The sequence below is a fragment of the Salipiger sp. IMCC34102 genome, assembly GCF_004145405.1.
Classification (GTDB): Bacteria; Pseudomonadota; Alphaproteobacteria; order Rhodobacterales; family Rhodobacteraceae; genus Loktanella.
In genome coordinates this window covers 112,703-167,827 of the sequence record NZ_SELQ01000001.1, presented here as the reverse complement: position 1 = coordinate 167,827, position 55,125 = coordinate 112,703, and the positions used below count along the sequence as shown (strand labels likewise).

General features: G+C 66.1%; 57 protein-coding genes (2 of these 57 only partly in view). 34 read left to right on the top strand and 23 right to left on the bottom strand.

Annotated elements, in window-relative coordinates; all coding sequences use genetic code 11:
* Window positions 1-109, top strand: the end of a protein-coding gene (locus EU805_RS00845; RefSeq protein WP_129762052.1) for a hypothetical protein. Its footprint begins 224 nt before the window's first position; 109 of the gene's 333 nt are visible here — the last part of the coding sequence; its start codon lies off the left edge, out of view; it ends in the stop codon at window positions 107-109.
* Window positions 110-145: 36 nt separating this feature from the next.
* Here the strand turns inward: EU805_RS00845 and EU805_RS00840 are convergent, their stop codons facing one another.
* Together EU805_RS00840 and deoC are read right to left on the bottom strand one after the other, a co-directional pair.
* A complete protein-coding gene (locus EU805_RS00840) occupies window positions 146-2,446 on the bottom strand; it encodes an aldehyde dehydrogenase family protein (RefSeq protein ID WP_129762051.1) in 2,301 nt (766 codons plus the stop codon).
* A gap of 46 nt (window positions 2,447-2,492) precedes the next feature.
* Entirely contained in the window at window positions 2,493-3,455 is a 963-nt protein-coding gene (gene deoC, locus EU805_RS00835; RefSeq protein ID WP_129762050.1) for a deoxyribose-phosphate aldolase, read from the bottom strand.
* 168 nt (window positions 3,456-3,623) lie between these two features.
* Between deoC and rpe the strand changes: the two genes are divergently transcribed.
* Complete coding sequence (gene rpe / locus EU805_RS00830; RefSeq protein WP_129762049.1) at window positions 3,624-4,298, top strand: ribulose-phosphate 3-epimerase; 675 nt, start codon at window positions 3,624-3,626, stop codon at window positions 4,296-4,298.
* Between the two features lie 55 nt (window positions 4,299-4,353).
* Here the strand turns inward: rpe and EU805_RS00825 are convergent, their stop codons facing one another.
* Window positions 4,354-6,000, bottom strand: coding sequence for an alpha-amylase family glycosyl hydrolase (locus tag EU805_RS00825; RefSeq protein ID WP_129762048.1), 1,647 nt, complete (start codon window positions 5,998-6,000; stop codon window positions 4,354-4,356).
* A 116-nt stretch (window positions 6,001-6,116) separates the two neighbouring features.
* Here EU805_RS00825 and EU805_RS00820 point away from each other — a divergent pair, with 116 nt between their 5' ends.
* From EU805_RS00820 to EU805_RS00795, 6 genes are all read left to right on the top strand, one after another.
* Complete coding sequence (locus tag EU805_RS00820) at window positions 6,117-6,551, top strand: hypothetical protein (protein ID WP_129762047.1); 435 nt, start codon at window positions 6,117-6,119, stop codon at window positions 6,549-6,551.
* 57 nt (window positions 6,552-6,608) lie between these two features.
* On the top strand, window positions 6,609-7,622 hold the full coding sequence (gene galE, locus EU805_RS00815; protein ID WP_129762046.1) for a UDP-glucose 4-epimerase GalE: 1,014 nt from the start codon (window positions 6,609-6,611) through the stop codon (window positions 7,620-7,622).
* 170 nt (window positions 7,623-7,792) lie between these two features.
* Window positions 7,793-8,365 carry a hypothetical protein gene (locus EU805_RS00810; protein WP_129762045.1) on the top strand — a complete coding sequence of 191 codons (573 nt, stop codon included), beginning with the start codon at window positions 7,793-7,795 and terminating at the stop codon, window positions 8,363-8,365.
* 3 nt (window positions 8,366-8,368) lie between these two features.
* The gene (locus EU805_RS00805) at window positions 8,369-8,776 is read left to right on the top strand and encodes a phage holin family protein (protein ID WP_129762044.1); all 408 of its coding nucleotides are present in this window, start codon (window positions 8,369-8,371) and stop codon (window positions 8,774-8,776) included.
* Window positions 8,766-9,302: a DUF3618 domain-containing protein gene (locus EU805_RS00800; protein ID WP_129762043.1), complete on the top strand. Its 537-nt coding sequence runs from the start codon at window positions 8,766-8,768 to the stop codon at window positions 9,300-9,302. The genes EU805_RS00805 and EU805_RS00800 overlap by 11 nt, the downstream gene beginning before the upstream one ends.
* Window positions 9,303-9,343: 41 nt before the next feature.
* Window positions 9,344-9,940 carry a hypothetical protein gene (locus EU805_RS00795; protein ID WP_129762042.1) on the top strand — a complete coding sequence of 199 codons (597 nt, stop codon included), beginning with the start codon at window positions 9,344-9,346 and terminating at the stop codon, window positions 9,938-9,940.
* A 76-nt stretch (window positions 9,941-10,016) separates the two neighbouring features.
* Here EU805_RS00795 and EU805_RS00790 read toward each other — a convergent pair whose 3' ends face one another.
* Complete coding sequence (locus EU805_RS00790; protein ID WP_129762041.1) at window positions 10,017-10,748, bottom strand: Crp/Fnr family transcriptional regulator; 732 nt, start codon at window positions 10,746-10,748, stop codon at window positions 10,017-10,019.
* Between the two features lie 266 nt (window positions 10,749-11,014).
* On the opposite strand from EU805_RS00790, the gene otsB reads away from it, so the two are divergent.
* From otsB to EU805_RS00775, 3 genes are all read left to right on the top strand, one after another.
* A complete protein-coding gene (gene otsB / locus EU805_RS00785; protein WP_165351855.1) occupies window positions 11,015-11,749 on the top strand; it encodes a trehalose-phosphatase in 735 nt (244 codons plus the stop codon).
* Window positions 11,746-13,128, top strand: coding sequence for a trehalose-6-phosphate synthase (locus EU805_RS00780; RefSeq protein WP_129762039.1), 1,383 nt, complete (start codon window positions 11,746-11,748; stop codon window positions 13,126-13,128). The genes otsB and EU805_RS00780 overlap by 4 nt, the downstream gene beginning before the upstream one ends.
* A 104-nt stretch (window positions 13,129-13,232) precedes the next feature.
* Window positions 13,233-14,156 carry a VOC family protein gene (locus EU805_RS00775; protein WP_129762038.1) on the top strand — a complete coding sequence of 308 codons (924 nt, stop codon included), beginning with the start codon at window positions 13,233-13,235 and terminating at the stop codon, window positions 14,154-14,156.
* Between the two features lie 142 nt (window positions 14,157-14,298).
* On the opposite strand, the gene EU805_RS00770 is transcribed toward EU805_RS00775, so the two are convergent.
* Complete coding sequence (locus EU805_RS00770) at window positions 14,299-16,422, bottom strand: transglycosylase domain-containing protein (protein ID WP_129762037.1); 2,124 nt, start codon at window positions 16,420-16,422, stop codon at window positions 14,299-14,301.
* Window positions 16,423-16,680: 258 nt separating this feature from the next.
* Here EU805_RS00770 and EU805_RS00765 point away from each other — a divergent pair, with 258 nt between their 5' ends.
* The 5 genes from EU805_RS00765 (at window position 16,681) to EU805_RS00745 (ending at window position 21,372) form a co-directional block, all read left to right on the top strand.
* Window positions 16,681-17,019, top strand: a complete 339-nt coding sequence (locus EU805_RS00765; protein WP_129762036.1) for a P-II family nitrogen regulator — start codon at window positions 16,681-16,683, stop codon at window positions 17,017-17,019.
* A 22-nt stretch (window positions 17,020-17,041) separates the two neighbouring features.
* Window positions 17,042-18,379, top strand: a complete 1,338-nt coding sequence (gene amt / locus EU805_RS00760) for an ammonium transporter (protein WP_129762035.1) — start codon at window positions 17,042-17,044, stop codon at window positions 18,377-18,379.
* Between the two features lie 113 nt (window positions 18,380-18,492).
* Window positions 18,493-19,494: an N-acetyltransferase DgcN gene (gene dgcN / locus EU805_RS00755; RefSeq protein ID WP_129762034.1), complete on the top strand. Its 1,002-nt coding sequence runs from the start codon at window positions 18,493-18,495 to the stop codon at window positions 19,492-19,494.
* 63 nt (window positions 19,495-19,557) lie between these two features.
* Window positions 19,558-20,511, top strand: coding sequence for an N-acetyl-D-Glu racemase DgcA (gene dgcA, locus EU805_RS00750; protein WP_129762033.1), 954 nt, complete (start codon window positions 19,558-19,560; stop codon window positions 20,509-20,511).
* Between the two features lie 3 nt (window positions 20,512-20,514).
* Complete coding sequence (locus EU805_RS00745) at window positions 20,515-21,372, top strand: D-amino-acid transaminase (RefSeq protein ID WP_129762032.1); 858 nt, start codon at window positions 20,515-20,517, stop codon at window positions 21,370-21,372.
* A gap of 53 nt (window positions 21,373-21,425) precedes the next feature.
* Here the strand turns inward: EU805_RS00745 and EU805_RS00740 are convergent, their stop codons facing one another.
* Window positions 21,426-22,103, bottom strand: coding sequence for a hypothetical protein (locus EU805_RS00740; RefSeq protein ID WP_129762031.1), 678 nt, complete (start codon window positions 22,101-22,103; stop codon window positions 21,426-21,428).
* 105 nt (window positions 22,104-22,208) lie between these two features.
* Complete coding sequence (locus EU805_RS00735) at window positions 22,209-22,544, bottom strand: DUF3140 domain-containing protein (RefSeq protein WP_129762030.1); 336 nt, start codon at window positions 22,542-22,544, stop codon at window positions 22,209-22,211.
* Between the two features lie 203 nt (window positions 22,545-22,747).
* On the opposite strand from EU805_RS00735, the gene EU805_RS00730 reads away from it, so the two are divergent.
* Window positions 22,748-23,770: an aspartate-semialdehyde dehydrogenase gene (locus tag EU805_RS00730; RefSeq protein WP_129762029.1), complete on the top strand. Its 1,023-nt coding sequence runs from the start codon at window positions 22,748-22,750 to the stop codon at window positions 23,768-23,770.
* A 21-nt stretch (window positions 23,771-23,791) separates the two neighbouring features.
* Here EU805_RS00730 and EU805_RS00725 read toward each other — a convergent pair whose 3' ends face one another.
* From EU805_RS00725 to EU805_RS00690, 8 genes are all read right to left on the bottom strand, one after another.
* Window positions 23,792-24,919, bottom strand: coding sequence for a GGDEF domain-containing protein (locus tag EU805_RS00725; protein ID WP_129762028.1), 1,128 nt, complete (start codon window positions 24,917-24,919; stop codon window positions 23,792-23,794).
* Between the two features lie 152 nt (window positions 24,920-25,071).
* A complete protein-coding gene (locus tag EU805_RS00720; protein WP_129762027.1) occupies window positions 25,072-26,382 on the bottom strand; it encodes a pitrilysin family protein in 1,311 nt (436 codons plus the stop codon).
* A complete protein-coding gene (locus tag EU805_RS00715) occupies window positions 26,379-27,719 on the bottom strand; it encodes a pitrilysin family protein (RefSeq protein WP_129762026.1) in 1,341 nt (446 codons plus the stop codon). Before EU805_RS00715 ends, EU805_RS00720 begins: the two co-directional genes overlap by 4 nt.
* Window positions 27,720-27,806: 87 nt before the next feature.
* Window positions 27,807-28,019: a DUF3035 domain-containing protein gene (locus EU805_RS00710; RefSeq protein WP_129762025.1), complete on the bottom strand. Its 213-nt coding sequence runs from the start codon at window positions 28,017-28,019 to the stop codon at window positions 27,807-27,809.
* 49 nt (window positions 28,020-28,068) lie between these two features.
* Window positions 28,069-28,539 carry a signal peptidase II gene (lspA, locus tag EU805_RS00705; RefSeq protein ID WP_129762024.1) on the bottom strand — a complete coding sequence of 157 codons (471 nt, stop codon included), beginning with the start codon at window positions 28,537-28,539 and terminating at the stop codon, window positions 28,069-28,071.
* Between the two features lie 10 nt (window positions 28,540-28,549).
* Complete coding sequence (purH, locus tag EU805_RS00700) at window positions 28,550-30,139, bottom strand: bifunctional phosphoribosylaminoimidazolecarboxamide formyltransferase/IMP cyclohydrolase (RefSeq protein WP_129762023.1); 1,590 nt, start codon at window positions 30,137-30,139, stop codon at window positions 28,550-28,552.
* Window positions 30,136-31,848, bottom strand: a complete 1,713-nt coding sequence (locus EU805_RS00695) for a heparinase II/III family protein (RefSeq protein WP_129762022.1) — start codon at window positions 31,846-31,848, stop codon at window positions 30,136-30,138. Before EU805_RS00695 ends, purH begins: the two co-directional genes overlap by 4 nt.
* Window positions 31,849-31,947: 99 nt before the next feature.
* Window positions 31,948-33,219 (bottom strand): RsmB/NOP family class I SAM-dependent RNA methyltransferase, encoded by a 1,272-nt coding sequence (locus EU805_RS00690; protein ID WP_129762021.1) that lies wholly within the window; start codon window positions 33,217-33,219, stop codon window positions 31,948-31,950.
* Between the two features lie 71 nt (window positions 33,220-33,290).
* Between EU805_RS00690 and EU805_RS00685 the strand changes: the two genes are divergently transcribed.
* Window positions 33,291-33,485, top strand: a complete 195-nt coding sequence (locus EU805_RS00685) for a DUF1674 domain-containing protein (protein WP_129762020.1) — start codon at window positions 33,291-33,293, stop codon at window positions 33,483-33,485.
* A 39-nt stretch (window positions 33,486-33,524) separates the two neighbouring features.
* On the opposite strand, the gene dapB is transcribed toward EU805_RS00685, so the two are convergent.
* Window positions 33,525-34,334: a 4-hydroxy-tetrahydrodipicolinate reductase gene (gene dapB, locus EU805_RS00680; RefSeq protein WP_129762019.1), complete on the bottom strand. Its 810-nt coding sequence runs from the start codon at window positions 34,332-34,334 to the stop codon at window positions 33,525-33,527.
* 87 nt (window positions 34,335-34,421) lie between these two features.
* Here dapB and rbfA point away from each other — a divergent pair, with 87 nt between their 5' ends.
* From rbfA to pheT, 11 genes are all read left to right on the top strand, one after another.
* On the top strand, window positions 34,422-34,826 hold the full coding sequence (rbfA, locus tag EU805_RS00675) for a 30S ribosome-binding factor RbfA (protein WP_129762018.1): 405 nt from the start codon (window positions 34,422-34,424) through the stop codon (window positions 34,824-34,826).
* Window positions 34,826-35,533 (top strand): phosphodiester glycosidase family protein, encoded by a 708-nt coding sequence (locus EU805_RS00670; protein WP_129762017.1) that lies wholly within the window; start codon window positions 34,826-34,828, stop codon window positions 35,531-35,533. The genes rbfA and EU805_RS00670 overlap by 1 nt, the downstream gene beginning before the upstream one ends.
* Window positions 35,534-35,584: 51 nt before the next feature.
* Complete coding sequence (gene truB / locus EU805_RS00665; RefSeq protein WP_129762016.1) at window positions 35,585-36,502, top strand: tRNA pseudouridine(55) synthase TruB; 918 nt, start codon at window positions 35,585-35,587, stop codon at window positions 36,500-36,502.
* Complete coding sequence (locus EU805_RS00660) at window positions 36,489-37,007, top strand: DUF1643 domain-containing protein (protein ID WP_129762015.1); 519 nt, start codon at window positions 36,489-36,491, stop codon at window positions 37,005-37,007. Before truB ends, EU805_RS00660 begins: the two co-directional genes overlap by 14 nt.
* A 153-nt stretch (window positions 37,008-37,160) precedes the next feature.
* Complete coding sequence (locus EU805_RS17880) at window positions 37,161-38,165, top strand: calcium-binding protein (protein WP_207208046.1); 1,005 nt, start codon at window positions 37,161-37,163, stop codon at window positions 38,163-38,165.
* Between the two features lie 123 nt (window positions 38,166-38,288).
* The gene (rpsO, locus tag EU805_RS00650) at window positions 38,289-38,558 is read left to right on the top strand and encodes a 30S ribosomal protein S15 (protein ID WP_129762014.1); all 270 of its coding nucleotides are present in this window, start codon (window positions 38,289-38,291) and stop codon (window positions 38,556-38,558) included.
* Between the two features lie 90 nt (window positions 38,559-38,648).
* Window positions 38,649-38,897: a CsbD family protein gene (locus EU805_RS00645; protein WP_242494015.1), complete on the top strand. Its 249-nt coding sequence runs from the start codon at window positions 38,649-38,651 to the stop codon at window positions 38,895-38,897.
* Between the two features lie 398 nt (window positions 38,898-39,295).
* Window positions 39,296-41,425 carry a polyribonucleotide nucleotidyltransferase gene (gene pnp / locus EU805_RS00640; protein ID WP_129762013.1) on the top strand — a complete coding sequence of 710 codons (2,130 nt, stop codon included), beginning with the start codon at window positions 39,296-39,298 and terminating at the stop codon, window positions 41,423-41,425.
* Window positions 41,426-41,545: 120 nt separating this feature from the next.
* Complete coding sequence (locus EU805_RS17345) at window positions 41,546-41,692, top strand: hypothetical protein (protein ID WP_165351854.1); 147 nt, start codon at window positions 41,546-41,548, stop codon at window positions 41,690-41,692.
* A gap of 25 nt (window positions 41,693-41,717) precedes the next feature.
* Window positions 41,718-41,852: a hypothetical protein gene (locus tag EU805_RS17805; RefSeq protein WP_255465822.1), complete on the top strand. Its 135-nt coding sequence runs from the start codon at window positions 41,718-41,720 to the stop codon at window positions 41,850-41,852.
* Window positions 41,853-42,404: 552 nt separating this feature from the next.
* Window positions 42,405-44,801, top strand: coding sequence for a phenylalanine--tRNA ligase subunit beta (gene pheT, locus EU805_RS00635; RefSeq protein ID WP_129762012.1), 2,397 nt, complete (start codon window positions 42,405-42,407; stop codon window positions 44,799-44,801).
* Here the strand turns inward: pheT and EU805_RS00630 are convergent.
* The gene (locus EU805_RS00630; RefSeq protein ID WP_129762011.1) at window positions 44,798-45,496 is read right to left on the bottom strand and encodes a glutathione S-transferase family protein; all 699 of its coding nucleotides are present in this window, start codon (window positions 45,494-45,496) and stop codon (window positions 44,798-44,800) included. The two genes, pheT and EU805_RS00630, sit on opposite strands and share 4 nt — an antisense overlap.
* Window positions 45,497-45,632: 136 nt before the next feature.
* Here EU805_RS00630 and mscL point away from each other — a divergent pair, with 136 nt between their 5' ends.
* A complete protein-coding gene (mscL, locus tag EU805_RS00625; RefSeq protein ID WP_129762695.1) occupies window positions 45,633-46,061 on the top strand; it encodes a large conductance mechanosensitive channel protein MscL in 429 nt (142 codons plus the stop codon).
* Window positions 46,062-46,422: 361 nt separating this feature from the next.
* Here the strand turns inward: mscL and EU805_RS00620 are convergent, their stop codons facing one another.
* Genes EU805_RS00620 through EU805_RS00610 form a run of 3 tightly spaced genes read right to left on the bottom strand, consistent with a single transcriptional unit; the run spans window position 46,423 to window position 48,895 of the window.
* Window positions 46,423-48,168: a sensor histidine kinase gene (locus EU805_RS00620; RefSeq protein ID WP_129762010.1), complete on the bottom strand. Its 1,746-nt coding sequence runs from the start codon at window positions 48,166-48,168 to the stop codon at window positions 46,423-46,425.
* A complete protein-coding gene (locus EU805_RS00615) occupies window positions 48,168-48,722 on the bottom strand; it encodes an RNA polymerase sigma factor (RefSeq protein WP_129762009.1) in 555 nt (184 codons plus the stop codon). The genes EU805_RS00620 and EU805_RS00615 overlap by 1 nt, the downstream gene beginning before the upstream one ends.
* The gene (locus EU805_RS00610) at window positions 48,719-48,895 is read right to left on the bottom strand and encodes a NepR family anti-sigma factor (RefSeq protein ID WP_129762008.1); all 177 of its coding nucleotides are present in this window, start codon (window positions 48,893-48,895) and stop codon (window positions 48,719-48,721) included. The genes EU805_RS00615 and EU805_RS00610 overlap by 4 nt, the downstream gene beginning before the upstream one ends.
* A 105-nt stretch (window positions 48,896-49,000) precedes the next feature.
* On the opposite strand from EU805_RS00610, the gene EU805_RS00605 reads away from it, so the two are divergent.
* A complete protein-coding gene (locus tag EU805_RS00605; protein WP_129762007.1) occupies window positions 49,001-49,816 on the top strand; it encodes a response regulator in 816 nt (271 codons plus the stop codon).
* Between the two features lie 3 nt (window positions 49,817-49,819).
* On the opposite strand, the gene EU805_RS00600 is transcribed toward EU805_RS00605, so the two are convergent.
* On the bottom strand, window positions 49,820-50,281 hold the full coding sequence (locus tag EU805_RS00600; protein ID WP_129762006.1) for an Lrp/AsnC family transcriptional regulator: 462 nt from the start codon (window positions 50,279-50,281) through the stop codon (window positions 49,820-49,822).
* 134 nt (window positions 50,282-50,415) lie between these two features.
* Here EU805_RS00600 and ald point away from each other — a divergent pair, with 134 nt between their 5' ends.
* Window positions 50,416-51,537 carry an alanine dehydrogenase gene (gene ald / locus EU805_RS00595; protein WP_129762005.1) on the top strand — a complete coding sequence of 374 codons (1,122 nt, stop codon included), beginning with the start codon at window positions 50,416-50,418 and terminating at the stop codon, window positions 51,535-51,537.
* On the opposite strand, the gene EU805_RS00590 is transcribed toward ald, so the two are convergent.
* Complete coding sequence (locus tag EU805_RS00590) at window positions 51,524-52,774, bottom strand: DUF2254 domain-containing protein (protein WP_165351853.1); 1,251 nt, start codon at window positions 52,772-52,774, stop codon at window positions 51,524-51,526. The two genes, ald and EU805_RS00590, sit on opposite strands and share 14 nt — an antisense overlap.
* A gap of 1 nt (window position 52,775) precedes the next feature.
* Window positions 52,776-53,690 carry a mechanosensitive ion channel family protein gene (locus EU805_RS00585; RefSeq protein WP_207208045.1) on the bottom strand — a complete coding sequence of 305 codons (915 nt, stop codon included), beginning with the start codon at window positions 53,688-53,690 and terminating at the stop codon, window positions 52,776-52,778.
* A gap of 309 nt (window positions 53,691-53,999) precedes the next feature.
* Here EU805_RS00585 and EU805_RS00580 point away from each other — a divergent pair, with 309 nt between their 5' ends.
* Both EU805_RS00580 and EU805_RS00575 read left to right on the top strand, forming a co-directional pair.
* Window positions 54,000-54,215 carry a DUF2945 domain-containing protein gene (locus EU805_RS00580; RefSeq protein WP_129762003.1) on the top strand — a complete coding sequence of 72 codons (216 nt, stop codon included), beginning with the start codon at window positions 54,000-54,002 and terminating at the stop codon, window positions 54,213-54,215.
* Window positions 54,215-55,125: the 5' portion of a DNA topoisomerase IB gene (locus EU805_RS00575; protein WP_129762002.1), read on the top strand. Its footprint extends 97 nt past the window's final position; 911 of the gene's 1,008 nt are visible here — the first part of the coding sequence; it begins with the start codon at window positions 54,215-54,217; its stop codon lies off the right edge, out of view. The genes EU805_RS00580 and EU805_RS00575 overlap by 1 nt, the downstream gene beginning before the upstream one ends.

Genomic DNA, 55,125 nt, shown 5'->3' with positions numbered 1-55,125 from the left:
TGCCGTCTTCTTCGGACGGCTCAGCGCCTCGACCGCGCTAATCTGGGGTCCGATCATGGTGCTGTCGCTCGCGGCCCTGCCCCGCACATGGGTCAGGGCCGTCTGGTAGCGCGAACCCGGGCGCCGATCCCGGCCCCACGGGCACTCACGCGCCGTAGGGCACCCAGATCGTCTTCACCTCGGTCGCATGGGCCAACAGGTCCTTCGTCGTGTCGACCTGCGGGTCGAAAGGGCCGACCCAGGTCCGCTTGAGGTTCTGCGCACTTGCCGCTTCGATCAGTTGCGCGTGGCCCGACAGGCCCCAGACCGCGTCGAGGTCGAGGTGACGGGCCATGGGCTCCGCCAGGTCCGCATGGGCGCCGGTCAGGATGTTCACCACGCCCCCGGGCACGTCGGAGGTGTCGAGCACCTGGAAGAAGTCCGTAGCGACGAGCGGGTAGGCCTCCGAGGCGACCAGCGTCACCCGGTTGCCCATCGCGATCGCGGGCGCCATCAGGGACACGAGGCCTAGCAGGGGGGCCGCGTCCGGGCAGAGGATGCCGATCTTGCCCACCGGCGCCTTCATCGCCAGCGCCACGCCCCGCACCGGCACGCCCTTGACCTGCCCGTCGTACTTGTCCGCCCAGGCCGCCGCGCTGAACAGCCGGTCGACAGCCGCGGCGACCTCTTCCGTGCCGTCCTTGCCGGTCAGATCCTTGAGGCGGGAGGCGAATTCGTGGGCACGGGCCGAGAGGTTCTCGGCGATGAAGTAGAGGATCTGCGCGCGCAGGTGTCCGCTGCTTCCGCCCCAGCCCCGGGCCGCGTTCATGGCCTCGACCGCGTTGCGCAGGTCCTTGCGGTTGGCAAGGCTGGCGTGGCCCAGAAGCGCGCCCTCCGGCCCGTGAACCGCGCGGGAATAGCCCCCGTCGGGTCGGGCCTGCTTGCCACCGATGTAAAGCTTCGACGTCCGGTCGATGCCGTCCCCCGTGCCGGTGCCTTCCTGCGGCGTGATCGCGGCGGGGGAGCTGTGCCGTGTCGCGGCACGGGTATAGCCGCCCAGCCCTTCCCAGCCGCCTTCGCGCCCGAAGCCGCTTTCGCGTATCCCGCCGAAGGGGGCCGCGGCATCCATCATGTTGGTCCCGTTGACCCAGACGATTCCGGCCTCCAGCTTCGGGGCCACGTCGAGGGCGAGGTTCACGTCCTCCGACCAGACCGAGGCGGCCAGCCCGTAGCGCGAGTTGTTGGCGATCTCGACGGCCTCCTCCGGCGTGCGGAAGGTGGTCGAGACCAGAACCGGCCCGAAGATCTCCTGCTGCATCAGGGGCGATGCGGGATCGAGGTCCGAGATCAGCGTGGGGGGATAGTAGCAGCCTTCCGGCGCCTCGGTCTGGAAGATCGTACCGTCCGTATTGGCCTCGACCAGCGCGCGCACGTGGGCGAGTTGTTCCGGGTGGACGATGGCGCCGACGTCGATGCACTTGTCCAGCGGATCGCCGATGCGCAGTTGCGCCATGCGGGCGCGCAGCTTGGCGTGGAAGACCTCAGCGATGCCGTCCTGCACCAGAAGGCGCGAGCCCGCGCAGCAGACCTGCCCGCCGTTGAACCAGATCGCATCGACCAAGCCTTCGACCGCGCTGTCGATGTCGGCGTCCTCGAAGACGATGTAGGGCCCCTTGCCGCCCAGCTCGAGGCTCAGCGCCTTGCCGGTGCCCGCCGTCGCCTCGCGGATGCGGCGGCCCACGGCGGTGGAGCCGGTGAAGGCGATCTTGTCGACCTTCGCGCCCACGATCATCTCGCCCACCTCACCGTCGCCGGTGACGATGTTCACGACGCCAGGCGGCACCCCCGCCTCGCCGCAGATCTGCGCGAACAGCATCGCGGTCAACGGTGTCCATTCGGCGGGCTTCAGCACGACGGTGTTGCCCATGGCCAGGGCGGGCGCGATCTTCCACGCCAGCATCAGCAGCGGGAAGTTCCAGGGGATCACCTGACCGCAGACGCCCAGCGGCGCCCGGTCGGGCATCTCGGTGGGCATGAGCTGCGCGTAGCCCGCGTGGTGGTAGAAATGGCGCTGCGCCAGCGGCACGTCGATGTCGCGCGATTCGCGGATAGGCTTGCCGCTGTCGAGGCTTTCGAGCACCGCGAACATCCGGGCGTGCTTCTGCAAGAGCCGCGCCAGCGCGTAGAGCACCCGCGCCCGCCGCCCGTGATCGCGGGCCCAACCGGGCTGCGCGTCGCGCGCGGCCTTCACCGCTGCGGCGATGTCGTCGGATGTCGCCTGCGTCACCCGCGCCAGCGTATCGCCCGTGGCGGGGTTCACCGTGTCGAAGAGCGTGCCCGGCTCGGTCCAATTCCCGCCGATGAACAGGCCGAAGTCGCCGCGATCGGCCAGCCACGCCATGGCTTCCTTGTCGCTTTCGGGGGCGGGGCCGTAGTCCATGGTCTCGAAGATCTCCTTGATGGTCATAGCGCCGCCCCTGTCTTCATCTGGCAAAATAAACTCAAACCCGACCTCACGACATCGCGTGCCGCCAGGAGGCGGAGTAGCTGCCGGTGACGTGGTGTTCCAGCTGGCGCTCGATATCCCCCAGCAGGGAGGAGGCCCCGAAACGGAACAGGTCGGGCTGCAGCCAGCGGTCGCCCAACTCGTCCTTGATCATCGAAAGGTACACCAGCGCGTCCTTCGCCTTCGAGATCCCGCCTGCCGGCTTGTAGCCCACGTAAAGCCCCGTCGCGGCGTGATAATCGCGGATCGCACGGATCATGGTGAGCGTGACGGGCAAGGTGGCGTTGACGCTTTCCTTGCCGGTCGAGGTCTTGATGAAATCCGCCCCCGCCATCATGCAGACGAGCGACGCCTTGGCGACGTTGCGCAGGGTGCCCAGCTCTCCGGTGGCGAGGATCGCCTTGACGTGGGCCTCGCCGCAGGCGGCGCGCATCTCGCGCATCTCGTCGTAGAGCGCCTGCCAGTTGCCGGTCAGCACGTGCCGGCGGGAGATGACGATGTCGATCTCTTCCGCGCCGGCGGCGACACTTTCGCCGATTTCGGCGATGCGAAGATGGAAGGGCGACAGGCCCGCGGGGAACCCGGTCGACACGGCGGCCACCGGGATGCCGGTGCCCTTCAGCGCCTCGACTGCGGTGGGCACCATGTCGTGGTAGACGCAGACGGCACCGGTGGTCAGCCCCTGCATCCCAAGCGTCTCCAGCAAGTCGGGAGAGACCGGTTGGCGCGCCTTGGCGCACAAGCGACGGACACGCGCGGGCGTGTCGTCGCCCGCCAGCGTCGTCAGGTCGATCAGGCTGATCGCCTTGCACAGCCAGGCGGCCTGGTGGTCCTTCTTGACGCTGCGCCGGCCGGGCAGCGTGGTCGCGCGCCGCTCGATCGCCGAACGGTTGGCCTGCGCCCGCGCGACCCAGTCGAGGTCGAGCGGCAGGCCTGGATTGCGCGGCAAGGCGGTGGGGGAGATGGTCACGGCAGAGGCTCCGGCGTTGCGTTCCGCTTTGGTGGCACGGCGCGCGGGTTCGTGCAAGGTTTGACCGATTGGTCAGAAATTCACGTCACGTCGGGCCCGTGACGTCTTGCGGGTGACGCCGGGCGTCATCGGCGCTAAGGCAGGTGCGCAACATCGGGAGACACCGCCATGACCTTCGACCGCAGCCTCAAGATCGCGCCTTCGATCCTCTCGGCGGATTTCGCCAATTTCGGGGCCGAGATCCGGGCGATCGAGGACCAGGGCGCCGACTGGGTCCATGTCGACGTGATGGACGGGCACTTCGTGCCGAACCTCACCTTCGGGCCGCCCGCGGTAAAGGCGTTTCGGCCCCACGTGAAGACGGTGATGGACGTGCATTTGATGATCTCTCCGGTCGATGCCTACATCGACGCCTACGCCGACGCGGGGGCGGATATCCTGACGGCCCATGTCGAGGCGGGACCGCATATCCACCGCACGCTGCAGGCGATCCGGGGGGCGGGGATGAAGGCGGGCGTGGCGCTCAATCCCGGCACCCCGGCGGAGGCAGTGGCCCATGTGCTCGACATCGCCGATCTGGTCTGCGTGATGACGGTGAACCCCGGCTTCGGCGGGCAAAGCTTCATCGACATGACAGCCAAGGTGCGGGCCCTGCGGGAGATGATCGGCGATCGCGAGGTGCATATCGAGATCGACGGCGGCGTCGACCCCACGACGGCACCGCTGGTGCGGGCGGCGGGGGCCGACGTGCTGGTCGCGGGGTCCGCCGTGTTCCGCGGCGGATCGGTCGATGCTCGGCATGTCTACGGCCGGAACATGGCGGCGATCCGCGAGGCTTGCTGACGGCCGGACGGCGCTGTCGGACCTGATGGTCCGAGGCGCCCCGCCCGCCGTCCCGTCAGGCGACGGTGACCTCTCCGTCCTGATCGAGCCAGGCGAAACCGTTGGCCGGCAACGTCAGTTTGTCGCCGTCGCGCGTCGCGGAGCAGGGTCCGACCGTTGTGGCCTTGCCCGTGAGCGTCAAGGACACCGGCTCCGTCCCCATGTTGAAGAGGCAAAGCAGGGCACGGTCGTCCAGCGTGCGACGGAACCCGAGCACGGGGTCGGGCAGTTCGAGGAACGCGGTCCGTCCGCGCGTCATGCAGGGATGCTCCTTCCGGAAGGCCATCACGGCGCGGTAGAAGTGCAGCACGCTGTCGGCCCGCGCTTCCATCAGGTCGACGGCCTGTTCCTTCTGGGGCTCCTTGATCGGCAGCCAGGGGGCCTTGTCGCCCCGGGTGAACCCGGCGTCGGGGGCCTGGGCCTCCCAGACCATGGGCGTGCGGCAGCCGTCGCGGCCCTTGATCCCCGGCCAGTAGCGGATCGCCTGGGCATCGGTCAGCTCGTGGTATTCCATGCGGGTCTCGGTCTGGCCCAACTCCTCGCCCTGGTAGATCCCGATGGTGCCCTCGAAACTGAAGAGCATCGCGGCGGTGAGCTTCGCGAGGCGCTCGCGGTCCACCCCATGCTCCTCCCAGCGCGAGACGTGGCGCACCACGTCGTGGTTCGAGAAGGACCATTCCGGCTGGCCGTCGGGCGCGCCTTGCCGGAAGCTCTCGATGCAGCTGCGGAAGTGATCGGGCGTGAAGGCATCGCCCAGCATCGCGAAACTGTAGGCCATGTGCAGGCGATCGGTCCCGGCGGTGTATTCGGCCATCAGGTCGATGCTGCGCTGGCCGTGATCGCCGACCTCGCCCACCATCATGATGTCGTCGTATTGGTCGGTGAGGCTCCGCAGGCGTTCGAGGAAGGCCAGGTTCTCGGGCCGGTTCTTGTTGTAGATGTTGTCCTGCATGGAAAACAGGTCGTGCGCCATGACCACCGTGCCGGCGGCGCGGGGCGCGGGCGGGTTCGAGCGCAGCTTCGCGTCGTGGACATAGTAGTTCACCGTGTCGAGCCGGAACCCGTCGAGTCCGCGATCGAGCCAGAACTTGGCGGTCTCCAGGATCGCGTCCTGAACGTCCGGATTGTGGAAGTTCAGGTCCGGTTGGCTGGCCAGGAAGTTGTGCTGGTAATACTGGCCCCGCGCGGGGTCGTATTCCCAGGCCGGACCGCCGAAGTGGCTGTGCCAGTTGGTGGGCGGCGTGCCGTCCTCCGCCGGATCGGCCCAGACGTACCAATCGGCCTTGGGGTTGGTGCGATCCTTGCGCGATTCGATGAACCAGGGGTGGTGGTCCGAGGTATGGGACAGCACCTGGTCCACGATGACCTTCAGTCCCATGTCGTGCGCGGTTTCCAGCATCCGGTCGAAATCCGCCAGCGTTCCGAACAAGGGGTCGATGTCGGTGTAGTTCGACACGTCATAGCCCATGTCGTCCATCGGGGAGGTGAAGATCGGCGACAGCCAGATGCAGTCCACGCCGAGGGAGGCGACGTAAGGTAGACGCTCTGTGATGCCGTTGAGGTCCCCGACGCCATTGCCGGTGCTGTCCTGGAACGAGCGGGGATAAATCTGGTAGATGACGGCGTCGCGCCACCATTCGCGCGGCGAAGCGGTCTTGGTCATGGGGATCTCCGGTCTGCGGTTTCGCGGCTGTTACCGCAAACGCAGAGCGCTGCAAACGGGGTATTGCCCTCAAGCCGCGCGGTCTATCTGGTGGGCTGCAATATGACGGAGGTCCCATGGCGCAGATGACGAAAGCCCCGCTCTGGTTCAGCGTGACCATCATGGGCGGGCTGTTGTGGAACGTCTTCGGGGTGATCCAGTTCCTGGGCGGCGTCGGGCGCACGCGGGACGACTACGTGGCGCAGGGCATGCCCAGCCCGCAGGCGGAGGCGATGGCGACCTATCCCGCCTGGATCGACGCGGCCTTCGCGCTGGGCGTGCTCGCAGGCACCGTCGGGTGCATCCTGGTCTTGATGCGCAAACCGCTTTGCGTGCCGGTCCTCGCGGCCTCGCTTGCGGGATTCGTGGCGATGATGGCGGGCAACGCTGCCGTGGGATTGTTCGAGGTCATGGGACCGCAGCGGTTCTGGACGATAGCCTTCACCGTGGCCGTCGCTGCGGTGCTGCTGATGCTCGCGCTCTACGCACGGCAAAGGCGAATCATCGTCTAGGCTTTCCCGGGGGCGGGGTACGCGGTAGGGTCGCTCAACATCAAAGAGGGGGCATTCATGCGCGTTCTGGTCACCGGCGGTGCGGGGTACATCGGCAGCCACACCTTGATCGAGCTTCTGGGCCAGGCGCACGAGGTCTGCGTTCTGGACAATTTCCACAACTCCCGCCCCGTCGTGCTGGACCGGGTGCGCAGCCTGACCAACGGCAAGGTCACCAGTGTCACCGGCGATGTCCGCGACCGGGGCGCGCTAGACGCCTTGATGGACGACTTCGCACCTCAGGCGGTGATCCACTTTGCGGGCCTCAAGGCCGTGGGCGAAAGCCAACGGCAACCGGTCGACTATTACGACGTGAACGTCACCGGCACGCTGACGCTTCTGCGCGCGATGGACCGGATCGGGTGCCGCCGCATCATCTTCTCCAGCTCCGCCACGGTCTATGGGGAGCCGGTCTATCTGCCCTACGACGAGGCGCATCCGACCGCCCCGCTGTCGGTCTATGGCCGCACCAAGCTGATGGCCGAGGAGGTGCTGACCGACTGGGCCCGCGCCACGCCGGAGGCGACGGCGGTCCTGCTGCGCTACTTCAACCCCGTGGGGGCCCATGCCTCGGCCCGGCTGGGAGAGGATCCGGCGGATTACCCCAACAACCTGATGCCCTTCATCGCGCAGGTCGCGGTGGGCAAGCGGGACGAATTGCAGGTTTTCGGCGACGACTACCCGACCGACGACGGCACGGGAGAGCGCGACTACATTCACGTGGTCGACCTGGCCCGCGCCCATGTCGCCGCCGTCGACTGGGCCGAAAGCAACACCGGTGCGCGCGCCTTCAACATCGGCACCGGGCAGCCCTACAGCGTCTACCAGATGGTCGAGGCGTTCCGGCGCGCTTCCGGCCACCCGATCCCGCTGCGCGTCGCGCCGCGCCGTGACGGGGACGTGGCCCGGATGCAGGCCGACAGCCGCCGCGCGGAGGCCGAGATGGGCTGGCGCGCGACCCATACGCTGGACGACATGGCCGCCAGCACCTGGGCCTGGCAAAGCGGCAATCCCGACGGCTACGGCGGCTGATCCACGACCTCCGGTTCTTGTTTCCAAGGCGCGCCCATGCGCGGAGATCCCCGCATCGCACGGCGGGGCGGATGGAACTTATTGTCGCATACCGCATTGTCCCCGCGATGAAACTTCTGTGAGGACGAAGGGGCGACCTTTCCGGCCCTCCACCACCAAGGAGCCGCCAAATGGCTGATACCGAGAAACAGATCAAGGACGCCGCCGACGAAGCCGCCAACCGGGCCAAGGGCATGGTCGACGAGGTTAAAAACCAGGCGAAATCCGTCGCCACCGACGCCCGCGAGACCGTCAAGACCGAGGTCGAGATGCGCACCGCCGCCGCACGCGATGCCGCTGCTGGCGAAGTCAACAACGTGGCCTCCGCCCTGCGTCGCGCCGCGGAGGAAAGCCGCAAGGGCAGCGCGCAGGAGCGCACTTTCGGTCAGATCGCCGATGGCCTGGCCGACGTGTCCGAGACGATCAGCAACAAGGATCTCGGGACGGTCGTCTCCGACGTGAGCCAGTTCGCCCGTCGCAACCCGATGACCTTTCTCGCCGGGGCCGCTCTGGCGGGCTTCGCGGCTTCGCGGTTCGTGAAGGCCTCCGAGCGGGACGACGATTACCCCCGCACGGACGATCTTGGCCGCTCCGGCAACGCGTGCGCTGCCAGCCCCGCGGCCCGGACCACGCCCGTTGCCCAGCCCGGCAATGTCGGTGGCACCACGCCGGTCACCCGTCCCGGCGATATCGGTCGGGGGTGATCCATGACCCAGACCCACACCAATTCGCAACGCAGCACCGGAACGCTCTTCAACGACGTGCTCGGCAGTATCGGCAACCTGCTTCGGCAGGAAGTCGACCTTGCCCGCGCGGAAGTGGACGAGAACCTTCACAAGGCGATGCGCGCGATCGGGTTCCTGGTCGTGGCGATCATCCTGGTCGTGGTCGGTCTGATGATCCTGACCACCACCGCGATCGCGGCCCTTGTCCTTGCGGGCGTGGGAGAGATCTGGGCCACGCTGGCCGTCGGCATCGTCACGCTGGTGATCGCGGTGATTTTTGCCAAGATCGGAATGAATCGCCTGAAGCTGTCCAGCCTTGCCCCGACGCGCGCCACCAGGAACATCAAGCGCGACGCCAGCATGATGAAGGACGCCTACAATGACCGCTGACCACCGCAGCCCCGCCGAAATCGAGGCCGAGATCGAGGCCGAGCGTAGCCGTTTGAGCCGCGACCTCGACGAGCTTCAGGAACGACTGACGGTCGAAAACGTGGTCGACGACGTGAAGGCCCAGGTCCGCGTCCAGATCAACGAGATCCAGCGCGCCTTGCGCGGGCAGCTTCTCGAAGTGACCGGCACCGTGGGGTCGGAGATGCGCACGCAGTTGACACGTACCTCTACCGGCGTCGTGCGCCTGACCCGCGAGAATCCCTGGCCGATGCTGGTCACCGGGTTGGGTCTGGCTTGGCTGACCGCCAGCGCCTTGCGCCGTCCCCCGGCGCCGAAACCCGCCTACGCCCCTGTCCAACGGGGATGGGTCCGGGAGGAGGCGCAATACGATGCCAGCCCCGCCGACATGGCGGCCGCCCAACTCGAGGAAGAGGCGGGCTCCTGGGCCCGCGAGGTCGTGGATGCCAAGTCCAGCCCCGTGCCTCCCTATCACGCGCGCCCGTCCTGGGCCCGCGAAGACTACTAACGACGAGACGGTCCGCGAGGGCCTCCGTGAAAGGATAGATCATGCAAGATTCCAGACCCACCCCCGCCATGGTCGGCGACCTGCCAGACGAACGCTCCACCGGTTCGAAGTCCGAGGGCTTTTCCGGCCGGTACGAGGACTTTCGTGCGCGCCTCGCCGAAGGCACCGAGCATCTGACCGATGCCGCCCGCGAACGTGTGATCGCCGCGCGTGAACAGGCCGTTCGCGCCCAGCGTCAGGCCCGTGAAGCCGTATCCCACAGCGGCGATGCCGCCGTCGACATGTTCGAGCGTCAACCGCTCGTGGTCGGCGCCCTGGCCTTTGCGGTCGGCGCCGCGGTCGCCGCCCTGCTGCCGCGCACCCGGACCGAGAACAGCTACCTCGGCGCCCGTCGCGACCAGCTCATGGACGAGGCCGAGCGGATCTTCCGCGAGGAGACCGAGCGCGCCAAGTCCACCCTGCGCACCGCCGAAAGCGAAGCCCGCTCCGCCGTGTCCGACATCACCGACACCGTGGCCGAGAAGGCGCGCGAGGCGACTGATGAAAGCGCGGCTGCCGTCAAGGAGCACGCGGGCGACGTGAAGTCGACTGCGAAGTCCGAAGCCAAGGGTGCCAAGGACGACATCAAGAAGTCGTGACGCGACGCGTCTGACCGATCGACCAGAACGGGCCGCCCCACGCCGGGACGGCCCGTTTTGCGTGATCGGGGAGGCGTTACGCCGTCCAGTCGAACTGGACCTGCTCGAACCGGTTTTGAAACTTCAATCGCTCCTCCCAACGGCGCACGTCGTTGATCCGCACGTACGGCCGGGAAAGCGTCAGCTCCCCGCGTTTCTGCAGCGCGCTGAGCAGGCGATTGACATAGATATCCGTCAAGCCCAGCACGTCTCCGATCTCCTTTTGGGACATCGGCAGGGGAAAGCGGTCGGACGGCTGATCGCTGCCCTGCGCCGTCTTGGTCTTGACCGTCAGAAGAAAGTGCATCAGCCGATCCTCGGCCGTTAAGCGGGTGACCGCATGCAACCGGTCCGCCATCGCCACCTGGTTCAGGCTAGCCATTGCGGCGATCATTCCGAAGATGCGCGGATGGGTCCGCGCGAGATCCATCAGCGCCGCGCGTGAAAACAGGCTGACGGTCCCGTCGGTCTGCATCGTCGTCTCGTGCGGTCGGTCGGGGAACCCCAGGTCGTTCAGGCCGATGAGGTCGCCGGCCATGAAGACGTTGGCGATCGTGGTCTGCGCCGGTTCGGACTTGATGCGGGTTACGGCCCAGCCCGAGCGCACGATGGCGATCCGCAAATCCGGCCTGGCAGCATCGAAGACGGATTCCTTCTTGGCACGACGCTCGGAGCCCTGCTCGAACCGCGACAGCACATTCCGATCCTCTTCCGAGAGTTGGGCAAGCCCGCTCATCCGGGTCAGGAAGGCGCTGGCGACATGTTTCATCGAGGGTCCTTTATAGAATGGGCATCGGCGCGATCCTTTCGGACCGCGCCTGTGAACCGGATTTGATTTCCCGGTGTCTTACCGCCGTCGGAAGCAGTGAGGGTTTAAACCAGTTTAAACTCAAAATGGTTTTTTTCCCCTAATCTGGCCGTGGGCAACATTTCGCCCGTCGACCCTCAGGAACCTTCATGCAAACCTGTGGGTTGTGCAGCGACAGAGAAGATCGGGTCCCCCGACCACAGGACAGAGGTGCAAGAAGCGACGCCATGACGGACCTGAATGTGCTCGACCTTGATCGTTTGTTCATGTGCCTAGACTTCGACGGGACCCTCGTCGAGCTGGCAGATACCCCTTTGGGGATCGACGTGCCGGAGGATCTTCCGCGTCTCTTGGCGAATCTTCACGAACGGCTTGGCGGCCGCCTGGCTATCGTGACCGGACGCGAAATCGCGACGCTCGAAGGCTTTCTTCCCGACTTCCCGGGTGACATCTACGGTGCCCACGGCGCGGAGGCGCGGATTGCAGGTGTCCGGCATCCGCATCCGGCGGTCGGCAGCCCACAGGTCGAGGCGGTCCAGTCAGAGGCCGAAGCGCTGGTCAGCGCGGAACCGGGGCTCATCGTCGAACCGAAGCAAACGGGCGTGGTCGTGCACTATCGCAACGCCCCGGTCCTGAAATCCAAGGTCGAACGCAAACTGGCAGACGCCGTGCGTGGCATCGACAACCTGGAGTTGCACGCCTCCAAGATGGCGGTCGAGGTCCGCCCGATCGACGCCTCGAAGGCGCGCGCGGTCGAGCGGGCGATGGCAGAGCAGCCGGAGGGCATCCGCCCGCTGGTCGCGGGCGATGACGTCACGGACGAAGAAGCGATGGAGGTCGCGCAGACCATGGATGGCATCTGTATCAAGGTCGGACCCGGTGACACGATCGCCGCGCACCGGTTGGATGGGCCGTCGCAGATGATCTCGCTCATACGCACCTGGCTGGGAGAGGCCGCATGACCGGACGTCTCGTCGTCGTCTCGAACCGGGTTCCCTCCGACGGACCGCCCGCCGGCGGGTTGGTCGTGGCGCTGCACGACTGCTTGCGCGACAGCGGCGGCGTGTGGTTCGGCACCTCTGGCCAGATCACGGAAGACGCGCCCGACCGCCTGGCCACGGTGGAGGGGGACGGCTACACGATGCGGACGTTCGACCTGACGCCGCAGGAACAGACGGGCTATTACCTCGGCTACGCCAACTCGGTTCTCTGGCCGCTATGTCACCGGCGCGCGGACCTCATGGATCTGCACGCGGGCGATTACGACACCTACATCGGGGTCAATCGCCGGTTGGCGAAGATGATGGCGGCGGAATTGCGCGCCGACGACCGCATCTGGATCCACGACTACCATTTCCTGCCGCTCGCCGCCTGCCTGCGGGCCGAAGGCGTCACGGCGACGATCGGTTATTTCCATCACATCCCGTTCCCCTCGACCCACGACCTGATGGCCTTGCCGGAGCGCGACCTGGTGCCGGGCTGGATGGCGGCCTTCGATCTCTTCGGTCTTCAAACACAACGTGACGTGGCCGCGGCGCTTGAGATGTTCCGAAGTCTCAACGGGGCCGAGCAGCTGCGCGACGGGTCGATCAAGCTGCGCGACCGCCGGTTCCAGGTCCGCAGCTTTCCCATCGGGATCGACGCGCATGCCTTCGCCCGCGACGCGGTGGAGGCGGATGGCCGGTCCCGGGTGAACGTCTCCCCCGACGAGCGTTTGGTGATCGGGGTCGACCGGCTGGATTACTCCAAGGGTCTGGACAACCGCCTGCGTGCCTTCGGTCAGTTCCTCGAAAAGCGCGTGGAGGACGCCCCCAAGGCGTCTCTGCTTCAGATCGCGCCGCCCACGCGGGAAGACGTGCCCGCCTACGCGCGCATCCGCGACGAGCTGGAGCGGGTCACGGGCGCGCTGAACGGGAAGCACTCCGATCTGGACTGGACCCCGATCCGCTACATCCACCGGGCTGTCCCGCGCGAGGTGCTGGCCGGGCTCTACCGGGCTGCCGACGTTGGATTGGTCACGCCCTTTTGCGACGGGATGAACCTGGTGGCCAAGGAATACGTGGCCGCGCAGAACCCCGACAACCCGGGTGTACTGATCCTCAGCCAGTTCGCCGGCGCGGTGGAGCAGATGCCCGCCGCTCTGATCGTGAACCCCTACGACATTGGGGAAATGGCCGCGGCCCTGCACCAGGCCTTTGCCATGCCCCTGGAAGAGCGGCGCGAACGGCACGAGATCCTTGCGCGTGGCGTCTTCCGCAACGACGTGGCCAAGTGGACGCAGACCTACCTCGATGCCATGGCACGCATCACGCGGGCCGCACAGGAATTGGCCGAGAGTTGAGCCCTTGCGCGATTGCGCACAAATTCTGATCGCCGGTGCCCGACGACAGAACGGTGGGGGCGGCCTAACTTCAGGCCAACGGCTTTCAGAAAGGCACACCTCTCATGCTTACCCAGATCAAGGGCCTGCACCACGTCACCTCCATCGCGTCGGACCCCGCGCGCAACAATGCCTTCTTCACCGATACGCTTGGCCTGAGACGGGTCAAGACAACGGTGAACTTCGACGCCCCCGACGTCTATCACCTCTACTACGGTGACGAGGTTGGAACCCCCGGCACGGTGATGACGCATTTCCCGTTCCCCGGCGCCGCGCGTGGCCGGACGGGGACCGGCGAAGTGGGGGAAACCCTGTTCGCGGTTCCGCCGGGCACGCTCGACAACTGGTCGGACAGGCTCGCAGGTCGGGCAAAGGACCTTGACCGCGACACGAGGTTCGGCGAGCAGCGTCTGACCTTCCGCAGCAACGACAACGAAGCCTTCGCGCTGGTCGAATCCGAGGACGCGCGGGTCCCCTGGACGGGGAACGGGGTGGACGAAGACCACGCGATCCGCGGCTTCCGGGGTGCCACCTTGCGCCTGGCGGACACGGGCGCCATGGCGGAGCTTCTGGGGTTCATGGGCTACCAGAAGGCCGAGACGCGTGACGGGGTCACCCGCTACCTGATCGAAGGCGGCAATCCCGCCGACGCCATCGACCTGAGCCAGGCCGACGCGGCGCCCGCCCGGCAAGGGGCCGGTTCGGTGCATCACATCGCCTTCGCGGTCGAGGACCGGGCCGCGCAGCTCGAAGTCCGCCGCGCGCTGACCGATACCGGCTATGCCGTCACGCCCGTGATCGACCGCGACTATTTCTGGGCGATCTACTTCCGCACTCCCGGCGGTGTCCTGTTCGAGGTGGCCACGAACGAGCCCGGCTTCGACCGCGACGAAGACACGGCCCACCTGGGCGAGGCGCTCAAGCTGCCGACCCAGCATGAGCACCTGCGCCAGCAGTTGCAGCAGCATCTGCAACCGCTCGACGCCTGATCTGGCTGGCGGCTCCCCGGCTTCCTTTGGCCGAGAACATGCAGTCGGGGCACCGGCCATCAGGCCTTTCGCTCGGCTGAGGCGCCTTGTGCGAGAACGTCGCATCCCGGGGGCGGCATTGGCCCCCGGGGCATGATCCCGCTCAGTTTTCCAGACCGCCCAGGATGGTGTCCAGCACGTTCAGGATCTGGCTGTCCGCCACCATGCCGCTGCTGGCCAGGGTGCCGTTCTGGCTGGGACCCGGGACCTCCATCGGCAGGGGGCGGGGCTGCTGTCCGGCCACCACGCGCTGCATGGTCTCGCGGAAGATGTCCGCCGGGATGCCGCCACCCGTGACCCCGCGCATCGGGGCGTTGTCGTCGAAACCCATCCAGACGCCGATCACGTAATCCGCGTTGAATCCGATGAACCAGGCGTCCCGCTGGCTGTTGGTGGTGCCCGACTTGCCCGCGATCTCCCAGCCGGAGATTCCGGCGCGGGTGCCCGTACCGCGCACCGTGACCTGGTTCATCATGTAGGTCAGCTGCCGCGCCGAGCGCTCCTGCACCACGCGCTCCTGCATGCCCGTCCCGACATTGTCCATCAACGGCGCGTCGTCGCCCTTCAGTCGCAGGTCGATCAACCCGTAGGGTTCCACCGCCGAGCCACCGTTCAGGATGCCGGCATAGGCGCCCGTCATCTCGATCAGCGTGCTTTCGGAGGCGCCCAGGGCCAGCGCCGGACCCGCCGCAAGCTCGCTGTCGATGCCGAAGCCGTTGGCGACCTGGCTGACGAGTTCGCGCCCGACCTCCTCGGAGAGGATGACGGCGGGTATGTTGCGCGATTCGTAAAGCGCCTGCGTCAGTGTCACGGGGCCCTTGAACTGGCGGTCGTAGTTCTCGGGCCGCCAAGGGCCCGAGCCGGGAATGGTGATCGTGAGCGGCGCGTCGTCCACGAGGTCGTTGGGCGTGAAGCCCAGGTCCAGGGCCGTGGCATATATGAAGGGCTTGAAGGCCGATCCGGTCTGCCGACGCGCCTGGGTGGCGCGGTTGAAGGCGCTGACCGCGCGCACGTCGCGCCCGCCGACCATGCCGCGCACGGCCCCGTCGGCGCTCATGACTACAACGGCGGCTTCCACGTCCGAGCCGTTGGACAGCTTCTGGTCGAACACCGTCAGCAGCGCCGTCTCCGCGGCGTTCTGGATGCGCTGGTCGAGCGTGGTGCGGATAACAACGTCTTCCGTCGTGTTGCGCGTGAAGAAATCCGGCCCCTGTCCCATCACCCAATCGGCGAAATAGCCGCCGGCGCGGGCCTGCGCGGCCTCGGAAAGCTGCGCGGGGTTCCGGCGCGCCTCGTCGGCCTGTTCGGGCGTGATGTAGCCTTGCTCCTCCATCAGGCCCACGACGACGGCGGCGCGGTCCACGGCGCGCCCCATGTTGTTGGTGGGCGCGTAGGAGGACGGCGCCTTCAGCAGCCCCGCCAGCATCGCGGCCTCGGCGGGGTCGACGCTGCGGGCGGACTTGCCGAAGTAACGCTGGGCCGCGGCCTCGAACCCGCGTGCCCCTTCGCCGAGGTAGGCCCGGTTGAGGTAGATCGAGAGGATCTCTTCCTTGGTGTAAGCGGCTTCCATCCCCATCGCGTAGATGGCTTCCTTGACCTTGCGCCAGATCGTCGTGCGGCGGCAGTCGGACTCGTAGTCGCGCTCGCTGTCCCAGGTTTCGGGATCGTAGGGCACCCCGAGGCACAGGAGTTTGGCCGTCTGCTGGGTGATGGTCGATCCGCCGTTGCCCGACAGCGGCCCGCGGCCTTCGCGCAGGTTGATCCGCACGGCGCTGGCGATCCCGCGCGGGTCGACGCCGATGTGGCGGTAGAACCGGCGGTCCTCCGTCGCGACGACGGCGTCGTGCAGGTAGGGAGAGACCTCTTCCGCCGTCACCATCCCGCCGAACTGGTCGCCGCGCCAGGCGAAGACATCGCCGGATCGGTCCAGCAGCGTCACGGATCCGCGCGTGCGACCGTCGACCATTGCCTCGATCGGGGGCATCTGGGCCGCGAAGTAGAAGACCGCGAGCGCCAGGACCACCGCACCGGCAAAGGCCAGCCGCCAGCTGATGCGCCAGATCAGCCGAAGCGCCCAGGTGAAGGGAAACAGCAGCCAGCCCACGAGGCCACGCGGACGGCGGGCCGGGCTGCGCCGTGTCTTGCGGGCGCGTCGCTTCGGTGCATCGGGCGTGCGTTCGCGCCGCTCCGCCACCAAGGGACGTCTGGTGTTACGATTCTTGCTCATGGGCCCCGTCTGGTCGTTTTCTTGGTTTTCGCCAGCATAACCCGCGACCTCGGCGATGTCTCGCCGAAGTGCACCTTCACGTTATGCCCAAATAATAATCAAAGATGCAATTTTGTGCAAAAACTATGGCGGTTCGGGTCTTTCTGCAACGCAGCATATTAACGGAACCTTCCAATACGCAAGCGCAACGGTCCTTGATCGGCCCATCTTTGCGCGGTGGCCCCGGTCCCGCACCCCCTAGGAGACGAGGACGATCACGTGAAACTCATCATCGCAACGATCAAGCCGTTCAAGCTGGAGGAGGTCCGCGAGGCGCTGACCACCATCGGCGTGCGAGGCATGATGGTCTCGGAGATCAAGGGCTTCGGCTCTCAATCCGGCCACACCGAAATCTACCGCGGGGCCGAATACGCCGTGAATTTCGTGCCCAAGGTCAAGCTCGAGATCGTGGTGCCCGCCGGCATGGCCGAGCAGGTGGTCGAGACGATCGCCACCACCGCCAAGACCGACAAGATCGGCGACGGCAAGATTTTCACCCTCGACGTGGAGTCCGCCTTGCGCGTGCGCACGGGCGAGCTGAACGACGACGCCCTGTAAGAAGCGCCAAGGAGAGATGACTATGAACCTCAACAAACCCCTCTGGGCCGGAGCGGCACTCGCGCTGCTGCCCGGCCTCGCCTTCGCGCAGGAGGTGGCCGAGGAGGCCGCCGTGGCACCGACCTTCGACGAGATCGGCCCCTACATCATGACGACCCTGCTGTTCCTGATCGGGGGCTTCCTGGTCATGTGGATGGCGGCGGGCTTCGCGATGCTCGAAGCGGGCCTCGTGCGGTCCAAGAACGTGACCACGCAGCTGACCAAGAACATCGCGCTCTTCTCGATCGCGGGGATCATGTACTGGCTCGTCGGCTTCAACCTGATGTACCCGGCCGACTGGGTGATCTCGGGCTGGCTCGGCGGTTTCTTCGACATCACTTCGCTGGAGCCCGTGGGCCTTGCGGCGGCGGATGCCTCGCTTGACTACGCCTCCGTCGCCTCCGACTTCTTCTTCCAGCTGATGTTCTGTGCCACCACCGCGTCGATCGTCTCTGGCACCCTGGCCGAGCGCATCAAGCTGTGGCCGTTCCTGATCTTCGTCGTCGTGCTCACGGGCTTCATCTACCCGATCGAGGCGTCCTGGCAGTGGGGTGGCGGCTGGCTGTCCGAGATGGGCTTCTACGACTTCGCGGGCTCCACGCTGGTGCATGCCGCGGGTGGCTTCGCGGCCCTGGCCGGTGCGCTCGTCCTGGGCAGCCGGATCGGCAAGTACCGTGAAGGTCGCATCATCCCGATGCCGGGCAGCAACCTCGCACTCGCCACGCTGGGCACGTTCATCCTGTGGCTGGGCTGGTTCGGCTTCAACGGCGGCTCCCAGCTGGCGGCCGGCACCGTGGGCGATATCACCGACGTGGGCCGGATCTTCGCCAACACCAACATGGCGGCGTCCGCCGGTGCGGTTGCGGCGCTGATCCTGACGCAGATCCTCTACCGCAAGCCCGACCTCACGATGGTTCTGAACGGTGCGCTGGCCGGCCTGGTATCGATCACCGCGGGCCCGCTCGATCCGTCGCTTTTCGGCTCGCTTCTGATCGGTGCCATCGGCGGTATCATCGTCGTGGTCGTCGTGCCGATCCTCGACAAGATGAAGATCGACGACGTCGTCGGCGCGATCCCGGTCCACTTGGTCGCAGGCTTCTGGGGCACGATGGTGGTGCCGTTCAACTCGCCGGACACCAGCTTCGTCACCCAGTTCATTGGTTTCGCGGCCATCGGCATCTTCGTCTTCGTCGTGAGCCTCGTGGTCTGGCTGATCCTGAAGGCGACCGTGGGCATCCGCGTCAGCGAAGAGGCAGAGATCGCGGGTCTCGACGTCTCCGAGCTGGGCATGGAAGCCTACCCGGAGTTTGCCAAGGGCTGATCCTCCTCCCCGGCCTTTGCAACCCGACCCGGGCGCTTCAGCAGCGCCCGGGTTTTTTCGTTTCCCCCGTCCGCGACCCGTGTCAGGATCGCGGCAATCAAGACAGGTGACCCATGATCCAGACCCCTTACTTGCTGTTCCTCGGTGATGCCCCCGACAACCTGGCCGCGAAGGTGGCGCAGGGGATCCGCGACTGGAACCCCGATGCCGCCGTAGGCCAGTTCCGGATGGAGGGCTGCAAGGCCGACGTGGGCCTGCCAGACATGACCCTGGAAGAGGCAAGCGCAGCGGGCGCCGGGACGCTGGTCATCGGGGTGGCGAACCGCGGTGGCGTTATTTCGGACGCCTGGAAGGAAGTGCTCGTCGCGGCGATAGAGGCGGGTTTCGACATCGCGAGCGGTCTGCACACCCTGCTGCGCAACGAGAACGCCCTGCAATCCGCAGCCCGCGTCCATGGCCAGACCCTGCACGACGTCCGCATCCCCACGGTTGCCTATCCAATCGCCACCGGCGTCAAGCGCACCGGCAAGCGCTGCCTTGCCATCGGCACGGATTGCTCCGTGGGCAAGATGTACACAGGCCTTGCCATGGATGCCGAAATGCAGAAGCGCGGGATGAAGTCGACCTTCCGCCCCACGGGTCAGACAGGCATCCTGATCACCGGGCGGGGCGTGCCGCTCGATGCCGTCATCGCGGATTTCATGGCCGGATCGGTGGAATACCTCACCCCCGATAACGATCCCGATCACTGGGATCATATCGAAGGGCAGGGGAGCCTCTTTCACGTGAGCTATTCCGGCGTCACCCTGGCCCTGATCCACGGCGGCCAGCCCGATGCGCTGGTGCTGGCCCACGAGCCGACGCGGACCCACATGCGCGGGTTGCCCGATTACCCGATCCCCAAGCTCGAAGACCTGCGCGACATGGCCTTGCCGCTCGCCCGGATCGCCAACCCCAGGGCGCAGGTCATCGGGGTGTCGGTCAACACCAAGGCGCTGGACGACGCCGAAGCCGAGGCCTGCCTGCGCGAGATCGAGGATCGCATGGGCCTGCCCGCGGTCGACCCCTATCGCCACGGGGCCGGGCGGCTCGTCGACGCGCTGGAGGCGATCTGATGCGGTTCGCTGCGCGAACCCCATGCCTCCGGCGGGAGTTTACCTTGCCAGATGAAACCCGTCATGTCGCTTGAGGTAAGGCGAGATACCTTTCGGCTGGCGCAGGTCTTCACCATCTCTCGCGGGTCGCGGAGCGAGGCGCAGGTGCTGACCGTGCGCGCAGGCGGGGGCTGGGGGGAATGCGTGCCCTACGCGCGCTACGACGAGACCCTGGACAGCGTCACGGCGCAGATCGAAGGGCTGGACGCGGGAATCACGCGCGAGAGCTTGCAGGAGGCCCTTCCGGCGGGCGCGGCGCGCAACGCGGTCGATTGCGCGTTTTGGGACGCCGAGGCAAAGGCCGCAGGCAAGCGGGTCTGGGACCTGATCGGCCAGTCCGCGCCGGGACCGTCGGTGACAGCCTTCACGCTGTCGCTCGATACGCCTGAGGCGATGGAGCGTCAGGCGATGGAAAATGCCCATCGCCCCCTGCTGAAGATCAAGCTGGGGACCCCCGACGACATGGCCAGGCTCGAGGCGGTGCGGCGCGGCGCACCCGATCCGACGATCATCGTGGATGCCAACGAAGGCTGGACGGCGGAGGTCTATGCCGAGCTTGCCCCGCACCTGTTGCGGCTGGGCGTGGCCATGGTCGAGCAGCCCCTGCCCGCAGGCGAAGACGATTTGCTTTCCGAAATCGCCCGGCCCTTGCCGGTCTGTGCCGACGAATCCTGTCACGACCGCGCGTCGCTCCCGGCGCTGACGGGCAAGTACGACATGATCAACATCAAGCTCGACAAGACCGGCGGCCTGACCGAGGCGCTGGCCCTGAAGGCGCAGGCGCAGGCCATGGGCTTCCAGGTCATGGTCGGCTGCATGGTCGGATCGTCGCTGGCCATGGCCCCCGCGACGCTGCTGGCGCAGGACGTTGCCTTCACCGACCTTGACGGCCCGCTGCTTCTGGCGGAAGACCGGCCGCATCCGCTGCGATACGACACCGCCGGGGTGCATCCCCCCCGGCCCGAACTTTGGGGATAGCCGATGCGCACCGTCTACGTGAACGGATCCTACCTGCCGGAGACCGAAGCGACCGTGTCGATCTTCGACCGTGGGTTCCTGATGTCCGACGGGGTCTACGAGGTGACCTCCGTGCTGGACGGCAAGCTGATCGACTTCGACGGTCATGCGGTCCGTTTGCAGCGTTCGCTGGATGAGCTGCAGATGAAGCATCCATCCTCCAAGGACGACCTTCTGGAGGTGCACCGCGAGCTGATACGCCGCAACGAGATCACGGACGGCATGATCTATCTGCAGGTCACGCGTGGCAATCCGGGCGACCGCGATTTCGCCTTTCCGCCCGAGGAGACCGCGCCGACCGTCGTGCTCTTCACGCAATCGAAGCCCGGCATGGCCGACAGCCCGATGGCGCAGACCGGCATGAAGATCATCAGCATCGAGGATCAGCGGTGGGGCCGGCGCGACATCAAGACGGTGCAGCTGCTGTACCCCAGCATGGGCAAGATGATGGCCAAGGCCGCCGGTGCCGACGACGCCTGGATGGTGGAGGACGGCCATGTCACCGAAGGCACATCGAACAACGCCTACATCGTGAAGGGCAACACCATCGTCACCCGGCACCTTGGCCACGAGATCCTGCACGGCATCACCCGTGCCGCGGTGCTGCGTTTCGCCCGCGAGGCGCAGATGAAGGTCGAGGAACGCAGCTTCACCATTGCCGAAGCGCAGGAAGCGGACGAGGCGTTCATCACCTCGGCCAGCACCTTCGTCATGCCGGTGGTCGAGATCGACGGGGAAGCGGTGGGTGAAGGCACCCCCGGCCCGGTCGCGAAGCGCCTGCGGGAGATCTACATCGACGAAAGCCGCAAGGCCGCGGTCTGATCCTTTGGCGTGAACGATCCGGCCCCTGCCGGACCCACGCATGAAGCGACCTTTCAGGGTTCGTCGAAGTCAGACATGAAGACGATGCTCACATCCTCGGGATCGGTAATGCCCTGGATCTGGGCGATCACCTCGTCCTTGAAGCGGATCTCGACTTCCTCGCCGTTGTCCGACTGCACGGTCGTCACGTCCTCGGGGGCTGCATCGCCCAGTTCGACGGCAAGGACCTCGCCCGGTTCGTAGTCGGTGATGACGACCGGCGCGTCATCGGACACGGCACTCGCGACCTCGAAAGGGTTCATCTCGGGTTCGCCTGTGACGGTATCGCCGGCGTTCGCGGTCGGACCCTCACCTTCGGCGCGATAGGCCGGATCGATCTTATCAGTTCCTAAGCCGCGAGAGTCTGCCTCGTCCCCGAAGTCGCCAGCAGCGAAATCGTCACGTTCATCGGCGAAGAGGGCAGCATCGTCCCCCTCGCCGATGGCGCTTTCATCCTCACCGGTGCCAAGGGTGAGGCGGCGATCGTCAGCCGCCCCAAGATCCTCGCGCGGTTCCTCGCCGGATGCGGTGGGCAGTTGCATCCGGTCGATCTCGTCCAGAAGATCGCCTGTGCCCGTGTGCGGGCCCTGATCATCCGGCAACTGTTCGTCGAGATCCTCGTCGTCGTCGCGCTCGGTCATGACGAAACCGACCAAGGCTATGGGCAGCATAAGCGCGAGCAGGCTCAACACGGCGTTCTCCGGTGCAGGTTAAGCAGGTAGTAACCCCCTGACAAAAAACGAACAACGCAATTCGCGTGAACACATTGTTTCCGCGCGACCCGGGCCAGGGGCGGCTCAGTCCTTCATCGGGTCGTGGCCCCAGTTCATCAAGCTGTAGCGCCAGTCGGAATGTTCGACGTCATCATCCGGTCCGCCCTGGGACTTGTGGCGTTTGATGTATCCCACGACCTTCGCCATGTGATCCCACTGGTCGTCGGTCAGATCGTCCTTGTTGGTGCGCTTGATCTCCACGATTCGGCGGCCCGACTTGTGACCGGTCGACTCGCCGCTGTCGCTGTCCCCGACCTCCTTCGATTCGTCGGTCTCCAGCCAGTCTTCCAGCTCCTTGGGGGCCATGTTGACCAGGTCGCCCCATTCGTCCCAGATCTCGTCTTTCGATTTCGATGACATGATGTGCCTCCTCGCTGAGCGTCGCACCTCAATCGCCCTTGCGCGCCATTTGTTCCCACGCCAACGGTGCGACACGATCGGCGACCTTCTTCTGGCCGGAAATATCCCAAAGGGTCGCGGCGCGCGCGGGGGCGGAGCCCCATCCGCCCTTTCCCTTCGGCGCTGATCCGCGTAACAGGCGCGCGACAGTGAAGGAGCGTCACATGGGTTACAGAATTGCCGTCGTCGGGGCCACGGGCAACGTGGGCCACGAAATGCTGAACATCCTCGCCGAACGGGCCTTCCCCGTGGACGAGATCGCAGCCCTCGCCAGCCGCAAATCGCTGGGGACCGAGGTCAGCTTCGGTGACCGGACGCTCAAGACCAAGGACCTCGACACCTTCGATTTCGCCGGCTGGGACATGGCGCTCTTCGCCGTGGGGTCGGAGGCCACGAAGACATATGCCCCCAAGGCCGCGAAGGCCGGGTGCGTCGTGATCGACAACTCGTCGCTCTACCGCTACGACAGCCAGATCCCGCTGATCGTGCCGGAGGTGAACCCCGAGGCGATCCACGACTATAAGAACAAGATGATCATCGCGAACCCCAACTGCTCGACCGCGCAGATGGTGGTGGCGCTCAAGCCGCTGCACGACCGGGCGCGCATCAAGCGGGTCGTGGTCAGCACCTATCAATCGGTGTCCGGCGCGGGCAAGGACGGTATGGACGCGCTCTGGGACGAGACCAAGGCGGTCTACAACCCCACCGACAACACGCCCGCCGACAAGTTCACCAAGCAGATCGCCTTCAACGTGATCCCGCATATCGACGTCTTCATGGACGACGGGTCCACCAAGGAAGAGTGGAAGATGGTCGCCGAGACCAAGAAGATCGTGGACACCTCGATCAAGGTGACTGCGACCTGCGTCCGGGTCCCGGTCTTCGTCGGCCACTCGGAGGCGATCAACATCGAGTTCGAGGATTTCCTCGACGAGGACGAGGCCCGCGACATCCTGCGCGAGGCACCCGGCATCATGGTGATCGACAAGCGCGAGGACGGCGGCTACGTCACGCCGGTCGAATGCGTGGGCGATTTCGCTACCTTCATCAGCCGCATCCGGCAGGACAGCACGATCGAGAACGGCCTGAACCTGTGGTGCGTCTCGGACAACCTGCGCAAGGGGGCTGCCCTGAACGCGGTGCAGATTGCGGAACTGCTCGGCCGCGAAGTGCTCAAGAAGGGGTGACGCGTCGTCCCGGGGCCGCCGTCAGGCGGCCCTGATCCCGCGGCTTTCGATGCAGACCGTGTTCCGGCCCCTGCGTTTGGCCGCGTAAAGAGCCGCGTCCGCCCGTCTCAATACATCGGACAGGGACGTCTTTGTCCCCGGCGACGGGCGTGCCACGCCGACGCTGATCGTCACGATCTTCAGGCCGTCCAAGCGGCCCGGATGCGGCAAGGCGAGGGTCTCGATCGCATGTCGCACACGTTCCGCCAAAGCGTCGGCATCCTGCGTGGCACTGCCTTTGAGGGCGATGGCGAACTCCTCCCCTCCGATTCGGGCCGGAAGGGACGTGTCGAAATCGCCAAGCGCGTCGCGCAGCGCAGCCGACACCCGGCGAAGGCAATCGTCCCCCTCCGGATGGCCGAGCGAATCGTTGTAGAGCTTGAAGTGGTCGATATCGATCATGGCCAACGCGATCGGGGCCGGATCGTCGAACCAGGTCGCAACCTCCAGTTCGAGCGCGCGTCGGTTCGCAAGGCCCGTCAGCGGATCGGTTCGCGACAGTTCCTGCAGTTCCTGGCTCGTTTCCTCTGCGGTGCTCGCGCGTTCGCTCGCGCGGAAGGCTTCCATGAAGTTCGTGCAGCGTCGGCGCTCGATCTGCAGGCTGCCGTAGAGGCAGAAGACGTAGGCCGTCACGGATTGCAGCCAGAGGGCCGCGCGCAGGCTGTCCGGAAAGGTGTCGATCCGGCCGATCAGCAAAAGCGTCACGGCGGTGCAGGACGTCAGGAACAGGATCGACTGAAGCAATCGAAGACCCAAGGTGAAGGCACCGAAGACCAGGATCAGGTTCAATTCGGCGAAGGCATACCCCGCCAGCGGCGAGTCGGAGATCCAGACGGTCAGGACCATCGCGAAATGCGCGTTCACCATACCGGCCAGGATCAGCCATTCCCGGGTGCCGGGAGAGACGCGGCGCAACAAGAGGATCAGACCCTGCGACGGCAGCGTCACGACGATGATCCGCAGGATGAAACTGACGTAGGCCAGGTCCGGCGTCAGCAGGAACGACGTGAAGAAGAAGCCGTTGTACAGGATCAGTCCGACGATGATCGAACGGGTCAGATCACGCAGTCGCGCCGGGCCGAACACAGCGTCGTAGTTGCGCTGGACCATGGGATCGAACCGCAGCAACCGGTCGTATCCCGGCCTCGTTTCGCGGGAACGGCGCCTTGCACGCAAGGCGCCGCGAAGGGGAGGGTCCACCGGCATGACCGGTACCTCGCACCAAAATCCTCGTGAAAGGTTAAGATGCGAGGTCCTGCGACCTAGGGGGTCTCAGCCAGGCCTTCGGGAGTTCCCACGACGGTGAACCGGAGCGCTTCGGGGTTGTAAAGCTCGGCTGCCACGCGGTTCACGTCGTCCAGCGTCACGGCTTCGATGTAATCGTTGCGGTTGGCCACGTAATCGCGCGGCAGATCGATCATCTGCATGCCCACCAGGATGCTGGCGATGTTGGCGTTGCCGTCGAACCGCAAGGGATAGGCCCCGGTCAGAAACAGCTTCACACGGTCGAGTTCTTCCTGCGTCATGCCCTCCTCGGCGATGCGGGCCCATTCGTCGCGGATGACGTCGACGGCTTCCGCGATGGACCCGTTGGCGGACGCCACGGACCCCAGCACCAGCGCCGCGCGATCCTTGGGCACAAGGTAGGTGGAGACGCCGTAGGTCAGCCCGCGCTTCTCGCGCACCTCGTCCATAAGGCGCGATTCGAACCCGCCGGCGCCAAGCGCCTCGTTCAGGATCGTGGCGGCAAAGTAATCGGGATCGTCCCGGTCCATCCCTTCATGGCCGAAGAGGGCCACGGACTGCGGGGTGGGAAAATCTACGACCGAGATACCGCCGTCGATCTGCACGTCCACGGGACCCGGCAGGGGCGGTCCGCTTTGCGGCAGGTCCCCGAGAAGGCGGTCGAGCACATCGCCAAGCGCCTCGGGGGTGATGTCGCCCACGGCGCCCACGTAAATACGGTCCTGCACCAGGGCGTTCTGCCAGGCTGTCACGATATCCGCGCGCGACAGGGCGGTGACGCTGTCGGTCGTGCCCCGCAAGGGTGTGCCGTAGGGATCGTCCGGGAAGGCGGATGCGAAGAATGCCTCGCTCGCGATTTCGTTGGGCGATTTCTCGGCGCGGGAGATCCCGGCCAGCACCTGCGCACGCACCCTCTCAACCGCGGTCTCGTCGAACCGGGGTTCCACGAGCGCCAGTCTCAGAAGATCAACGGCCTCGTCGCGGTTCTCGGTCAGGAACTGGGCCGAGACACTGATCATGTCGTCGCCGGTGTCGAACCCGTAGGAGGCGGAAAGTTCTTCGCGTCGTGTCTGGAAGGCCTGCGCGTCCATCTCGCCCGCACCCTCTTCGAGAAGGCCCATCATCAGGTTGGTGGCGCCGCGCTTGCCCTCCTCGTCCAGCGATGCGCCGCCGCGGATGCGGATTTCGAGGGCCGTGAAGGGAATGTTGTGATCCTCGACCAGCCAGGCGGTGATGCCCCCGTCGGAGGTCACTTCCTGGATGTCGACGGCCGCAAAGGCGGTGGTGCCTGCGATGGTCGCGCAAAAGGCGAGAACGTAACGGATCATTGAGCTTGCTCCTCCTTGCCTACGACCCAGCCGGTCACGGACTGGTCAAGGTCCAGCACGCGGGCGGCGGCGGCCTTGATGTCCTCCTCTGTGACGGATTGCACGATGTCGGGCCAGGCGGCCACGTCGTCGACAGTCAGGCCCTGCGTCAGGGCACGGCCGTATTTCTGCGCGCGCGACACCACGCTGTCCTGCTCGTAGATCTCCGAGGCGCGCAGGTTCGACTTGATCCGCTCGAGCGCGGCCTCGTCGATGGGCTCTTCCATGAACCGGGCAATCACACCGTCCATCGCCGCTTCCGCCTCCGACAGGGTCACGCCGTCGGCGGGTACGACCGACAGTCCGAAGGTCGTCGAATCAAGGCTGGTTCCGCTGTAGCCCGCCCCGGCGTAGGTCGCGATCTGGTCCTCGAACTGCAGCGCCCGCCCCAGTTCCGAGGTGAAGGACGATCCGCCCAGCAGCTCTGCCAGCAAGGTCAGCGCCGCCGCCTCTTCCTGCGCGCCGCTGTCGCGTTCGGGCGCGAGGTACAGCCGCATCAGGTAGGGCTCTGCCACCCGCGCGTCGGTGTAGGTGATCCGGCGCGGCGCGCGCTGCTCCGGCTCGGTCGCGCGCAGGCGTTCGGGCAGGTCGGGCTCGTTCGGGATCGGGCCGTAGTAGGTTTCCGCCAGGGTGCGGACCTCGTCCGGATCGACGTCGCCGGCCACGATCAGGATCGCGTTGTTGGGCGAGTAGTAAAGGTCGTAGAACGCCTGCGCGTCTTCGAGGTCCAGCGTCTCCATCTCGTGCTTCCAGCCGATGATCGGCACGCCGTAGCGGTGATTCTGGTAGAGCGAGGCGACGAACTGTTCCCGGGCGAGAGCGCCGGGGTTGTTCTCGGTCCTCTGGTTGCGCTCTTCGAGGATCACGCCCCGTTCGGTTTCGATGTCGTCCTGGACGAGTGCCAGGTTCGCCATCCGGTCCGATTCCATCTCCATCATCAGCGGCAGGCGATCGGCGGCGATGCGCTGGAAATAGGCGGTGTAGTCGTAGCTTGTGAAGGCGTTGTCCGATCCGCCGTTCTCTGCGACCGTGGCGCTGAACTCGCCGGAGTCGAGGTTGTCCGTCGCCTTGAACAGCAGGTGTTCGAGGAAATGCGCGACGCCGGACGACCCCACGGGTTCATCCGCGGAGCCGGCGCGATACCAGACCATGTGGGTCACGACCGGGGCGCGGTGATCCTCGATCACGACGACGTCCATCCCGTTGTCCAGGGTGAAGGTGGTGACATCGTCCGGGGCCTCCTGCGCGACCGCCACGGGGGCGAGGGCGATGAGGACAGCGGTAAGAGCTCGGATCATGGGTCGCCTGTCGGTTTGGGATGCTGACCCATACCTAAGAGCATGAACCGCCCGGACAACGAAAGTTACAACGTTGTAAGCAAACCGTTAGCCGCCCATCGCGCGCGCGGCGATGCTGCGCGGTGCGGGATCGGCGGGATTGGTTCCGTTCGGGCGGGGCGGGGGCAGGGCATTGGTGGACGGGATCACCAGCGGCTGGTTCGGCACGATCGAGAATTCGTCAGGCCCCACGGATCCGGGCGATCCGCCGCAGCCTGCAAGGGCCGCAATCGCCGCCAGTGCCAAAATCCGTGTCCGCATGCCTGTTCTCCTGCTTCCGTCGGTTGTCTAGCGCAAGCCGTGGGCTGCGTCACCCGGCCTTCTTGGTCGCGGGGTTGGGCAGGAACGCAAGTCCCAGCGCGCCCGCGAAAATGGCGACATCGGCCACGTTGAAGGCGAAGGGATTGCGGATCCCGCAACAGCTCATGTTGATGAAATCCGCGACCGCCCCGTAGAGGATCCGGTCCACCACGTTGCCGAGCGCCCCGCCCACCAGAAGGCCCGCACTGATCTGGATCCACTTGGTCCCGCCGCTGCGCCAGAGCCAGAACAGCACCACGCCCGAGATGACAAGCGCCACGCCGACCAGCCACCAGCGCATGTCGGCCTGGGCCCCGAGGCCGAAGTTCACGCCCCGGTTCCACGCCATCTGGAACACCATGAACGGGGGGAGGATGTCGATCTCCTGCCGGGTCATCAGGCCCATCCAATGCACCACGGCATACTTGGTCGCCTGGTCGATCAGGAAGGTCCAGAACCCCGCCCAGAATACGATGCGCATCGCGCCTCTCCTAATGCTTGAAATGGCGCATGCCGGTGAAGACCATCGCGATGCCGGCCTGATCGGCGGCCGCGATGACCTCGTCGTCGCGCATCGACCCGCCGGGCTGGATCACGCAGGTGGCGCCTGCCGCCGCGGCCTCCATCAGACCGTCGGCGAAGGGAAAGAACGCGTCCGAGGCCACGGCGCTGCCCTTGGTCAGAGGCTCGGCTAGGTCCATCGCCTCGGCCATGCGCTCGGCCTTTTTCGCGGCGATGAGCGCGCTGTCGAGGCGGCTCATCTGGCCCGCGCCGACGCCGACGGTGGCGCCATCCTTTACGTAGACGATGGCGTTGGATTTCACGTGCTTGGCCACGGTCCAGGCGAAACGCAGGTCTGCCATCTGAGCCTCGGTGGGTTGCGCTTTGGTCACGACCCGCAGATCGTCCGCGCCGACGTGGCCGGTGTCCTTGTCCTGAACCAGCATTCCGCCCGCGACCTGGCGATATGTCGTCACGGGCGCTTTCGGATCGGGCAGTCCGTCCGTGGTCAGCAGGCGCAGGTTTTTCTTGGCGGCGAAGACGGCGCGGGCCGCGTCAGAGGCGCCGGGGGCAATCACCACTTCCGTGAAGATCTCGGCGATGGCTTTCGCGGTTTCCTCGTCGAGCGGCATGTTGAGCGCGACGATCCCGCCGAAGGCGGAGGTGCGGTCGCAGTCGAAGGCCTTGTGGTAGGCCTCCACCAGCGTGTCGCCGCGGGCCACGCCGCAGGGGTTGGCGTGCTTGATGATCGCCACCGCAGGGCCTTCCGCGGGGTCGAACTCGGCCACCAGTTCGAAGGCGGCATCGGTGTCGTTTATATTGTTGTAGGACAGCTCCTTGCCCTGATGCTGGACGGCGGTGGCGACGCCGGGGCGGGCGCTGCCATCGGCGTAGAAGCTGGCGGACTGATGCGGGTTCTCGCCATAGCGCAACTCTTGCCGCAGGGTGCCCGCAAAGCTGCGTCGGCGCGGCGTGTCCAGCTCGATGGCCCCCGCCATCCAGGTGCTGACGGCGGTGTCGTAGGCCGCCGTGCGCCCGTAGGCGGTCTGGGCGAGGCCCTTGCGGAAGGCGAGCGTGGTCTGGCCGTCGTTGGCCTCCAACTCGGCCAGCAGGGCGTCGTAGTCGGTGACATCCGTCACCACCGTCACGAAGGCGTGGTTCTTGGCCGCCGAACGGATCATGGCGGGGCCGCCGATGTCGATGTTCTCGATGCAGGTGGCGGTGTCGGCACCCTTCGCGACCGTCTCCTCGAAGGGGTAGAGGTTCACGACCAGCAGGTCGATCCCGCCGATGTCATGCTCTTCCATCGCGGCGGCGTGGGCGTCGTTGTCGCGCACGGCCAGAAGCCCGCCGTGGACCACCGGATGCAGCGTCTTCACGCGGCCGTCCATCATCTCGGGGAAGCCGGTGACCTCTGCCACGTCACGCACGTCGAGGCCTGCGTCCCGCAGAGCCTTGGCCGATCCTCCGGTCGAGAGCAGCTCGACCCCGCGGGCGGCCAGGGCCTGGCCCAGCTCGATCAGGCCGGTCTTGTCGGAGACGCTCAGCAGCGCGCGGCGCAGGGGGAAAAGGTCGGTCATGGGGCATCCTCGTGGTCATCGTCCTCCGACCGGAGCGGACCGAGGTCGCGGATCACGTCGGGCGTGTCCTGCGCCTTGGTCAGGGACCAGCGGATGCGCGTCGCATAGGACATCGCGGCGTCGGATAAAACCACCTGTTGCGCCGGTCGCGGCTTCAATCGCCCGGTTTCGAGGTAGACCGAGGGTTTGAGCGAAAGCTCCGCATGGCCGTCGTGGCGGAACACCCAGATTTCCCCCGATTTCAAGGTCAGCGACACCGCGGCCCCGCCCATGTCGACGTGGGCGTCCACGTCCGGGTGCAGGTGGAAACGGATCGCGATGGGCAGATCCTCGGCCTGCTGCGCGCGATCGAAGCGCGCCTTGTCGGCGTCCGACAGGGTGGTCAGCAGATCCTCACCGATCAGGCCACGCCCGTCGAGCGTCATCTCGAGGATGCGGGCATGGGTCAGGCCGTGGGTCGACCGGAACCCGTCGTGGGACATCTCGGCACGCAGGCTGTCGGGTTGTCGGCTCAGGACCGCCTGGACCCGCTCCGGCGGGTCGACGAGGGCTGCGCGGTGCGGCGGTGCGGGGTCCGGCGGGCCGAGGCGCGAGGACGAGTAGCCCGCCAGCGACAGGGTCGAATGGCTGGGCGTAGCCCGCCCCGCGCGGCGCCAGTCCGGCCCGAACGTCACCCCGGAGCCGCAGTTGACGATCACCGCCCGCCGCCCGCTGGTCAGCTCGAACGCGAGGGTCGAGGCATGTCCGTTGCGCGACGCGGCTCCCTGCGGCGGAGGGCCGGCATCCGCGATCACGCTGGTGCGCCCCGCCGAGAGCCGCGCGTAGCCCATGCGCGGTTCGGGCGACAGGGGGGCCGCCGGTCCGGCCTGCGACAACGCGGTGTCCAGCGCGCCGTCCAACCCGCGCCCGCCGCCGTGGAATCGCGCGAGCCCGCCGTCGCTGTGCCGCAAGCTGCGCAGGGTCGCGGCCGCGCGGGCGGCGCAATCGGTCAGATCGGACGGGATGTCCGTGTCCGTCACGGTCAATGCGCGGATTGCCCATTGCAGCAGGGTCAGGACCGTCAGCAGCTCCTCGGGATTGCGGGTGGTGAGGCTGCCGTCCATCCCGACGTCGGTGCGGCAGGCTTTTGCGAGGGCGGCGAGCGGCGGCAGGGCGCGCACCCCGGTCAGCATCAGGCTGGCGTAGGTCAAGCCGCAGAGCGCTTCCATCCGTGGCAGCCCCGCCGGTGCCGCCGACCAGCGTTTCGACAAGAACCGCGTCTGCTGGCCCAGGCTGCGCAGATAGGTGGCGCGAAAATCCTCCGGCGCCGCGCGCAGCACGAAGCCTTCGTGAGAGATCCAGCGGATCAGGCGCTGTCCCGCAAGCTCCGGCGTCCAGCCCGGACCTGAGCCGTCTTCGCAAGTCTCGATCCACTGGGCGATCCAGTCCCGCGCGGCATGGCGCGCCCTGGCGTCACCGACCGCGGCCAGGTCGTCCAGCCAGCCGAAGCCGTGCAGGTCGGGGTCGATCAGCGCGGGATCGCCCTCGGCATCCCAGACGGATCCCCCGGGCGAGGTGGTGAGCACGCCCGCGAAGAGGAAATTGCCGGACAAGAGCTGCCGTCCACGCGCGAATCGGCCGATTCCCCGCGGCTCCGGCGCGGCTGCGAATCCGGTCGCGGCACGCGCGCGGGCGGCGCGGCGGGCGTGGGTGCGGTTTAGGTGCGCCATGCGGCGCGCCCGCCAGGACGGCGTGTAATCCACCTGCTGCCTTCGGTCTTGGGACGCGTTTGTTATTGCGCGAGAGGTTAGCCGCCTCGCGGCATCCTGTCACGCGGGCTTTGTCAGCACCGCGGCATAGAACCCGTCCATCCCGCCCCGGTCGGCCCAGTAGTCGGGACGCAGGCGCAGGCCGCCTTCCTCGGTGATCCAGGCGGGGTCCAGCCCGGGCAGGTCCAACGCCGCGCGGTCGATCTTCAGGTCCGGGTGCCGCTCCAACGCCTCCTCGATCTGCACCTCGCCTTCGTCGGGCAGCAGAGAGCAGGTGCAGAACAGCAAGCGCCCCCACGGTTTGACCAGGGTCAGCGCATGGTCGATCAGCGCCGCCTGCTGGTCGATGAGCGCGCCGAACTCGGAGCCGTCCTTGGCATAGGGAAGGTCGGGGTGGCGGCGCAGGGTGCCGGTGGCGGAACAGGGCGCGTCCAGAAGCACCACGTCCCATTGGCCGGTCACATCGAAGGCATCCTGCGTCAGAACCTCCGCCTTCAGACCGGTCCGCGCGAGGTTCTGGCCGACCCGTGCGAGCCGTGTCTCGGAGGCGTCCACCGCCGTCACCACGGCCCCGCCCGCGGCCAGTTGCAGCGTCTTGCCGCCCGGTGCCGCGCAAAGGTCCAGTGCCGTGAGCCCCGAGACCTCGCCCAGCAGCTTGACGGGGATCGCCGCGGCGGCGTCCTGCACCCACCAGTCCCCGGCCTCGAAGCCCGGCATCTGGCTGACCTGGCCCGCGTCGGCGACACGCAGGGTTCCGGTGGGCAGAACGGTGCCGCCCGTGGCGCGTGCCGCCTCGGCCGGATCGCCCTTGGCCGTCAGGTCCAGCGGCGGGGCTTTCGCCTGCACCGCTTCCATGTCCTGCACGGCGGCCCGGCCCCAGGCCGCGACGAGAGGTTGGCGCAGCCAGCCCGGCAGCAGCGGAACGGGCAGCTTGTCCCAGCCCCCGGGAGAGCGGTCGGCCATCTTGCGCAGCACGGCATTGGTCAGCCCCTTCATGCGGGCGGTATGCGGGTTGCGGCCAACGATCTCGACGCAGGCGTTGACGACGCCGTGGGCCGCCTCGCCTTGTCCAAGCTCTACCGTGCCCAGGCGCAGGGCGTTCATCACATGCGGCGGCGGTGGGGTCCGCAAATGCGGTTTCAGCGCGCGATCCGCCCTGTCGATCATCCGCAGCGTGTCGGTGGCCAGCCGCTGCGCGCGGGCGCGATCGGCGGGGGCAAGGTGATCCAGCGCGCCGCCGCCGATCAGTTCCGACAGCAGGCGGCCTTCGGTAGTGACTTGTTGCAGCAGGTGATGCGCGGCACGGCGCGGGGCGAGGCCGGAAGTGTCCATGACGATTGCCTTGTTCGGTGTCGCAGGCGACGTATATGAAGGGGCGTGACCCGGCAAGGACAGGCCCCCAGATGACCGAACCGACCGATCCGAAGATCCAGACCCCCGATCTGCCCCCCGCGGCGCAGCGCGCTTTGGCCGAGGCCGAGGCCCGTCGCAAGGACCGCGAGGCCCTCGACCTGCCGCCCGAGCGCGGTGGCCGCGATGGACCCGAACCCGTCCGCTACGGCGACTGGGAGAACAAGGGCCTGGCGATCGACTTCTGAGCGCTGCCCAAGCCGCGATGGCTCAGGGCGTGAGGTCGGTCAAAGCCCCAACACGTCCAGCATGTCGTAGTGGCCCGGCGCCTTGTCCTGCCCCCAAAGGGCGGCCTTCAGCGCGCCGCGGGCGAAGATGCCGCGGTCGGTGGCGCGGTGACGCAGGGCAATCTGCTCGCCTTCGGCGGCGAAGAGCACCTCGTGATCGCCCACGATGTCCCCGCCGCGGATCGCGTGAAATCCGATGGCACCGCTTTTGCGCGCGCCGGTCATCCCGTCCCGGCCTGAATCGCGGACCTCGCCCAGGCCGACGCCACGGCCTTCGGCGGCCGCCTCCCCCAACATGAGGGCGGTGCCCGACGGCGCGTCGACCTTGTGGCGGTGATGCGCCTCGATCACCTCGATGTCGAACTCGGCATCCAGGGCGGCGGCGACCTTGCGCGTCAGCTGCGTCAGCAGGTTCACGCCGAGCGACATGTTGCCGGCCCGCACGATCACCGCGTGATGGGCCGCGCGGTCGATGGCGGCGATGTCCTCCGGGGCCAGGCCGGTGGTGCCGATCACGTGGACCGCCCGCGCCTGTGCCGCCAGTCCCGCGAAGCGCACCGTGGCGGCGGGCGTGGTGAAGTCGATCACCGCCTGCGCGCGGGCGAAGGCCTCCAGCGCGTCGTCGGTCACCGTGACGCCCAGCTTCGCGCCGCCCATGGCCGTGCCCACGTCCTGCCCGACCCAGTCGTGACCTTCGCGCACCAGCGCCCCGACCAGGCGGCAGGCGTCCGCCTCGGCGATCGCGCGGATCAGCATCCGGCCCATCCGGCCCGCGGCTCCGGTGACGACGATTCCGGGTGTGTCTTCCATGGCGATCTCCTGTCCGATGGCGCCCGTGATAGCCGCCGCGCGGGGGCGCGAAAACCCTCGCTTGGAAATGTCCGCCCGCGTGGTTAGATGGGGGCCATGGCAAAGAAATCCCCCTCCGGTCCGAACCAGCGGCAATTGCGTGTCGGCGAACTGATTCGCCGTCGCCTGTCGGAACTCCTCCAGCGTGGAGAGATCCACGACCCCGACCTCGCGCGCATGTCGATCACCGTGGGCGAGGTGCGCTGCTCGCCAGACCTCAAGGTGGCGACGGCCTACGTGCTCCCCTTGGGCGGCGGCCAGAAGGAGGAGATGCTCACCGCCTTGCGCAATTCCCGCCACGAGATCCGGCGCGAGGTCTCCAAGGCGCTGTCGATCAAGTTCGCCCCCGAGATCCGCTTCGAGATCGACGACACCTTCGACCGGATGGATGCGACCCGTGCGCTCTTCGCCGACGAACACGTGGCGCGCGACCTGGATCGGGACGACGAGTGATGCGCGGCGCCCTCGCGGCCATGATGCTGCAGCTCGGCACGCCCGCATGGGCCGTCTCCTGCGAGACGGTGCGTTTCGACGGGGCGGCCTTCACCGCCTGTGCGGTGGATGCCGCGCGCGAGGATCTGCGCCTGTTCCACCGCGACGACAGTGGCGAAATCCTGGGGGCGTTCGCCCAGATCCCGCATGAGCTGACTTTCGCGATGAACGCCGGCATGTACCACGATGATCGCCGCGCGGTGGGGCTCTACATCGAGGACGGGGAAGAGACCGCGCCGCTGGTGACATCCGACGGGCCAGGGAACTTCGGCCTTCTGCCCAACGGCCTGCTTTGCCTGGCCGACGACAGTGCGCGGGTGATCGAGACGCTCGCCTACGCGGCGGAGCAGCCCGCCTGCCGCGATGCCTCGCAGTCCGGCCCGATGCTGGTGATCGACGGCGAATTGCACCCCCGCTTCCTCGAGGACAGCGATAGCCTGAACATCCGCAACGGCGTGGGCACCAGCGCCGATGGTGCCCGGGCGGTCTTCGTCATCGCCGACGAGCCGGTGAACTTCCATCATTTCGCGCGATTCTTCCGTGACTACCTCGAGCTGCCCGATGCGCTCTACTTCGACGGGCGGGTGTCGCGGATGTTCGCGCCCGAGCTGGGCCGCAATGATTTCGGCCTGCCGATGGGACCGATGGTGGGTGTCGTCGCGGATTGACGCCCCGCGCGGGCCGCGCTAGCCCGCAGGCCCCAATCGCAGGAGCAACCGATGGCACGTCGCAAGAAGGGCCGCAACATCAGCGGATGGCTGGTCGTGGACAAGCCCGCGGGGATCACCTCGACCTCCGTCGTGAACAAGGTGCGCTGGGTGCTGGACGCCAACAAGGCGGGCCATGCGGGCACGCTCGACCCCGATGCGACCGGCGTGCTGGCCGTGGCGCTGGGTGAGGCAACGAAGACGGTGCCCTTCATCACCGACGCGCTGAAGTGCTACACGTTCACCATCCGCCTGGGACAGGCCACGAACACCGACGACGCCGAGGGCGAGGTCATCGCGACCTCGGACGATCGGCCCACCGACGATCAGATCAAGGCGGCACTGGGCGCCTTCGTCGGCGACATCGAACAGGTTCCGCCGCAATTCTCCGCCGTGAAGATCGACGGCGAACGCGCCTACAAGCGCGCCCGCAACGGCGAGACGATGGAGATCGCGGCCCGCCCTCTCTGGGTGGAAAGCCTGCTGATGGACGACCGCCCTGACGCCGACCACGTCACGCTGGAACTGGTCTGCGGCAAGGGCGGCTACGTCCGTTCGATCGCGCGCGATCTGGGCGCCGCGCTGGGATGCCACGCCCACGTGCGCGAGTTGCGCCGCACCTGGTCGGGGCCCTTCCGCGCCGAGGAGGGCCTGACGCTCGACCGGATCGATGCGCTTGCCCGAACGCCAGACCTGGACGGACATCTGCAGCCGTTGGAGGTCGGCCTGCACGATTTGCCGCAGGTGATTTGTCCCGCCAGCTCCCTGACGCCTTTGCGCAACGGAAATGCCGCCCCGGTCATAGCCAGCGGCATCGACTACGGCACCGAGGTCTGGGCCGCCCACGACGGACGCGCCGTGGCCGTCGGCCGGCTGATGGGGGCGGACCTGCATCCCTCCCGCGTTTTCGCGCTCCATGCCGCGGACTGAAATCACCCGGCATCACACCGCAGCGGACGGAACCCGCTCCACCGCCATCTATTCCGCCTGCGAGACCTATCGCTATGCCCTGTATCGCGACTGGTGCGACGCGCCTGCATTGACCTTCGTCATGCTGAACCCCTCTACCGCGACGGAAGCGGCGAACGATCCGACCATCGCCCGCTGCGAGGCCCGCGCGCGATCCTGGGGCTATGGTGGCCTGCGGATCGCCAATCTCTTCGCTTTCCGCGCGACCTATCCGCGCGACCTCAAGGCCGCGGCCGATCCGGTGGGGCCGGACGCCGATCATTGGCTGGGCCTGGCCTGCGCGCCGTCCGGACTGGTCATTGCAGGCTGGGGTGTGCATGGCGCGCATCTGGACCGGGACCAACGCGTGCGAGCACTTTTGAAGGACGCGGGGACGGCGCTTCATGCGCTTGGCCTGACCAAGCACGGCCATCCGCGTCATCCACTCTACGTGGCGTATTCCCGGCTGCCGGAGCGCTGGCTGTGAAGCCGATCCCCGCGCTTGGCAAAATATGCCGACATCATTCCCTCTCGGAGGCGGCGTTAACCTGATTTTAACTTTTCACTCCGGTCATCCCTAACGGAGTGTTAAGACCATCGCACACCGGGTCGGGGGCGACTGACGTACGAGGTTGGGGCGATGTTGGCGCTTTTGGGATTGTTCGGCGCCGCCATGGGCGGGCTGATGATGATCGAGACGAACGAGGGCGACGACACCGTCGAACCTTCCCCGGAGGGAGATCCAGCGCCGGACGGGCTGAACCGATTGCTGGATGAAGAGGGCGTGCTGGGCGAGCCGGTCTACGATCTGGTCACCGACACCCGCACAGAGGTTCGGGATCAAGCGTCGATCAAGACCAATGCTGAGGGTAATGCCGAACCGGGGGCAACTTCTGACGCGGCGGACGATCCGACCAGCGGACCTGCTGCGGTGACCGATATCGACAGTCCCGCAAACCCTGACGAGATGCCCGATCCGGCGAACACCGGTGAACCGGCACGGACCGACGAGACCGACACCGACGCCCCGACGGGGGGAGACGACAGCGTCGCCGACATCGATCCGGGCCCTGCGTTCGACGATCCGCGCGACAGGCCGAACCTCGTTCTGGGCGGGTCGGGGGGCGACGAGTTGAAGGGCTACATGGGGGACGACACCTTGATCGGCGGGACGGGAGACGACCGGTTGATCGCGGGGGACGGCGACGATGTGCTTCTGGGCGATGGCGGGGCCGATACGCTCGAAGGTGGCTGGGGCGACGATCTGCTGATTGGTGGGGACGGCGCGGACCTGCTTCAGGGCGGCTGGGGCGACGACGTGCTTCATGGCCGCGACGCCGATGCAGGGTTCGACTACCTCAACGGCGGCGCGGGTGACGACGTGTTGATCGGCGGCGCGGGGGATAACCTCAACGGCGGGGGTGGGGCGGACCTCTTCGACATCGAGCGGGATTTCGACGGCACCATCGACGACCTGGAGCCGCAGGACCGGATCCAGCTGTCCTACACCGGCGACACGCCGCCGGCCCTTTCCACGCAGACCTGTGCGGAGGGGGTCACACTCTACGCCGACAACGAACGGTTGGCGTTCTTTCGCGGCCTGACCGAGTTGGACGTGGGTCGGATCGAGTTGCACGCCGGCTGACGCAGCCACCGGGGGGCTTTCCTTTTTGCTGCCGCACCGCTATGGGGGCGCTCTCTACCTCCACGGGCCTTTCTGGACGACATCCCGGATCGCGCCATTCACCCTTTTTCACAGGAGACCCCGATGTCGATCACGCCAGACGAAAAAGCCCGCCTCATGAAGGAATACGCGACCAAGGAAGGCGACACCGGTTCGCCCGAGGTCCAGGTCGCGATCCTGACCAGCCGAATCAGCACCCTGACCGAGCATTTCAAGACCCACAAGAAGGACAACCACGGTCGCCGTGGCCTTTTGATGATGGTCGCGCAGCGGCGCAAGCTGCTGGACTACCTCAAGGGCAAGGAAGAGGCCCGCTACCAGGACCTCATCAAGCGCCTGGGCATCCGTCGTTAAGTCAGCCCGCCTTACGAATTCGTGAACGCCCGTCGGTCCTCCGGCGGGCGTTTCGCGTTCGGCTGACGGAACATTCCCACTGTCCGCAAGTTGTTCATCCAGACGCGCAGGTTTCCGATTTCCGGAACCGCGGTACACAGCGAAGGAGTGTTCTCCATGGGTGAAATGACTGACAAAGCCAAGGCTGCCGGCAACAAGGCCGCAGGATCCGTCAAGGAAGCCGTCGGCAAGAACAACAACGATCCCGACCTCGAAGCAGAGGGCCAGGCCCAACAAGCGAAGGGCGACGCCCAGGACGTGGCGGGATCTGTCAAGGGCAAGATGGGCAACGACATCTGATCGACCAGATCTCGCTCAATTCAAAAGGCCCGCCGGCTCGTCCGGCGGGCCTTTTCCGTTTCAGTCTCATGCCCGTTTGCGGAGCCTGACTCTCGTCTCGATTGGCGGCAGCCTGCGTGGCATAGACACCCCAATGGGGTCCACCTGACGTCACAGCGGCAAGCCCGCGACGGCGACTGGTCGAGGCGGCTTCGGAGCCGTGCCCTGCACGGCGGATGCGCCGATCCGCCCCAGGCGTGCGACCCTTTCCAAAGCCCGTATTTTCGGATAAGGCCGCATCATCTGAGACGTAGCGTGACGACCCCGGCGCTGTGCAAAGGACAAGGGGTCGGCGGCAATGGGGCCGCCAATCAACGGGCACTCGGACCGCCGAGACTGGCCCATATGAAAGACGTAAGATGTTCAAAGAATTCAAGAAATCCATGCAGTGGGGCGAAGAGACGCTCACGCTGGAAACCGGCAAGGTCGCCCGCCAGGCCGACGGATCGGTGATCGCCACGCTGGGCGAGACCTCCGTCATGGCCAACGTGACCTTCGCCAAGAAGCCCAAGCCCGGCCAAGACTTTTTCCCGCTGACCGTGCACTACCAGGAAAAATACTACGCCGCGGGCAAGGTCCCCGGCGGTTTCTTCAAGCGCGAGGCCCGTCCGACCGAGAAGGAGACGCTGACCGCGCGCCTGATCGACCGTCCGATCCGACCGCTCTTCGTGCCCGGCTTCAAGAACGAAGTGCTTGTGATGTGCACCGTCCTGAGCCACGACATGGTCAACGACCCCGACATGGTCGCGATGATCGCGGCTTCTGCCGCGCTGACGATCTCCGGTGCGCCCTTCATGGGGCCGATCGCGGGTTGCCGCGTGGGCTTCGTCGACGGTGACTACGTCCTGAACCCCGAAATCGACGACATGCACAACCTGCGCATGAATCCCGAGCAGCGGCTCGACCTCGTCGTCGCGGGCACCAAGGACGCCGTGATGATGGTCGAATCCGAGGCCTACGAGCTGACCGAGGACGAGATGCTGGGCGCCGTGACCTTCGCGCACGAGCAGATCCAGCCGGTGATCGACTTGATCATCGACCTTGCCGAAGAGTGCGCGAAAGAGCCCTTCGACTTCACGCCGCCGAACTACGACGACCTTTACGCTGCCGTGAAATCCGCGGGCGAGAGCGCCATGCGCGACGCCTACGCGATCACCGACAAGCAGGAGCGGACCTCGGCCGTGGCCGCCGCCAAGCAGTCGATCATCGACGGGCTGAGCGAAGATCAGCAGGAAGATCCGAACCTTGGCCCCGCGCTGAAGAAGCTGGAATCGACCGTGCTGCGCGGGGACGTGGTCAAGAACGGCCGCCGCATCGACGGTCGCAAGCTCGACGAGATCCGCGACATCGTCTCCGAGGTCGGCATCCTGCCCCGGACCCACGGGTCCGCGCTGTTCACGCGGGGCGAGACGCAGGGCCTCGTGGTCACGACGCTGGGCACCGGCGACGACGAGCAGATGATCGACGCGCTGACCGGCATGTACAAGTCGAACTTCATGCTGCACTACAACTTCCCGCCTTATTCGGTCGGTGAAGCGGGCCGCGTTGGCCCTCCGGGCCGTCGTGAGATCGGTCACGGCAAACTGGCTTGGCGTGCGCTGCAGGCTGTCCTGCCCGCGCCGACCGACTTCCCCTACACGATCCGCATCGTGTCCGAGATCACCGAATCCAACGGCTCGTCGTCGATGGCTTCGGTGTGCGGTGGGTCGCTGTCGATGATGGACGCAGGCGTTCCGCTGAAATCCGCGGTGGCCGGTGTGGCGATGGGCCTCGTGATGGAAGACGACGGCGACTACGCCATCCTGTCCGACATCCTGGGCGACGAGGATCACCTGGGCGACATGGACTTCAAGGTCGCTGGTACCGAGAACGGGATCACGTCCCTGCAGATGGACATCAAGATCGCCGGCATCACGCCCGAGATCATGAAGAACGCGCTGGAGCAGGCCAAGCAGGGCCGTCTTCACATCCTGGGCGAAATGGGCAAGGCCCTGACCGGGGCCGCCGAATTCAGCGTTCACGCGCCGAAGATCGAAACCATGCAGATCCCCACCGACAAGATCCGTGAAGTGATCGGCTCGGGCGGCAAGGTCATCCGCGAGATCGTCGAGGTCTCGGGTGCCAAGGTCGACATCAACGACGACGGCGTGATCAAGCTGGCCTCGAACGATCAGGAGGCCATCAAGAAGGCCTACGACATGATCCACTCGATCGTGGCCGAACCCGAAGAGGGCAAGGTCTACAAGGGGACGGTCGTCAAACTGGTCGACTTCGGCGCCTTCGTGAACTTCTTCGGCAAGCGCGACGGTCTGGTCCACGTCTCCCAGATCGAGAACCGCCGTTTGAACCACCCCTCCGACGTCCTGAAAGAAGGACAGGAGGTCTGGGTCAAGCTGTTGGGCTTCGACGATCGCGGCAAGGTGCGCCTGGCCATGAAGATGGTCGACCAGGAGACCGGCAAGGAGATCGAGAAGGAAGACGCCGAATAAGCGCGACCTTTCCGACACGACACGAAGGCCCCGGTGGAGACACCGGGGCCTTTTTGCGTGCAAACGCGTGACGAACGCCCTTTGCGCGATACCTCAATGCCACACAACCGGAGGACCAAGATGAAACCGATCCTGACAGCCCTTGCTTTTCTGACGCTCGTTGCCTGCGATGGCGGCATGGCGATGAACGGCAACGCGAACGCCACGATGACGCCCAGCGGCGCTTCCGCTGAAACCGCAACTCTGGGCAACACCGTCGTCAACTGACGGCACCCGCCCAAAAGGACCTGACATGAAAAAGATCGTACTGACCCTGGCTGCCCTTTCCGCTCTCGCGGCCTGCAGCAGCCAACCCGAACCGATGGCGCCGATGGCGACCCAGCAGCCCACGATGGTGATGGCCGAGCCCAGCATGAACAAGCTGTAAGACGTGCCGGGCGGGCGCCCGCACGGTTGCCCGCCCAATACCCCCGTGCGGCACTGAGCCTTCGCGTTGGAACAGCCGCATGACGACCAGCAGCCAGCCTGACCGGATCGCGCCGCTGGCCAGCGCGTGGGATCCGTTTCAGCGCATCTCCATGTGCAGCGCGCTGACCCTTTCGCCTTTTGGCGACGACCAGGGTCAATGCCGATCAAGGCGTCCTCACACCAGAAAGCGCACAGCCCGCGGTCAACGCCATTATACAGGCGGTGGGATACACCGATCTGCCCGTGCGCGGGTAGAAGCGGCGCCACGAACGAGGCCGACAAGATCAGGGTTCCTGCCCAATTTCCCCGTCAGCCGCACTACCCGGAACAGCGTCGGCAGGATCATCATTGCAAAAGGCAAAAGGCCCGCGATGGAGTAGACGATCGGCATCCGTAGGGGTCCGTGGCATCCGGCTCGTAGCCAATGGTCAGCGACCTAAACCCCGCTTTCGCCCCGCGCGGCTTTGCGCTAGGACAGCGACAGCTTGAACGAACCCAAGGGACGCGGCCCGTGAAATTCTCTCTGTCCTGGCTGAAGACGCACCTCGACACCGACGCCTCGGTCGACATGATCGCCGAGACGCTGACCGATCTCGGGCTCGAGGTCGAAGGCATCGAGAACCCCGCCGAGGCGCTTCGCCCCTTCACCATCGGCCACGTCGAAAGTGCCGAAAAGCATCCCGACGCCGACAAGCTGCGGGTCTGCCAGGTGCGCACGAAGGATGGTCTGCAGCAGATCATCTGCGGCGCGCCCAACGCGCGGGAGGGGATCACCGTGGTCGTCGCCCATCCGGGCGTCTACGTCCCCGGCATCGACACCACCATCGGCGTGGGCAAGATCCGCGGCATCGAAAGCTTCGGCATGATGGCCTCCGAGCGTGAGTTGGAGCTGTCCGAGGAACACGACGGGATCATCGAGCTGCCCTCGGGCGAGGTCGGGCAAAGCTTCGCGGACTGGCTCGCCGAACACGAACCGTCTCGCATCGACCCGGTGATCGAGATCGCGATCACCCCCAACCGCCCCGACGCGCTGGGCGTCCGCGGCGTGGCCCGCGACCTGGCCGCCCGCGGGATCGGAACGCTCAAGCCCCTTGCGACGCCAGAGGTCGCCGGCACCGGTGCGCCCGCCATGACAGTGCGCATCGACGAGGACACGCGCGACGGCTGCCCCGTCTTCTGCGGACGCCTGATCGAAGGCGTGACCAACGGCCTCAGCCCCGAATGGCTGCAGCAGCGGCTGAAATCCGTGGGCCTGCGCCCGATCTCGTTCCTGGTCGATGTTACGAATTTCTTCACCTACGATCTGAACCGCCCCCTGCATGTCTTCGACGCGGACAAGGTGGCGGGCGATCTGCGGGTTCACCGGGCCGCGGGCGGCGAAGAGATCGTGGCTCTCGACGACAAGACCTACACCTTGCGCGAAGGGCAGATCGTAATCTCTGACGACAACGGGCCGGTCAGCATCGCCGGCATCATGGGCGGCGCGGCCACCGGCTGTACCGAGACGACCACCCGTGTCTTCGTCGAAAGCGCCTACTGGGATCCGGTGCAGATCGCCTACGCGGGACGCGCGCTCAAGATCAACTCGGACGCGCGCTACCGGTTCGAGCGGGGCGTCGACCCTGCGCTCACGCCCGAAGGGCTGGACCACGCCTGCGCGATGATTACGGATGTCGCGGGCGGGAGCGCCTCCGACATGGTGGTGGCGGGGGAGGTTCCCGACACGGCGCGCAGCTACACGCTGGACACCGATCGTGTCGTCAGCCTCGTCGGGATGGAGATCGCGGCGGACACCCAGCGCCAGACGCTCACCGATCTCGGCTTCCGGATGGAAGGCGACCAAGCCCACGTGCCAAGCTGGCGGCCCGACGTGCAAGGCTCTGCCGATCTGGTCGAAGAGGTGGCCCGCATCGCATCGCTCACCAAGTTGCAGGGCACGCCGTTGCCGCGCAGTCAGCCCGGCGTGCCGAAGCCCGTCCTGACGCCCGGTCAGCAGCGCGCGCAGGCGGCCCGCCGCACGGCGGCGGCGCTGGGCTACAACGAATGCGTGACCTACAGCTTCATCGATGCGGCCGCCGCCGCGCTGTTCGGCGGCGGCGGCGAGGCGACGCGGCTGGAAAACCCGATCTCGTCGGAGATGTCGCACATGCGGCCCGCGCTTCTGCCCGGCCTGCTGCAGGCTGCGGCACGCAACCAGGCGCGCGGTATCATGGACATGGCGCTGTTCGAGGTGGGCGACGTCTTCCACGGTGGCGAGCCCGGCGACCAGGCCCCCAGCGTCACGGGCATCCTGATCGGGCGGACCGGTCCGAAAGACACGCACGGTGCTTCGCGCCCGGTCGATACCTTCGATGCCAAGGCCGATGCGGAGGCTCTGTTGGCCGCCATCGGCGCCCCCGCTAAGACGATGATCCTGCGCGACGGTCCCGACTGGTTTCACCCGGGCCGCCACGGCCGCATCTGCCTTGGCCCGAAGAAGACCCTCGGCATTTTCGGAGAGCTGCACCCGAAGATTCTGTCGGCGCTGGACGTGAAGGGGCCTGCGGTGGCGTTCACCCTGTTCCCGGCGGAAGTGCCGATGCCGCGCGCCAAGACGAACACGCGGCCTGCGCTGGTCGCGCCCGACCTGCAGGCGGTAGAGCGCGACTTCGCCTTCGTGGTCGACACAGGCGTTGATGCGCAGACCCTGATGAACGCCGCGGCGGGGGCCGACAAGGCGCTGATCGCGGATGTGCGCCTCTTCGACGAGTTCCTGGGCGGCGCGCTGGGTGAGGACGCGAAATCGCTCGCGATCACCGTGCGCCTGCAACCGACCGAGGCGACCCTGACCGACAAACAGATCGAGGCCGTCTCGGAGCAGATCGTGGCCAAGGTCACCAAGGCGACCGGCGGCCGTCTGCGCGGCTAGGCGTCCGGATCGGGGATGCGCTTGGCCTTCTGCACGGCGGGCCGGGCGTAGAACCGGTCGACGTAGGCGGGAACGTGGGTCAGGTCTGTATAGCCCGTGACCTCCTTCGCGCCGTAGAAGTCGAGCGCGTTCAGCCAGGGCGCCAAAGCGATGTCCGCGATGGAAAAATCGCCCGCGATCCATTCGCGATCGGCCAGCACTCCTTCGACCACGCCCAGCAGGCGTTTGGCTTCGTCGACGTAACGCTGTCGGGGGCGGGGATCCTCGATCTCGGAGCCTGCGAATTTGTAGAAGAAGCCAAGCTGCCCGAACATGGGGCCGACGCCGCCCATCTGGAACATGAGCCACTGGATCACATGCGCCCGCTCGGTCGCGGTGCTGCCCTGCAGCTTGCCGGACTTTTCGGCCAGGTAGATCAGGATCGCGCCGGATTCCCACAGGCCGATCGGACCATCGGGTCCGTTGGGGTCGATGATCGCCGGGATCTTGCCGTTGGGGTTGAGCGAGGTGAAGGCGTCCGATTTCACGTTGTCATCCGACAGCTTCACGAGGTGCGGTTCGTAATCCAGTCCCATCTCCTCGAGCGCGATTGAGGCCTTGACCCCATTGGGCGTCGGAAAGGCGTAAAGCTGGATGACGTCGGGCTTGTTCGGGGCCCAACGCTGGGTGATCGGAAATGCGGAAAGGTCGGCCATGGGGCGCTCCTGTTGTGATATTTGTGCACGACCTAGTTTCGACGCGGCCATCATCGACCCCCCGGGTCGCAATCGGCTTTGACCGCGTTCGCGCGGGCTTGCTATAGCCCCCGTCAATCGAAATGCGGAGGAAATGATGCTGCAGGAATTCAAGGACTTCATCGCCAAGGGCAACGTCATGGACCTGGCGGTCGGGATCATCATCGGCGCGGCCTTCACCGCGATCGTGAACTCGCTCGTCGGTGATCTGATCAATCCGGTGATCGGGCTGATCCTGGGCGGGATCGACTTCACCTCGATGTACGTGGTCCTGTCCGGCGAGGTGCCGGAGGGCGTGGGGCTCGACGCCGCGCGGGAGGCCGGGGCCGCGATCTTCGCCTACGGTGCCTTCGTGACCGCTTGCATTAACTTCCTGATCATCTCCGTCGTGGTCTTCTTGCTGGTCAAGACCGTCAACCGTTTGAAGGCCGCGGCAGAAAAACCCGACGACGTCGCCCCGGAGGTCCAGACCGGCCCGTCGCAGCTGGACGTGCTGATCGAGATCCGCGATCGCCTGAAGCCCTGAATCGGTTCATGTCGCCAACGCGAAAGGGTTCCCCGGTGCGGAGAACCCTTTCGCATTGGCTGAACATCACGTCACCCGGTTCAGAGCGGGCAGTCTTGGGGCGTCAGCCGCGGCGGTCGGTGCGCGCCGTCGGGTGCTGCCGGCTTAACCGGTGGACCCGACGTTCGGTCGGACGGGTCAGGAAATGGATCAACGCAGCCGTGAGTGCGACGGCGCAGATGGATACGATCAGGACATCAATAGTCATTGTTCAGCCTCTTGAACTTCGCGAGTCCAACCGCGGTAGTAGGGGAAGGTTCCGACCTAAATTCATAAAACTACGCATACTTTGCGAATTTGACACAGCCCTGCCAAATGCGGCTCAGTAGTCCTTGGTCTCTGGCAAGGCGGATGTGATCTCGAACGTCAGGCCGATGAGCCGCTGGCCGTCGTCAGTCGTGGACCGTTCGATCGTGCTGCCAAGCTGCAGGGCGAAGGCGCGCTTGAGCTGGCGATTGATGTCCGCATCGACAGAACCGTCGTCCTCGCTGCGGTAGGGGCTGACGATTTGCAGCCTTGCGACGCCGTCCTCGATCGTCCGCAGATCGACGGCCATGGACAAGTCGTGGCTGTCCTTGGGCTGACTGCGGTGGACCTGCGAGACGACTTCCCCGATGAAAAGTGCCAGCGGAATCGCCTGATCGGGCACGAGGCCGAAGTCGTCGCAGGCGACATGCGTCTGGGCCTGTGGAAAATCGGCGCGCAAGCTGTCGAAGAGGCTGCCGCACAGATCCTCGACCAGCGAACAGATATCGATCCGTCCGAAGTCGTCGGCCTGGTAAAGGAAACGGTGGACCGTCGCGAGGTTCAGAACGCGTGCGTGCAGCCGGATCAAGGTTTCCTTTGCTGTGGATTCGCCGGTCGCGCGGATCTGCATGTTGATGATCGACGAGATCATCTGGAGGTTGTTCTTCACCCGGTGGTGAATTTCCTTCAAAAGCAAATTCTTCTCGCGCAGGGCGTCTTCCATGCGGGCTTCGTCGTCGAGCAGGTCGTAGGCCATGTCGACGAAGGTGCGATCCAGCTCGTAAAGCTCGCGCGGTAACTGGACGGCAGATTTGCTTTCCTTCAGCGACCGATCGGCCGCGAACTCGCGCATGCGTCGGCGAAGGTCCTTGATCGGACCGACGACCAGTCTGTGGACGGCGAAGTAAGCCACGAAAAGGCTCGCGAACCACATCAGCACCGGCAGGAAGGTCGAAGGCAGGGCCGTCCGGTCCCCGCCGAGCGCGCCGCCCAGGGGGGGCCAGCTCGCCACGGCATAGGCCAGTCCGGGCACGACCGTCGAGGTGGTGAGCAAGCGCTCTTGGCCGTCCGCATTTGTCCCCCGCAGGACACGCCGCTGGCTGGAGAAGGTCGTTTCGGGCGTCACCCGCCTCGCCAGCATGTCCAGCGTCGCGGTCGACAGCGCCTCGCCCTGGCTCATGACGAGGTCGCCGTCACGGTTGTAGATGACCATCGAGAGGGGGGCCCGGTCCAGGTCCATGTCCCGCTCGGCCTCCAGTTCCGCAAGCGGTATCGCCACGGCGATCTGGCCGATGACGTCCTCGTCCGGGATTACGGGGTAGAGCAGGACCGCCACTTCCACGCCGGGCATCAATTGGCTGTCCGCGCGCAGGAAGGATCGCTCCGACGAGTCGCGCAAGCCCAGAATGCGGGAATCTATCGTTTCGACCTCGATCGGGCGGTCGGCCGATGAACAGGTGATATCGCCCTCGAGCGGTACGAAGCCGACGAAACTGTAGTTCGGACTGATGTCGACCAGGTTCGTGAACATGGTCCTGCAGGTCCCCTCGTCCATGAGGTCCCGCGGCAGCATGGCGGCTTCCGACTGGGCGGACCCTATGGCGTTCTGGAGCGCCCGGCGTTCACCGCTGGCGGCCAGCTCGGTGAGCGCCACCAGGCTGAGTTCGGTGCGGGCGCGCAGGTTGTCGTCGAGGTTCTTGGTCTGCCACATGGCCAGAAGGCCGATAGGCAAAAGCGCCAGCGACAAGAAGGCCACGACCCGGAACGGAAGTCCTTCGAGGAACCCGAACGACTCCTGCCTCTCGGGACCGGCGCCGGACATTAAAATGCTGAATTGCCGTTGTTGCTGACAACGGCGACCGTCGCCTTGTCGGTCAACTCAACGGGGCCGTCGGCATCGAGGTTCATCAGTTCCGCAAGCTTCTTGCGGCCGCGGTTCGCGCGGCTCTTGATGGTGCCCACGGCGACATTGCACATCGCGGCGGCCTCCTCGTAGGAGAAGCCGGAAGCGCCGACGAGGATCAGGGTCTCTCGCTGCTCGTCGGGCAGCTTGGCGAAGGCGGTCTTGAAGTCGGTCATCTGCAAATGCCCGTCATGGGCGGGCTTTTCGGCCATGCTTTCGGTGAAGATGCCGTCGACGTCGGCCACTTCGCGCTTGGCCTTCCGGCGGCTGGAATAGAAGGTGTTGCGCAGGATCGTGAAGAGCCAGGCGCGCATGTTGGTGCCGGGCTCGAACTTCTCGATGTTGGTCCAGGCCTTCACCACGGTGTCCTGCACCATGTCGTCGGCCGTCGCACCGTTGCGGGTCAACGAGATGGCGAAGGCCCGGAGCGCCGGCAGATGTTCGACCAATTCGTCACGCGGATCGCCGTTCATTCGTTGGCACCATCGTTCGGAGTGCCGTCGGCCGCGGTGTCCTGCGCCTTGAGATCGTCCAGCAACGCCTTCAGGCGGTCCGGCAATTCGGCCTGCTCCTGAGCTTGGAAGACGCGGCGAAGATTGGCGTCGATCTGCTGACGCGCCTTTTCGCTAGGGGTATCGTTGGACATTCAGGGGCCTGTCATTACCTGTGTTTGGACACAATCTTTAAGGAACCCAAACGCGTGATACGGGGTTGGGTTCCCGAGATGGGGAACAATACGGGACAAACTCATATGGCAAGCACTTCTGCCAACCAAGACATGACGACCGCAATCGGGACATATCTTCCCTATCTGCGGCGATATGCGCGTGCGCTCACCGGCTCTCAGGCCAGCGGGGATGCCTATGCCGCCGCAACGCTCGAAGCGATCCTGGAAGACCGTACCATTTTCGACACGGAGATTTCTCCGAAATCGGCGTTGTTCAAGACGTTGCACATGATGTGGTCGAGCACCGATGTCTCTGAACCCGGTGAATCCGCCATCGGCATCGAAGGGGCCGCGCAGCGACACCTCGCCAAGCTGACCGCCAACACCCGCGAAGCGCTCCTGCTGCACACGATCGAGGAATTCTCCTACCCCGAGATCGCCGACATCATGTCGATCGAGGAAACCGAGGTGTCTCACCTCGTGGACGTGGCACACCGCGAATTGGCCGACAGCGTCTCCGGCCGGATCCTGATCATCGAGGACGAGGCGATCATCGCCATGGACCTCGAGGCGCTCGTCTCGGACATGGGCCACAAGGTCACCGGTATCGCGCGCACCCATGAAGGTGCCATCAAGCTGGGCACGGCGGAAAAGCCGGACCTTATCTTGGCGGACATCCAGCTGGCCGACAATTCGTCAGGGATCGACGCGGTGAACGAGCTGCTGGGAGCCTTCGGCGACATTCCAGTCATCTTCATCACGGCCTTCCCCGAACGGCTGTTGACCGGTGACAAACCGGAACCTGCCTTCCTCATCGCCAAGCCCTACACAGAAGAACAGGTCAGAAGTGCCGTGGCGCAGGCGATGTTCTTCTCCTCGACCGACACCTTGATGGTGTAAGCTTCAGACGGGCAGGGCGGATCCCGCCCTGACCGTCCGCAAAGCGAAGCTCGACTGCATCTGCGCCACGCCTGGAAGGCGGGCCAGGTGCTGTCGGTGTATGCGCGCGAAATCCTCTGTATCCCGCGCGACGACCTTCAACAGATAATCCGCCGTGCCGGCCATCAGGTGACATTCCAGAACGTCCGGAATGCGGGACACGGCCCGTTCGAATGCATCCAGAAGCTCGTCGGCCTGACCGGAGAGGGTGATCTCCACGAACACCACGGTCGACAGGCCCAGCGCCTTCGCGTTCAACCGCGCGACGTAGCCGGAAATGACGCCCGCCCGCTCCATCCGTTGCACCCTGCGATGACAGGCCGAGGCGGACAGGTTCACCGCCTCCGCCAGCTCCCCATTCGTCATCCGTCCGGCGCGTTGCAGGACAGCCAGAAGCCTGCGGTCTGTTGCATCAATCTCGGACATGCGCAAAATCCTCCCGAAAATTGGCATAACACCGGTTAAATTTCCCGGTGTTTCCGCTCTCGGTCGTAAAGTGATCCAAGATCCGCCGCAAGGCGCGTGGCAAGCTGAGTGAAACGCATACCGGAGGATTGACCATGCATATCGGCTGCCCGAAAGAGATCAAACCGCAGGAATTCCGCGTCGGCCTGACGCCCAACGCCGCGCGCGAGGCGATTCTGCACGGCCACGAAGTGACGATCGAGGCGGGTGCCGGCGTCGGCGCAGGCTTCGTCGATGCCGACTACGTTGCCGCGGGGGCCCGGATCGCCGAGACGGCGGCGGAAATCTTTGCCGCTGCCGACATGATCGTGAAGGTCAAGGAACCGCAAGCGGTCGAGCGAGCGATGCTGCGGGAGGGTCAGATCCTCTTCACCTACCTTCATCTTGCCCCCGATCCCGAGCAGACGCGCGATCTGATCGACTCGGGCGCGACCTGCATCGCCTACGAGACCGTCACCGACCGGGTCGGCGGCCTGCCGTTGCTGGCACCGATGTCCGAGGTCGCGGGCCGGTTGGCGCCGCAGGTGGGGGCCTGGACGCTGCAGAAGGCCAACGGCGGCCGCGGCGTGCTTATGGGGGGCGTGCCCGGGGTCAGTCCCGCCCGCATCGCCGTGATCGGCGGGGGCGTGGTGGGCACGCAAGCGGCCCGGATCGCCGCCGGCATGGGAGCGGATGTCACTGTCCTCGACCGGTCACTGCCCCGGCTGCGTTACCTCGACGATGTCTTCGGCGGGGCCTTCAAGACCGGTTTCGCCAGTGCGGGCAACACGGCGGAACTGGCAGCCCAGGCCGACATGATCATCGGCGCGGTGCTGGTCCCCGGAGCGGCGGCCCCCAAGCTGATCTCTCGCGCGCAACTGTCGGAGCTGAAGCCCGGTGCGGTGCTGGTGGATGTCGCCATCGACCAGGGGGGCTGCTTCGAGACGTCGCGCGCGACCACCCACCAGGATCCGATCTACGAGGTCGACGGCATCATGCATTACTGCGTGGCTAACATGCCGGGGGCCGTTGCACGCACCAGCACCATCGCGCTCGGCAACGCCACGATGCCTTTCATGCTGGCGCTGGCGGACAAGGGCTGGCGACAGGCCTGCGCCGAGGATCCGCATCTGCTGGCGGGTCTCAACGTCCACGCGGGCCGCGTGACCTATGCCGCGGTGGGTCAGGCGCTGGGACTGGAGACGCTGGATCCGCAGGCGGCGCTTAAAACAGCCTGACCTCTTCCTCCGGCTGGTCGAGCGACTTGGCCAGCCGCCGCAACCGCTCCGCCTGGGGGTGGTCTGGCCCGGCGTGACGGATCAGGGATCGGGTCAGGTCCAGATGCCGGATCCGCGTCATACGGTCGGTGATCGTGTAGGGAATGCAGTTCTCGTAAGGGTCCAGCAGATCGTTGAAATCGGTATAGTGGATGGCCACGCGCGGCGTTTCCATCGGTTTCAACCCGCCGCGATATTCGATCGCTTCCAGAAGCCCCGCGTGCAGCCAGTTCAGGCAGTTCATCGCCGTGAACGGATCGTTGAACCCGGGCGACAGGGCACGGGCCACCATTTCGGTCATCTGGTCGCCCAGGAATGGCGTCGCCTGCTCCTCGGTCCGGGCGTTGCCGGTGGCGACGGCCCCGCGCAGGGTGTCGCGCTGGCGGTCGGTCAGGTCCGCGTCGGATTGCACGGTCATCATCGCCACCTGCGGGCTGACGAAGGTTCCGGGCGCGTGGTGGATCTCGATCAGCCAGTCGTTCTCACGCGCGCGATCGAAGAGCGTGTCGAGATCCATCTGCTGGATGTAGCCCGCGTCGTTGAGACGGATTTCGGTTGTGACCGCGCGGGTGCGCGCGACGGGCTGTTCCACCACCATGGTCTCGCGCATCTCGATCAGGCCGCGTATGTCCCGGCTGAACCGGTGGCCCAGGTCTGAGGCGATGTTCGAGACGTTGATCGTTTCGGGCACGTGGTGGACGTAGTAGATCATGGTGAAGACCGACAGGACCGTCAGGATCATCGCCATCAGAAGCGCGTATTGCGGCACGAAGGGGGCCTGTTCGTCCACGGCCCCCTGCATCGCGCGCAGCACGAAGATCGCGAAGGTGAAGGTCGCCAGAAGCATCCCGAAGCTGACCTGCGTGGACCGGTCGCGCATGAAGTTCCCGATCAGCCGCGGCCCGAAGTTGCCCGCCGCGAAACTGACCGCGACGAGCGTCATCGAAAACAGGACACCCGCCACCCCGATCACGGTCGATGCGATGGTGGCCAGGGTCTGGCGCGCCCCGTCGCCTTGCTGGTCGACCCAGCTTTTGGGCAGGGGGAAGGGGATGAGGTCGGGGTTGTGGTCCAGCCAGATCAAGAGCTCGGCGAGGATCAGTGCCGTCACGACGAAGGTCGAGGGTACGAACCAGTAGCTGGCCTTGACGTCCAGGATGATCTTCTTGACGAAGGCGCGGCTGTTGAAGACAGCCACGTCAGGTGTCGTCTTCGGTCGGGCCTGCCGCGCCCTGGTCGTCGTCCCGGCCCGCCCGCTCGATCTGCAGGGGTTCCTTGAACGTGAGCGTCTGGTAGGTGAACGGGATCTCGATGCCTGCGTCGTCGAGCGCGCGCTTGACCGCACCCACGACCTGATCGCGGCTGCGGCGGATGTCCACGGGCTTCGAGCCGGTCCACCACGTCACCTCGAAATCGATCGAGGACGCACCGAAGGCTTGCGCGAAGATCTGCACGTCCTTCACGTCGTCGCGCACCGATTCGACGGCCTTGACGGCCTCGGTGATGACGTCGCGCGCCTCGTCGACGTCCTCGTCGTAGGCGACGCCGCAAATGACGGTCGTGCGCCGCAGGCCGCGGTTGGTGCGCACCGTCACGGGGTTCGAGAACAGCGTGTGGTTCGGCATCACGATCAGCTGTCCATCCGTCATCCGCACGCGGCTGTCGCGGATGGTGATATCCTCGATCTGGCCTTCGTGGCCATCGACCTCGATGTAGTCGCCGATGCTGAAGGGCTCTCGCAGCAGGATCAGGATCCCGGCGAGGAAGTTTTCGAAGGTGTCCTTGAAGGCAAAGCCGATCGCCACCGATCCCAATCCCAGCGTCGTCAGCGCCTTGCCGGGCGTGATCGACGGAAAGACGACGGCCAGGGCGATCAGCGTGCCGATCAGCCAGATCGCGGTGACGGCCACGAGCACGAAGACGTCGATCAGGTTCTGCCGAAGATGCACGCGGCGACCGACCTTGCGGATGCCGGCCCGCACCAGCAGCACGATTGCCCAGATCATCAGGATCAGCAGCAGCGCCAGCCCTATCCGGGGGAGGGCGCGGATAAATCCGGTCGCGTAGGTCTCGAGCGTGCCGTACAGCGTCCCGGTCAATTCAGCGTAATCCATGACATTTCGAACGCGGCCAAGGTTTTTGGGTTCCCTGTCTTGCGCCAAATTCCGCCGAGTGAGGCGACGAGATCGCTTTTCCGTCCGATGATGGTACTTTTTGCAATTTTTGGGGGAACCTCCGGCGGTCGCCGTCGTTGGCATTGCAAGAACGCGCTTGTCCCCGCGCATTCTGCCAGCGGCCGGATCGGGTCCCTCCCCGAGCAACTTCGATCCGGTCGCCCCCCTCCCCACTTTGTCGCAGTCTGTGTCCGGAACCGGACAAATCCGGCTCGCGTTCCTCGATCACATTGAACAGGAGCGAACGACATGGCGAAGTTTTCCGAAGGCGACAAGGTCAAGTGGAACTGGGGCAACGGAACCGGGACCGGCACCGTCAAGAAGGTCTATACCCAGAAGCGCACGCTCAAGATCGACGGCAACGAGGTGACACGCGATGCCTCCGAGGACGAGCCGTCGCTGCGTATCGAACAGGAAGACGGTGACGAGGTCTTCAAGTCCAGCACCGAGGTCGAAAAGGCCTGATGAGCTTTACGGACATCCCCAAGGGCCACGGGTTGGTCTATTATCCCGACAGCGAACCGGGCATCGCTCGCAGGCGCGCGGGGCGGGGGTTTTCGTACACGGGTCCCGATGGCACCCGGATCGAGCGGGGTCCCGAACGCGACCGGATCGAGGCGCTGGGAATTCCGCCGGCCTATGCGGATGTCTGGATCTCTCCGATGGTGCAGGGGCATCTGCAGGCCACCGGTCTGGATGAGCGCGAACGCAAGCAATATCGCTACCACGACGATTGGACGCGATTGCATGCGCAGTTGAAGTTCGACCGCCTTGCGGACCTTGTCGCGACCTTGCCCCGCTTGCGCCGCTGGATCGAAACCCGGTTGCGCGGCGAGGCGGGAAGCTTCGACGTGGCCCTCGCCGCCACCTTGGCGCTGATCGACCGGGCGGCGCTGCGCGTGGGCCATGAAAGCTACACGCAGGACAACGGAAGCTATGGTGCGACGACCCTGCTGCAGGAGCATGTCACCGTGACGGGCGGGTCGATCGCGCTGGATTTCACCGGCAAGAGCGGCAAGCGGGTAGAGCGCGAGATCTACGCCCCGCGCCTGGCTGCGATATTGGAAGATTGCCAGGATCTGCCCGGGGCGGAGGTCGTCTCGTGGCAGGACGACGCGGGCGCGTCCCATGCGATCCGCTCTGAGCATATCAACGATGTTCTGAAAGACCTCTGCGGTCCGCAGGTGACGGCTAAGACCTTGCGCACCTGGACCGGAACCGTTGCGGCCTACCGTGCCGCACGCGAGGCAGAGACGCTGACGATCAAGACCATGGCGGAAGCCGCCGCCGCACGGTTGAACAACACTGCCACCGTGGCGCGCAACAGCTACATCCATCCCGCCGTCATCGAGCTTGCGGAACTCTCCGACGCGGA

Excerpts from the sequence above, each read along its gene's own strand:
- EU805_RS00840 (WP_129762051.1), bottom strand. The coding sequence starts at position 2,446 with ATGACCATCAAGGAGATCTTCGAGACCATGGACTACGGCCCCGCCCCC.
- rpe (WP_129762049.1), top strand. The coding sequence starts at position 3,624 with ATGACCTTCGACCGCAGCCTCAAGATCGCGCCTTCGATCCTCTCGGCG.
- EU805_RS00825 (WP_129762048.1), bottom strand. The coding sequence starts at position 6,000 with ATGACCAAGACCGCTTCGCCGCGCGAATGGTGGCGCGACGCCGTCATC.
- EU805_RS00820 (WP_129762047.1), top strand. The coding sequence starts at position 6,117 with ATGGCGCAGATGACGAAAGCCCCGCTCTGGTTCAGCGTGACCATCATG.
- galE (WP_129762046.1), top strand. The coding sequence starts at position 6,609 with ATGCGCGTTCTGGTCACCGGCGGTGCGGGGTACATCGGCAGCCACACC.
- EU805_RS00810 (WP_129762045.1), top strand. The coding sequence starts at position 7,793 with ATGGCTGATACCGAGAAACAGATCAAGGACGCCGCCGACGAAGCCGCC.
- EU805_RS00805 (WP_129762044.1), top strand. The coding sequence starts at position 8,369 with ATGACCCAGACCCACACCAATTCGCAACGCAGCACCGGAACGCTCTTC.
- EU805_RS00800 (WP_129762043.1), top strand. The coding sequence starts at position 8,766 with ATGACCGCTGACCACCGCAGCCCCGCCGAAATCGAGGCCGAGATCGAG.
- EU805_RS00795 (WP_129762042.1), top strand. The coding sequence starts at position 9,344 with ATGCAAGATTCCAGACCCACCCCCGCCATGGTCGGCGACCTGCCAGAC.
- EU805_RS00790 (WP_129762041.1), bottom strand. The coding sequence starts at position 10,748 with ATGAAACATGTCGCCAGCGCCTTCCTGACCCGGATGAGCGGGCTTGCC.
- otsB (WP_165351855.1), top strand. The coding sequence starts at position 11,015 with ATGACGGACCTGAATGTGCTCGACCTTGATCGTTTGTTCATGTGCCTA.
- EU805_RS00780 (WP_129762039.1), top strand. The coding sequence starts at position 11,746 with ATGACCGGACGTCTCGTCGTCGTCTCGAACCGGGTTCCCTCCGACGGA.
- EU805_RS00775 (WP_129762038.1), top strand. The coding sequence starts at position 13,233 with ATGCTTACCCAGATCAAGGGCCTGCACCACGTCACCTCCATCGCGTCG.
- EU805_RS00770 (WP_129762037.1), bottom strand. The coding sequence starts at position 16,422 with ATGAGCAAGAATCGTAACACCAGACGTCCCTTGGTGGCGGAGCGGCGC.
- amt (WP_129762035.1), top strand. The coding sequence starts at position 17,042 with ATGAACCTCAACAAACCCCTCTGGGCCGGAGCGGCACTCGCGCTGCTG.
- dgcN (WP_129762034.1), top strand. The coding sequence starts at position 18,493 with ATGATCCAGACCCCTTACTTGCTGTTCCTCGGTGATGCCCCCGACAAC.
- dgcA (WP_129762033.1), top strand. The coding sequence starts at position 19,558 with ATGTCGCTTGAGGTAAGGCGAGATACCTTTCGGCTGGCGCAGGTCTTC.
- EU805_RS00745 (WP_129762032.1), top strand. The coding sequence starts at position 20,515 with ATGCGCACCGTCTACGTGAACGGATCCTACCTGCCGGAGACCGAAGCG.
- EU805_RS00735 (WP_129762030.1), bottom strand. The coding sequence starts at position 22,544 with ATGTCATCGAAATCGAAAGACGAGATCTGGGACGAATGGGGCGACCTG.
- EU805_RS00730 (WP_129762029.1), top strand. The coding sequence starts at position 22,748 with ATGGGTTACAGAATTGCCGTCGTCGGGGCCACGGGCAACGTGGGCCAC.
- EU805_RS00725 (WP_129762028.1), bottom strand. The coding sequence starts at position 24,919 with ATGGTCCAGCGCAACTACGACGCTGTGTTCGGCCCGGCGCGACTGCGT.
- EU805_RS00720 (WP_129762027.1), bottom strand. The coding sequence starts at position 26,382 with ATGATCCGTTACGTTCTCGCCTTTTGCGCGACCATCGCAGGCACCACC.
- EU805_RS00715 (WP_129762026.1), bottom strand. The coding sequence starts at position 27,719 with ATGATCCGAGCTCTTACCGCTGTCCTCATCGCCCTCGCCCCCGTGGCG.
- EU805_RS00710 (WP_129762025.1), bottom strand. The coding sequence starts at position 28,019 with ATGCGGACACGGATTTTGGCACTGGCGGCGATTGCGGCCCTTGCAGGC.
- lspA (WP_129762024.1), bottom strand. The coding sequence starts at position 28,539 with ATGCGCATCGTATTCTGGGCGGGGTTCTGGACCTTCCTGATCGACCAG.
- purH (WP_129762023.1), bottom strand. The coding sequence starts at position 30,139 with ATGACCGACCTTTTCCCCCTGCGCCGCGCGCTGCTGAGCGTCTCCGAC.
- EU805_RS00695 (WP_129762022.1), bottom strand. The coding sequence starts at position 31,848 with ATGGCGCACCTAAACCGCACCCACGCCCGCCGCGCCGCCCGCGCGCGT.
- EU805_RS00690 (WP_129762021.1), bottom strand. The coding sequence starts at position 33,219 with ATGGACACTTCCGGCCTCGCCCCGCGCCGTGCCGCGCATCACCTGCTG.
- EU805_RS00685 (WP_129762020.1), top strand. The coding sequence starts at position 33,291 with ATGACCGAACCGACCGATCCGAAGATCCAGACCCCCGATCTGCCCCCC.
- dapB (WP_129762019.1), bottom strand. The coding sequence starts at position 34,334 with ATGGAAGACACACCCGGAATCGTCGTCACCGGAGCCGCGGGCCGGATG.
- rbfA (WP_129762018.1), top strand. The coding sequence starts at position 34,422 with ATGGGGGCCATGGCAAAGAAATCCCCCTCCGGTCCGAACCAGCGGCAA.
- EU805_RS00670 (WP_129762017.1), top strand. The coding sequence starts at position 34,826 with ATGCGCGGCGCCCTCGCGGCCATGATGCTGCAGCTCGGCACGCCCGCA.
- truB (WP_129762016.1), top strand. The coding sequence starts at position 35,585 with ATGGCACGTCGCAAGAAGGGCCGCAACATCAGCGGATGGCTGGTCGTG.
- EU805_RS00660 (WP_129762015.1), top strand. The coding sequence starts at position 36,489 with ATGCCGCGGACTGAAATCACCCGGCATCACACCGCAGCGGACGGAACC.
- EU805_RS17880 (WP_207208046.1), top strand. The coding sequence starts at position 37,161 with ATGTTGGCGCTTTTGGGATTGTTCGGCGCCGCCATGGGCGGGCTGATG.
- rpsO (WP_129762014.1), top strand. The coding sequence starts at position 38,289 with ATGTCGATCACGCCAGACGAAAAAGCCCGCCTCATGAAGGAATACGCG.
- pnp (WP_129762013.1), top strand. The coding sequence starts at position 39,296 with ATGTTCAAAGAATTCAAGAAATCCATGCAGTGGGGCGAAGAGACGCTC.
- EU805_RS17345 (WP_165351854.1), top strand. The coding sequence starts at position 41,546 with ATGAAACCGATCCTGACAGCCCTTGCTTTTCTGACGCTCGTTGCCTGC.
- EU805_RS17805 (WP_255465822.1), top strand. The coding sequence starts at position 41,718 with ATGAAAAAGATCGTACTGACCCTGGCTGCCCTTTCCGCTCTCGCGGCC.
- EU805_RS00630 (WP_129762011.1), bottom strand. The coding sequence starts at position 45,496 with ATGGCCGACCTTTCCGCATTTCCGATCACCCAGCGTTGGGCCCCGAAC.
- mscL (WP_129762695.1), top strand. The coding sequence starts at position 45,633 with ATGCTGCAGGAATTCAAGGACTTCATCGCCAAGGGCAACGTCATGGAC.
- EU805_RS00620 (WP_129762010.1), bottom strand. The coding sequence starts at position 48,168 with ATGTCCGGCGCCGGTCCCGAGAGGCAGGAGTCGTTCGGGTTCCTCGAA.
- EU805_RS00615 (WP_129762009.1), bottom strand. The coding sequence starts at position 48,722 with ATGAACGGCGATCCGCGTGACGAATTGGTCGAACATCTGCCGGCGCTC.
- EU805_RS00610 (WP_129762008.1), bottom strand. The coding sequence starts at position 48,895 with ATGTCCAACGATACCCCTAGCGAAAAGGCGCGTCAGCAGATCGACGCC.
- EU805_RS00605 (WP_129762007.1), top strand. The coding sequence starts at position 49,001 with ATGGCAAGCACTTCTGCCAACCAAGACATGACGACCGCAATCGGGACA.
- EU805_RS00600 (WP_129762006.1), bottom strand. The coding sequence starts at position 50,281 with ATGTCCGAGATTGATGCAACAGACCGCAGGCTTCTGGCTGTCCTGCAA.
- ald (WP_129762005.1), top strand. The coding sequence starts at position 50,416 with ATGCATATCGGCTGCCCGAAAGAGATCAAACCGCAGGAATTCCGCGTC.
- EU805_RS00585 (WP_207208045.1), bottom strand. The coding sequence starts at position 53,690 with ATGGATTACGCTGAATTGACCGGGACGCTGTACGGCACGCTCGAGACC.
- EU805_RS00580 (WP_129762003.1), top strand. The coding sequence starts at position 54,000 with ATGGCGAAGTTTTCCGAAGGCGACAAGGTCAAGTGGAACTGGGGCAAC.